This window comes from Stenotrophomonas lacuserhaii (assembly GCF_014836545.1).
Classification (GTDB): Bacteria; Pseudomonadota; Gammaproteobacteria; order Xanthomonadales; family Xanthomonadaceae; genus Stenotrophomonas; species Stenotrophomonas lacuserhaii.
The window spans coordinates 29,790-87,460 of record NZ_JACSQS010000011.1 but is presented as its reverse complement, the minus strand read 5'-3'; the positions used below and the strand labels follow the sequence as shown (position 1 = coordinate 87,460).

The window sequence follows — 57,671 nt, the reverse complement described above, 5'->3', positions numbered from 1 at the left end:
ACGTCACCACCCAGGTGGAGATGGATCGCCACGGACTGGATGCACTGGCCCACGCCGGTGGCGCCGATGCGGACCTGGTGCGTGCGCTGTCGCAGGACTATGTCGACTTCTACCTGCAGGCCGGCCACAAGGGCATGGTGGTGCACGACTGCTGTGCCTGCATCGCGCTGACGCGGCCAGAACTGTTCGAATTCGAGCATGCCAGCGTACGCGTGGCCACCGACGGCGTGGCACGCGGGATGACCATCCCCAAGCCGGCCGGCATGGCCTTCGGTCCCAGCGTTTGGGACGGCCAGGCGATGCAGTCGATCGCGATCGGCGTGGATGCCAGCGCCGTGCTGGCCGACATCGAAAGAACCCTGTCGCTGTAACGGCAGGAACCGCCGCTGGCCGTCCTCTGGTGGTGGGTGACGACCGTTGGTCGTCACGGCCGTCCGCTGCGCGCGCCGGGCGTGGCTATGCCGTTCGTCCTGACCGGCACCCTGCGGGCCGCTACCGCAGCGGTGCCGGGCGGGTTTCCGGCAGGCGCCACAGCACCGGCAGCACCAGCACCGCGACGATGGCGATCATCGCACCGGGCGCAGCGTTCCACCCGCTGCGCTCCACCCACCACTGCGCCAGCCACGGCGTGGCGCCACCGAATACCGCCGTGGCCATGGTCACGCCCAGTGCCAGTCCACTCAGCCGACCTTCGCCGGGGAACTGTTCGGCCGTGGCCGAGGCCGCCACGGCACTGATGCCACCAGCCACGCAGGCCAGGACGACCGCTGCACCGACCACGCCCAGCGTCGATGCCTGCGCCATCCACGCGAACATCGACAGCGGCAGCAGCGCCGACAGCAGGGTCAGCCCCAGCAGCAGCGGGCGCCGACCAAACCGGTCCGACAGCAGCCCGAACAGTGGGGTGGCGAGGATCACCGCCACTGCGGCGATGGTCGACAGCCACAACGCCTCGCCCTCCCCGCGCCCATTGGCATGCAGGAATGCCGGCACATAGGTGATGCCCACGTAGTACGTGATCGAGCCCAGCGCGGAGATCGCGAAGGTGCGCGCCACTGCCCCCGGATGAGTGCGCAGGATCTGCCGTATCGGCGCACTGGGCACGCTGCCTTCGCGTTGCTGGCGTTCGAACTCAGGCGATTCGTGCATGCCCGAGCGCGCCAGCAGGATCAGCAGCGCCAGCGCGGCGCCGACGAAGAACGGGATCCGCCAGCCCCAGCTATCCAGGTCCGCCGGCGGCAACAGCGCCACGGTCAGCGCCGACAACGCAACCGCCAGCAACGCCCCGACCTCGCTTGCCGCGGACGCCAGCGAGGTGACCAGCCCGCGTCGCTGCGGCGGCGCGCTTTCCAGCAGGTAGGCGACCACGCCGGTGTATTCGCCGCCCACTGAAAACGCCATCACGCAGCGCAGTGCCAACAGCAGCACGCCGGCGGCCGCACCGATCTGGGCATGGGTGGGCAGCAGCGCCGTGGCCAGCATCGCCGCGGCCATCAATGCCATCGAAGCGAGCAGCATCCAGCGTCGACCCAGACGGTCGCCCAGGTGGCCGAAGCACAGCGCGCCCAATGGACGCATCAGGTAGGACACCGCGAAGCCGGCAAGCGTGACCAACAGGGCGGTCTCGCCGCCGCCGAAGAACACCCGTGAGAGCACGGTGGCGAAGTACAGGTAGAGGGTGAAGTCGTACCACTCCACGACGGTGGAGAGCGCCGCTACCCACATTGAGCGGCGATGCATGGCGGGACTCAAGGACCGACAACCAGCAATTGCATGGATCACGCTCCTGAAGGACTGGGCAGACGTTAGCTGACGCAAAGTGAAGAGCAGGACACCGTGGCCGCCGGGCACCTGCGCGGCCATGCCGCCATTGCACCGTCCGCCCCCATCGGCTGGTTCATCACGACAGTCCGCGCACGCTGCTGGGCGGGATCCGTGCGCGGTGGCTGACGGCGTTTGCGGCGAGCGGCGTCTCGTCAAGACACATGAATCAGCAAGCGCTTTGATGCTCGTTGGTGCGATCTCAAAATTCAATGGACATCGCCCAAGACCCGGTGATCGCTCACATTTCACAGCGCCGAAACGTTCTTAGACTTGCCCGCGGTTGAAACGGACCGCTATCGATTCCGAGCCTGCGCGGTCCGCGCGGAAAGGACACTCATGGTCTTCGACGCTCCATCCTGCTTTGCAGGCAATTGGCCCCCCACATCGATCCAGCAACATCCCCACATCGCCGTCCGGACATTGAGCTGCGGCCCGGCCGCTACGCCGGATCACGCACTCGTGCACGAGGCCGTTGCCTTCTGGGCAGACCGCCAACCCGGTGCCGTGGCAGCCCAGCATGGTGCAACCTCGATCACCTATTCCGCCCTCGTACGTGACGCTGACCAGCTGGCCGCGCGCCTGCAAGCGGCAGGCGTACGAACCGGCGATGCCGTTGGGTTGTTCGTCACCCGCTCCATCCCGATGCTGGTGGCGATCATCGCCATCCTGAAGCTTGGGGCCGCATATGTGCCGCAGGATATACGCCTGGTGCCGCCGGCGCTGTTGTCCCGGCTGGTCGACGACGCTGGCTGCAAGACACTTCTGTGCCTGCGTGAGCATCATGAATTGGCAAGCAGTCTGTCCGGCGCCAGCACCTTGGTCATCGAAGACAGCATGGGCCATGGCGGCGCCTCGGCGTGGCTGCCGCAATGCGTCCGGCCTGATTCGACAGCCCTCGTTCTCTACACATCGGGCACCACCGGTATGCCCAATGGGGTGAAGGTGACCCATCGCAACCTGTGCAACATCCTGCTTACCGCACCCGGCAACCTCGGCATCCGCCCCGGCATGCGGGTCAGCCAGCTGCTCAACATCGCATTCGACATGTCCGCCTGGGAGATCCTGGGCACGCTCTGTCAAGGCGGTACCCTGATCATCCGGGAGGATGACATGCAGGCGGCGGCGGCCAGCGTGGACGTCATCATCGCTACCCCTTCCATTCTCCGTCGACTGGACCGCGACCGGTGCAGCAGGCTGCAGACGGTCGCCGTTGCCGGCGAACCCTGCGCGGAGAGCCTGGCCGCGCACTGGGGCGAACGCTGCACGTTCTTCAACGGCTGTGGCCCCACCGAGACCACCATTGTCAATACGATGCACCGCCACCAGCGCGGCAGCGGCCACATCAATATCGGCAAACCTACGCCGAACAACACCGTTTACGTGCTCGATGGACAGTTCCAGCCCTGCGCAGTGGGCGAAACAGGCGAAATGTGGGCGGGCGGGCTATGCGTCACCGCCGGTTACGCGGGCAATCCCGCGCTGACGGCGGAGCGCTATCACGATGATCCGTTCCTGGGAGCCGGTTGGAAGATGTTCCGAACGCGCGACCTGGGCCGCTGGACCTCCGACGGTGAACTGGAGCATCTGGGACGCACCGACGACCAGGTGAAAGTCCGTGGATTCCGTGTGGAACTCGACGCGGTGTCGCGCGTGCTTGAGCAAGCCAGCAGCGTCGAACAGGCAGCGACCCTGAAACTGGATTCCCGCACCCTGGCCAGCGTGCTGACACCGGTGAGCGCCGATGTGCAGCAGGCACGCACGCATGCCCAGAGGCAGCTGCCGTACTATGCGGTGCCGGCCCGCCTGCTGACCCTGGATACGCTGCCGCTGACTCCGCGTGGGAAGGTGGACAAGCGCGACCTGCTGCGACGCCTGAGAGGCAACGGATGAGCGGCGACCGGATCGGCGTGACGGGCGCGGCAACGTACTGCCGAAGCCACTACCGGCTCCTGTTCGTGGTGGTCATGCTGGTCAATATCGGGGTGGTCGCCTGGCAGCTGCATCGTCATGGATGGACCGCACTGATGGCTTCGCCAGCAAACCTGGCGAGCCTTGCGATGACCAACCTGGCGATGGCCATCCTGGTACGGCAGAGCCTGGTCATCACCACGCTGTTCTGGTTGGCCACACGCGCACCGGTGACCTGGCCCCTGGGCATCCGCCGGCACTTGGCGAAGGTCTACCACTACGGTGGCATCCACGCCGGCGCCGCATGTGCAGGAACTGCATGGGTGGCATTGCTCGCTGGCAGCCTGCTGTCCGCAGCTGATGACCAGCACCCGTCGGCCCTGCGCTGGACGGCCTGGGCACTGCTGGGATGCCTGCTCAGCATGCTGCTTTCCGCGCTTCCCTCAGTGCGTGCACAGCGCCATGATGCCTTCGAGAAAGTACACCGCTATGTGGGTTGGACGATCCTGCTGCTGACGTGGGGCCTGGCCCTGCAACTCGGCTCGACGCCTGGGCAAGAGGTCGCTCGCGGCGGCGCTCCGGATCCCGCCCTGCTCGCGCTTCTGGTCATGGTCACGGCCAGCATCCTGCTGCCTTGGCTGCGCCTGCGGCGCATCGCGCTGGATGTCCACCGCCCCTCCCCGCACGCAGTGATCCTCACCCTTGCAGGCGTCCGCGCGCCCTTCCCGGGGTCAGCTACGGCCATCAGCCGCTCACCGTTGGGCCAGTGGCATTCCTTCGCGAACATTCCAACAGCGGGACAGACCGACTTTCGCATCATCATCTCGCGCGCAGGCGACTGGACAGGTCAGTTCATCGATGACCCACCGCGCAACGTCTGGATGAAGGGCTTCCCTACGGCAGGCGTTGCCTATATCGAAGTATTGTTCCGCTCCGTGCTTTACGTTGCCACCGGTAGCGGTATCGGGCCGGTACTGCCGCACCTGCTTGCCGGCAGGGTGCGCATGCGCCTGATCTGGTCGGTGCGCTCACCTCGAGCCACCTACGGCGATGCACTGGTTGATGAAATCCTCAGGGCACAACCGGATGCGCTTATCTGGGATACACAGCTCTCCGGAAAGCCCGACCTGCTGCGGTTGTCGTGGGACATGGCGCAGGATATGAAGGCCGAAGCCGTGATCTGCATCGCCAACCGCGCGCTGACCGATTCAGTGGTCAACGGCTGCGAGGCACGCGGGCTGCCCGCATACGGCGCAATCTGGGATTCCTGACGTCCCCGCGCGCGGACCGGGTTAACCTGCTGCACGGCCCTGTGCAGGAACAACCACGTGACATCCTTCAACGCCGCTCACTCGATGGTCTTCTCTCCCGGCCACCTCACACTTGGGCTGATGACCCCAGCAGGCGTTGCTGCCGGTGCGCAATCCGATCCCGGCCAGGCGAACGCGCTGGCACGCTTGGCCGAAGCACAGGGCTTCGCCGCGCTGTGGGCGCGTGATGTCCCGCTGATGGTGCCGCAGCGGTCGCCTGGAGACACCGCTGCGCCACAGGCCAGCGCCGTCGATGACCCGTTCGTCTGGCTCACCCTGCTCGCTGGCGCCACCTCGCGTATTGCCATCGGACTGGCCGCGGCAGTGCTGCCGCTGCGCCACCCGCTGCACCTCGCCAAGGCCGCCCTGAGCCTGGAGCGCGTATCGAATGGGCGCTTCATGCTGGGCCTGGGCTCGGGCGACCGGCCCGAAGAGTTCGCCGCCTTCGGCGCCGTTCTGGAGCAGCGCGCGCAGGTGTTCCGCGAACGCTGGCCGTTGCTGCGCGCGGCACTGTCGCCGGATGCGCAGGAGCGTGCGCTGATGCTGCAGCAGGTCGGCTATCCGGTACTGCCCGCGCCGGCCGCACGCGTTCCGATGCTGGTGGTGGGCTCTGCCCGGCAGTCCCTGCAGTGGATCGCCGAGCATGCCGACGGCTGGGCCACCTACCATCGCGAAGAAGCCACGCAGGAAGGCCGGATCGGACTGTGGCAGCACGCCCTGCGGCAGAAGCTCGGCAGTGCACGCAAGCCCTTCGTGCAGTCCGCGCAGCTGCAGCTGCTGGAAGATCCTGCAGCGCCGGCTACGCCACTGGAGCTGGGCCTGCGTGGCGGCAGCGCTGCCATCCTGGACTACCTGCAGCGCATGCACGTGCTCGGCGTGGACCACGTGATGTTCAACCTCAGCGGCGGCCGGCCCGCCGCCGAGGTCATCGAACAGATCGGTGCGGAGATCATTCCCGCGCTTTCGGCGCAGCCTTCAGGGTGATCAGGGTGATCTCCGAAGGCACGCCGATGCGCGCGGCGAAGCCCGGCCACAGACCCGCACCGTTGCTCACGTACAGCGTCATGTCGCCCACCTGGTAGCGGCCGGATACATACCCGCCGTTGGCCCGTTTCACCAGCTGGTCCATGCCGATGATGTGGCCGCCGTGGGTATGGCCGGACAACTGCAGCTGCACGCCCCGCGCCGCGTTGGCCTTTGCCTCGCGCGGGCGATGGTCGAGCAGGATCACCGGCGCCTGCGGATCGGCGCCCTGCAGGGCGGCTGCCAGGTCCGGCTGCGGCAGGTCGTAGCGCTGTGCCACGGGGTCGGTGACACCGGCGATGGTCAGCGCCGCATCGCCACGACGCACTTCGGTATGGGTGTTTTCCAGCACCTGCATGCCCAGCGCGCGGAAGGCCTGCATCCATTCGGTGTACTGGGCGTAGTACTCGTGGTTGCCGGTGATGGCGATGACGCCGTCCGGTGCCTGCAGCTCACCCAGCGGGAGGAAATCATCTGCACGGGCAGCGACCGTGCCATCGATCAGGTCACCGGTAATGACGATCAGGTCCGGCTTCAGTGCGTTGCTTTCGGCCACGACCCTGCGCACCCAGTCGCCGGTCAGCAGGCGGCTGGCATGGATGTCGGTCAGCTGCAGCACGCGATAGCCGTCGAAGGCGGCTGGCAATCCGGCGATCTCCACCTCGATGCTGCGCGGCTTGGGCACCGCCATGCCCTGGCTGACACCGAAAATGCCCAGCGCCAGCGCGGTGAGGCCGGCCGCCGGCCGCAGCCAGCGCGCGCGCAGTGCAGCGGTGGCCCTGGCCGAGCGCAGCAGGCGCGCAAGCAGCAGCGCGGCATCCAGCAGCAGCAGGAACAGCGCCCCCAGCAGCAGGGCGGTGAAGCCGGTGGCGAGCACGGCGATGGCCATCTTCGGGATTTCCGGCGAGGCCATGGTGCCGGCGAACTGGGCGACGATGCGATGGTGCAGGGCCATGCCGAACACCAGCACGGCAAGGAGAAGGCGCGCGGCCAATGGCAGGCGCAGGGGCCAGACCAGGCGCAGCACGATGTACAGCGCGAGAACGGAAGCGATGACACTCAGCACGATGGGGGTTCCAGGGGGAGCAGTGGGGAGGTTGGCCGTGCATCGTGACTGATTTCGTATCCGGGGTTCCAGTGCGCAAAGCAGTGTTCTGCGGCGAACGGCTGGGCCCCTCGCGGGCGGCGTTCTGCGCTGGGTCTGGGGTGGACCGGGCGGGTGGGGTTGGCAGGACACGCCGCAAGTACATCCTTGTAGGCTGCGTCGCCGCATCCATGCGGCTCAGCGTCCTGCCAACCCCACCCGCCCGGCCCATGACAGGTCCACTGGGCCGCCCGCGTAGTGAAAAAAAGGAGAGGAGCAACGCGGGCCGCTACATGGCGGCAACGTTGGGTGGGGCATGGTGGTTGCTCTTTTCCTGTCTGGAGTGCCCGGTATGAGCCAAGTCTTTGTTGTGGGTGCGGCGGGCAAGGTCGGGCGGCATCTGGTGCGGCAGTTGGCGCAGCGGGGGCATCGGGTGCGGGCGCTGCATCGCAGGGCCGAACAGGCCGATGCGCTGCGGGCCGATGGCGCGGCGCCGGTGAGCGGGGACCTGCAGCAGGTGGATGCCGTGGAGTTGGCGGAGCTGCTGGCCGGTAGTGACGTCGTGGTGTTTTCTGCCGGCGCCGGCGGCAAGGGCGGCGTGGAGACCACGCGCGCCATCGATGGCCGCGGGCTGGAGCTCACCGTGGATGCTGCGCGGCGTGCCGGCGTGCAGCGCTTCCTGCTGGTGTCTGCGTTTCCGGAGGCCGGCCGGGGCAAGCCGATGTCGGACACCTTCGAGGTCTACATGGAGGTCAAGAAGCAGGCCGACGTGTACCTGGCCGCGTCCGGCCTGGAGTGGGTGATCCTGCGGCCGGGTACCTTGTCCGATGCCGAAGGCAGCGGGCGGGTAACGGCCGGCCCGGCCATCGCCTACGGCGAGGTGCCGCGTGCCGACGTGGCCGCTACCCTGGTGGCATTGGTCGAGCGCCCCGGCATCACGCGGGCGATCATCGAGCTGACCGCGGGCACCACGCCGGTAGGCGATGCGCTGCACTATCTTGCTCCGCAGTCCTGATACTTCCCTCCAGCGCCCACCGGGACTCCATCCATGCCCACGCCAGATACCAGCGAACGCTGCCGGCAGTTCCGCGCGCTGCACCAGCACGGTTGCTTCGTACTTCCCAATCCATGGGATGCCGGCAGCGCGCGTTTCCTGCAGAGCGCCGGCTTCAAGGCGCTGGCCTCGACCAGTTCCGGCCATGCCTGGAGCCAGGGCAAGGCCGATGGGGCTGAGGACCTGGAGCAGGTGCTGGCGCATCTGCGCGAAATGGTCGATGCCACTTCACTGCCGTTGAATGCGGACTTCGGCGATGGCTTCGGCGCGACGCCGGCCGATGTCGAACGCGCCGTCCTGCGTGCGATCGACACCGGCGTGGCAGGCCTGTCCATCGAAGATGCCAGCCCGGATGCCTTCTAGACGCTGCGGCCCTTGGATGAAGCACTGGCCCGGTTGCGTGCCGCGCGCATGGCGATCGACCGTTCGGGCGCGGACGTGATGTTGATCGGTCGTGCCGAGAATTTCTTCGTCGGCCAACCCGACATCGATGACACCCTGCTGCGCCTGCGCGCCTACGCTGATGCGGGCGCGGACTGCCTGTATGCGCCGGGCATCGTGCAGCGCGCGCACATCGAGGCGGTGGTGGCCGCAGTGGCGCCGAAACCGGTGAATCTGCTGGTCGGCGGCCCCAGTGCGTTCACCCTGCAGGACATCGCCGCGATGGGCGTACGGCGGGTCAGCTTGGGCGGCGCACTGGCACGCGCGGCCTGGGGCGGTTTCATGCAGGCCGCCCAGCAGCTGCAGGAACAGGGGAGCTTCGCCGGGCTGGAAGGAGCGGCGTCCGGGGCTACGTTGAATGCACTGTTCGAGCGGCCCATGCAGCGCGATGCCTGATGCAAGCGGCCGAGCATGGCGTGGCGCTACCGGGTTTCCGGCCCCTGCAACCGTGATTGCCAGGATTCCACTTCGTTGCGCTGCAGCCGGTTGGACAGCAGCTTCTTCCACGATTCGGTCAGCGGCAGTTGGCTGGCTTCCTCCAGCACGCTGCGCTCCAGGGTACGGTCGAACAGCACCTGGCCGAGCCGGCGCAACGACCAGTCCGGGCACAGCCGCTCCACCACGGTCATCGCATCGCCCGGCGCCACTGCGCCATCTTCCAGCACGCGGTAATACCAGCCGGTGCGGCCACTGGACTGCATGCTGCGCGCCATGTCCGGCAGGCCGAAGCGGTCGTTGAGTTTCCAGCAGGGCTGGCGGCCCTGCGACACCTGCAGCGTGGCCGTGCCGACCCGGATGACGTCGGCCAGGTGGATCGTATCTTCCGTCCACCCCGTGCTGGAGAAGTTTTCGCCGAAGGCCCCGCTCGCCGCCAGCAGAGGATGCGGATGCCCCTGGCGCCAGAAAGCATAGTGATCGAACGGATAGTGGTGGATGGCTTTTTCCGGGCCGCCGTGCACCCGGCGGTCGCCCTGTTCATCACCTTCGATGCCTTCGGCATGGATGCGCACCGGCCCGCTTACCGGCACTTTGGCGATCGCGCTGCAGCTTCCCGGCCGCGTATAGGGGACCGCGCGTCCGGTATGGATCGCATCCAGCGCCACCGCGGGCGGAATCGTGCAGATCATGGAGATGGCGCCTCGCTGCGCAGATTGCTGCGGGAGTCGGCAATCATCTCCAGCATCGCCTGGCGGGCCTGCTCGGGCTGCTGCGCCGCGATGGCCTCATGCACGCGCGCATGTCGTGGCAGCGAGTACTTGAAGTCCGCATCGGCCTTGCGCGCGGACAGCAGCAGGTAACTGCCCAGTGCGGTTTCGATCACGCTGAACAACGGCCGCAGCAGCGCATTGCCGGTCGCGTCCAGCACGGCGTGGTGGAAGCGCAGGTCCGCCGCCGCCCAGGCCTCCATGTCCTCTGCCGCCGCCATCGCGCCGTACGCCTGGCCGATACGCGTCAACTGTGCATCGGTACGCCGCTGCGCGGCCAAGGCGGCCGCTGGCGGCTCGATCAGTTCGCGCATCTCGGCCAGTTGTTCCACGAATTCGAGCGTGGGCAGCGCCGCGCCGTGCCAGGACAGCACGTCCGGATCCAGCAGGTTCCAGTGTTCAGACTCCCTTACCCGCGTGCCGATCTTCTGGCGGGTTTCGATCAGCCCCTTGGACCCCAGCACACGCAGTGATTCGCGAAGCGCGGTGCGGCTGACCTGCAGCTGCACCGCCAACCGTTCCTCGCGCGGCAGTATTTCCCCGGGCTTGTACTGGCCGGCCACGATCAGCTTGCCGAGCTCGTGCACGATCTGCCCATGCAGGCTACGACTGGACGTGGCCATCATGTCCGGACCTGGTCGGGAGCGCGTGGTGGTTGCATGGCGCAAGTATAGACCGCCCCCGTACGCGCCCCCTGCAGGCCTCTGGTCACTGCAGGCTTGCGCCGGCCCAGGCCACCACCGGCGTGCGGGCGCCTTCTCCTGCGGTGGCCGCTTCGGCCACCAGTTCCAGCACCTGCACGCCCTGCACTGCTACCTCGATCCGCGCCGGCGCCTGCCCGCGCCGCACCGGCGCGCTGGTGAACAACGGCTTGCCATCCCCGTAGACCTTGAACACCACGCTGCCGGACGCAGCGGCCGCACTGTCGTCCACGCCCGCCAGCGCGGTGAAGCGCTTGAAATCGCGCGATGCCAGCACTTCAAGCCGCGAGTTGGCGTGGATGCCGATACCCCGCGGGTATGCCGTGCCGGCGATGCGCAACGGCCCGCCCTGCGGTGTGCGGTCCACCCGCGGGGTGCCCGATACCTCGGCCGGCCGGGCGCTGTAACCGGGCAGGCCGTCCACCGCCACATGGATGCGGCCGGTGATCTCGCCCAGTGACGTGCCGCCGCTCGTATCCGGCGTCCCGCTGACCTTCAACAGCACCGCGCCGTGGGCTGGCAGGGTGAATGCCAGCCCGCCTCCGGTGGCTGTGACGTCGCGTTGTTCCCACAGATCGCGCGCCCGGATCGGGGCGGCGTCGCTGAGCAGCATCTGCGCGGCGCTCACCCGTGCCTCCACCGTTGCTTCGCCCCGGTTGAACAACAGCACGCCGCGTTCGCCACGGGTGGACAACGGCTTGACCAGCACCTGCAGCGGCCCCTCGCTGGCGACGATCCGGCCCTGGTTGCCGGCCGGATCCTGGTTCAGTGCGATCACTTCCGGATTGGACAGCAGCGCCACCTGCGCCGGGGTGGCATGGTTCAGGTCGAAGCCCACCAGCAGCGGCGCCGCCAGGATGGCCCACATCGAAAAATGCGTGCGCGCTTCGGTCATGTGGTCGGCACCGAATTCGCCCAGTCCCACCGCCAGCATGTCCGGATCATTCCAGCGCCCCGGACCGGCGTACAGTTCCCGGCGCGATGCGGTATCGAAGTTGTGCAGCATGCTTTCCCAGGTCATTTCGATGTCCGGGCTGGTGCGCCACAGGTTGCCGTGGCGGCCGCCCCAGTTGCCCACGCCGGCTTCTCCCCATGGGCAGATCGACAGCACGAAGTCGTTGTCCGGGTTGACCTGTGCCAGCAGCCTGCCGACCCGTGCATACGCGCCTTCGACCTTGTCCGCGTCGGTGGCCTGGGCATCGGCACGCACGATCAACGGACGCCCTTCGCGGTAAGTCGCGCTTGCCAACGCCTTGCTGCCCTGGCCGAAATCGGCCAGCCCACAGGCGTCGACCTTGATGTAGTCGAACCCCCATTCCCCGAACATCGTGGCCAGGTCGCTGGCCTCGAAGCCTTCCAGGCCGATCTCGCGCTGCGCCGTCGTGCCCACCGGCAGATTCGGGCTGTGCGCATCATGCGCCTGCGAGCAGGCGTTGCGCCCCACATCGGTGTACAGCCCGGCCTTGAAGCCCATCGCATGCAGGTGGTCGGTCCATGGCCGCAGGCTGGGCACGCCGCTGCGGCTGGCCGCCATCGGGAACATGCTGGTGCGGATCTGGATGCCGCCGTCGGCGCGACGCTGCAGCCACCAGCCATCGTCGATGTTGATATAGCGGTACCCGGCCTGCTGCATGCCATTGCGCTTGATGGTTTCGGCCACCGACAGGATCTTGTCCTGGGTGACTTCGGTACGGAATGCATTCCACGGGTTCCAGCCCATCGGCGGCGTCGCAGCGGCACCATGCCCATAGACGCTGAAGCGTCCGCTGGGTTGCAGGTCTTCGCGGGGCTCGGCGGCGATGCCGGACAACGGAGCCAACGCCAGGGCGACGGCAAGCAGGGTCTTGCGGGTCATGCTCTCTCTCCTCACCAGAACAGGGTGTACAGGGCAACCAGGATCGCGACGACCGCCATGGCCCCCACGTTGAAGGACGTGCGTGTTGCGTACAGCACGTCGTCGGTGCGCACCACGTCCTTGGCCGGCGCTGCTGGCGTGGCCAGCGATACGCCCACCGCAAGCAGCAGCGCCAGCAGGAACACCAGGCCGACACGATCGATGAACGGCAAGGAAGGCCACGCCAGCTTCAGCACCACCGACAGCACGAACGAGCCCACCGCCGCCGCCAGCGCACCAGCTTCGTTGGCCCGCTTCCAGAACAGGCCCAGCAGGAAGATCACCACGATGCCCGGGGTGAAGAAGCCGGTGTACTCCTGGATGTACTGGAAGGCCTGGTCGAAGCTGCCCAGCAACGGCTTGGCGGCCAGGATGCCCAGCACCACCGTGACCACGGCGGCGATGCGGCCCACGCGTACCAGCGTGGCCTGGTCATGCGGGCCCTTGCGCTGGGCGTAGAAATCCAGCGTGAAGATGGTCGCAACCGAATTGATCTTGGACGCCAGCGAGGCCACGATCGCCGCTACCAGTGCGGCGAACACCAGTCCGAGGATGCCGGTAGGCAGCAACCGCATCATGGTCGGGTAGGCCTGGTCCGGCGCATCCAGGCCCGGTGCCAGCATCACCGCGGCGATACCCGGGACCACCACGATGACCGGCATCAGCAGCTTCAGGAAAGCAGCGAACAGCACGCCCTTCTGCGCCTCGCCGATGTCCTTGGCGGCCAGCGCGCGCTGGATGATGTACTGGTTGAAGCCCCAGTAACTGATGTTCATGATCCACAGCCCACCCACCAGCACGCTGATGCCTGGCAGGTCCTTGTAGAACGGATTGTCCTTGCTCAGGATCATCTCGAAGTGGCCCGGATGGGCTTCCCACAGGCGCTGGAAGCCAGCCACGATGCCTGCGCCCTCGCCCAGCTGGCTGAGCGTCAGCCCGGTCACCAGCAGCCCGCCCAGCACCAGCAGCGAGACCTGCACGATGTCGGTCAGCGCCACCGCCTTCAGCCCGCCGTAGAGCTGGTACAGCAGCGCGAACACGCCGATCAGCACCACCGCCAGCATCTGGTCCATGCCAGTCACCTGGCTGACCGCGATCGCGCCCAGCCACAGGATGGAGGTGACGTTGACGAACACATACAGGCCCAGCCAGAACACTGCCATCAACGTGCGGATGCGGGTGCCATAACGCTGCTCGAGGAACTGCGGCATGGTGTAGATGCCATTGCGCAGGAAGATGGGCAGGAACCACTTACCGACGATCAGCAGGGTCAAGGCGGCCATCCACTCGTAGGAGGCAATGGCCAGGCCGATGGCATAGCCCGAACCGGACATGCCGATGATCTGCTCGGCGGAGATGTTGGCGGCGATCAGCGAAGCCCCCACCGCCCACCACGGCAGCGACTTGCTGGCCAGGAAATAGTCCTTGGCATCCTTGGTGTGGCCGGCCTTTTCCCGCGAAACCCACTGCGCCAGCACGAATACAGCAGCCAGGTAGACCAGTACGATGGAGGTATCGAGCAGCGAAAGTTGCATGTCCTGCTTCCTTGAGGCGAGTGCCGGGATCTGTCACCGGCGTTCGGAGTGGAAAGAAGTAACCGTTGCGCCTGGCTTCCGCTTACATCGGCAGCTCACGTGCACGCGCGAGCAGGTACAGACCCTGCGCCACGCTGTCTTCGGCATGCCGCGTTGCCGGTCGCCCCAGCAGTGCCAGCGCGGAGACATAGGCATCGGCCAGGCCATCGGCGGCCATCACGTGCAGCGGGCCACCCTCTGCATCGATGTCCTGCAGTTCACTGCCGATCAACAGGCCGGACAGATAGCTGGCCAACTGCGCAGGCTGCAACTGGTCGAACAACGCGCGGGTGCGCACGCTGAACAGTTGATGCAACAGGCTGCCTTGGCGCCCGGCCAGTGCGACGCCCTCGGCGAAGGCGGCGGCATCATCCGGCGCCTCCACCATCATCCGACCCAGCAGGCTGTGCTGGCGCAGCACCGCGAACAGCTCACCGGTCATGAACGTGCTGAACCGCTCGATGCGCCCGTCCACCACGTGTGCGTGCTTGCTGTGCGTACCTGGCAGCACGACACGGTGCGTGCCCGGGCCCAGCAACGGCAGCAGTGCGCACAGCTGGGTCTCTTCGCCGCGCATGACGTCCGGTATGCCGTGCACATCCACGCAGCGCAGGCCCGGCACCAGCCACAGTTCGCGTTCGATGGCAGCGTCGTTCAACTGCTGCATTCCCGCCGCGATCTCATGCAGCCCTGCCGGGGCCTGCACATAAGGCACCTCCCTCCAGCCCTGGCGGCTGCCCACCATCCCCGCCATCACCACCAGCGCATCGTCCCAGTGGTGGATCAGTGCCTCCAGCACCTCGGCAAACCGTCCATTGGCGTTCAGCAGCCCCTGGTCGGAGCGCCGGCTGTCCACTATCTGTCCTTTACGGTCCAAGCGGAATGCGCGCAGGCTGGAGCTGCCCCAGTCGATGGCGATCATGCGTCTGCGAACCGGGGTTCGGGCAGGCCGCGCACGCCTTCCAGCACGGCCCGGAACACACCTCCGCTGGCGGGCAGCGCGTGCAGTGCGGCAGCGTCCAGTCCATCCCGCGCGGAGGTGACATACAACGTGCCCAGGTCATCGCCGGCAAATGCCACGCAGGTCGGTTGCGATGCAGGCACCGGCACGCGCAGTTCGACCTCACCGGCGGCGGAGTAACGCACCACCTGCCCCGCCCCCCATTGCGCACCCCACACGCGGCCTTCGGCATCGACCGCTGCTCCATCCGGCTCGGCGTCCCCTGCAATCAGCGCGAACACCCGCGCGTCACTGATCGTGGCGGTGGCTGCATCGTAGCGGGCATGCATGATGCTTCGCTGCAGCGAATCGCAGTAGTACATGCCCTGCCCGTCGGGATCGAAGCCGATACCGTTGGCGATGGCCACCGGCGCGATGTCCAGCGCACGCAGGCCCTGCCCGAGCGAGTACTGATGGAAGCGCGCCGTCCGCGCATGCGCGGGATCTTCGTTGATGCAGCCGAAAACAAAGTTGCCGCTCCGGTCCAGGCGGCCATCGTTGATGCGCATGGCCGTCCCCTCCATCGGCACGTCGACCAGGTGCTCACAGGTCAGACTGGTGCCGGCAGCGTGGCGGGTGGGATCAACCAGGTACAGTGCGTCTTCCATCCCCAGCAGCAACCGGCCTGACTCACACAGCGCCAGCGACCCTACCCGCCCCGGCGTGCTCCACCACTGGGTGCTGCCCGCCCCCGGGCTGCCGCGCCAGATACGCCGGCCCTTGATGTCGGTCCACCACAGCACCCGTTCGCGCGCGCACCAGACATTGCTTTCGCCCAGCGTGCAGCGGCTGTCGAAGGCCAGCGCGGCGCTCGGCAGGGTGCGGCCCTCGCCCATGCTTACCATTCGGCCACGCTCCCGTCTTCGTGCCGCCACAATGGATTGCGCCACTCACCGGCGCTACGCGCGCGTTCGACCACCACCTCTTCGTCGATCTCAACGCCCAGGCCCGGCTGGGTGAAAGGCAGGATCGAACCGCCGTGCATGGTGAAGGCGTCCTTGTTCTTGACGTAGTCCAGCAGCTCGCCGTCGGCGTTGTAATGGATGCCGATGCTCTGTTCCTGCAGTACGGCGTTCCAGCTGGCGAAGTCCACGTGCAGGCAGGCCGCCAGTGCTACCGGCCCAAGCGGGCAATGCGGGGCCAGGGCCACGTCATGGGCTTCGGCCATCGCGGCGATCTTCATGCATTCGGTGATGCCACCGGCATGCGACAGGTCAGGCTGCACGATCGACAGCCCGCCCGCGGCGAACACGCTCTTGAACTCGGTGCGCGAGAACATCCGCTCACCGGCCGCCAGCGGAATGGCGGTGTGTCCGGCAAGGCGCGGGTAGTATTCGGCCTGTTCGGCCAGCACCGGTTCTTCGATGAACAACGGGCGGTACGGCTCCAGTTCGCGGATCAGCGTCTTGGCCATCGGCCAGCCCACGCGGCCGTGGAAATCCAGCCCGAATTCGATGCTCTGGCCGAACGCCTCGCGGATTCCGGCCACCTTGGCTACGGCCGCATCGATGGTGCGGCTGGGCGCCAGCAGCGGCATTTCCTCGCAGGCGTTGAGCTTGAAGGTGTCATAGCCCAGCGCCACCCGTGCCCGGATCTGTTCGATGATGTCCGCTGGCCGGTCCCCGCCCACCCAGCAGTAGGTCTTCATGCGGTCACGCACCAGTCCGCCCAGCAGCTGGTACACCGGCACGCCGAGCGTCTTGCCCTTGATGTCCCACAGTGCCTGGTCGATGCCGGCCAGTGCGCTCATGAACACCGCACCGCCGCGGTAGAAACCACCGCGGTACATGACCTGCCAATGGTCGTTGATGCGCGCAGGATCCTTGCCGATCAACTGCTCGCCCAGCTCATGCACGGCGGCTTCGACCGTGCGCGCACGGCCTTCGATGACCGGCTCGCCCCATCCGGCCACGCCTTCGTCGGTCTCGATCTTCAGGAACATCCAGCGTGGCGCCACGCGATAGGTGTTCAGGCGGGTGATCTTCATGCGTTCGCACTCCGCAGGGCGGCAACGAAGGCATCCGCATGGCGCGCCGTGGTGGCTGGATCCTGGCCCGGGCGATACAGCTCACCGCCCAGCCCGGCACCGGCGCAGCCGGCCTGCAGGAACGCGGCCAGGTTCTCCGTCCCGATGCCCCCTACCGCATACAGCGGCACGTCTGCAGGCAGTACGGCTTTCAGCGCACGCACATAGGCAGGACCAAACTGTGCCGCAGGGAAAAGCTTCAAACGCTGCGCACCGGCGGCCAACGCAGCGAAGGCCTCGCTGGCGGTGGCAAACCCGGCGGCGATGTCCAGTCCGCGCGAACGCGCATGCGCGATCACCTGCGGGTCGGTGTTCGGCGTCACCATCAGCCGCGCGCCGCTGTCCGCCAGGCGGTCCACATCGGCGATGTCCAGCACCGTGCCGGCGCCCACCTCGGCGTGGCCGTCGGCTTCCTGCAGGGCCAGCTGCACGCTGCCCAGCCAGTCCGGGGAGTTGGTGGGTATTTCGATCTGGGTGATGCCGGCATCGATCAACACGCGCACGTGCGCGCGCACCTCGGCCGGGGTGATGCCACGCAGGATGGCGATCAGCGGAAGCGGGGAATGGGTCATGGCGGGCTCAGTAATAGAGTTGGCTGCGGCCGCCATCGATCAGGATGTCGGCGGCGTTGATGAAACGGGCTTCGTCACTGGCCAGGAACAACGCGGTCTGCGCGACTTCCGACGCTTCGCCGATGCGTTTGGGTGGCAGCAGGGCTGCCTGGTCCAGGCGTGCCTGGGCAGGATCGGGCTGTGATTCGAACCAGCGTTCGATGCGGTCCACCAGGATCAGGCCGGGCGAGATGGAGTTGAACCGGATGCCCTTGTCGGCGTACTCCAACCCGAGCGCCTTGGTCAGGCCGATCAAGGCGTGCTTGGCCACGTTGTACGGGAAGGCACCCTGGATGATGCGATGGCCGTGCACCGAGGCGATGTTGACCACCGATCCGCTGCCCTGCGCCAGCATGCAGGGCAGCACGGCGCGGGCGAAGTTCCAGTGGCCGCCGAGGTTGACGTCCAGGTTGCGTTGCCAGGTCAGCGAAGACAGCTCAAGCGGTGCGGAAAACACATCCATGCCCGCATTGCTGACCAGCACGTCAACCTGGCCGTGGGCTGCCACCACGCGTTCAACGAAGGCTGCCACCGCATCGGCATCACTGACATCGCCCTGCTGGAAGAGTGCGCACACTGCATCCCCGGCACAGGGCGCGGCCTGGTCGTAGCCGGCCACGATGGCACCGTGCGCCTGGAACAGTCCGGCGATGGCACGGCCGATGCCGTTGGCCGCACCGGTGACGATGGCCACTTTGCCGGCCAGCCGCTGTGCGGGGTCAGTCACTGCACTCATTGGGTGTCCTTGCTGAAGCGATAACGGATGCGATTGCGGTACACCGCGCCGGGCTGCAGCGTGATGTCAGGAAAGTCGGGCTGGTTCATCGCATCGGGATAGGCCTGCGGTTCGATGCAAAGGGCAGCGCGTGCGTGGTACGGCCTGCCCGATGCGCCCTGCAGGCTGCCATCGAGGAAGTTTCCCGAATACACCTGCACGCCGGGCTGATCGCTCAGCACGTCCAGCACGCGGCCGGAATGCGGATCATGCAGGCGCGCCGCCGGGCGCACGCCGGCGTCTGCCGGGGCATCGAGAATCCAGTAATGATCCAGGCCCCCGGCGACCTGCAACTGAGCATCGCCAGCGGCTGACAGCGCGTCGCCGATCGCGCGCGCGCGGCGGAAGTCGAAGGCGCTGGCGGCCACCTCCGGCCGTTGTCCGGTGGGCGTGAGCGCTGCGCCCAGCGCCACCATGCGCGATGCAGGCAGTGTCAGAAGATGCGCGTCCACCACGCCCGCCCCTTCGCCGGCCAGGTTCCAGAACGGATGATGGGTCAGGTTGACCACCGTGGGGCGGTCGCAGGTGGCGGCATAGTCCACGTGCAGGGTGTCGGTATCATCCAGCCGATAGTCCACGGTGACCGTCAGCGCGCCCGGGAAACCCTGATCGCCATGCGGACTGACCAGTTGCAGCCGCGCGCGGTCACGGCGCACGCCCAGCCATTGCCAGTCACGGGCATCGAAGCCGTCCGGTCCGCCATGGTGGGCGGTGAGGCCATCGACCGAATCGAGCGGATGATGCTGGCCGTCGAGCACGAAGCCGGCCGTGCTGATGCGTCCAGCGACCCGGCCGATGCTGGCACCAAAGAATGACCGACCCGACGTCCGCTGGCTCTGCTCGGCATGGCCGAGCACCACGTCTGCGAACTGCCCGTCACGGTCCGGCACCCACATGCCCGCCAGGGCGGCGCCGCGCTGCGCGATCTCTGCCCGCAGCCCATGGGCGTTTTCCAGCATCACCATGCAATCCACGCTCCACGCCAGGGAACTCCAAGGGCACCACGATTCCACAGTTCGGAGGCGGTGCGACGCGGCCATCGGCCTGGATTTCAATTAAACAAATAATACTACAATTGAAAAGTTGCACTGCAGCATGGGCTGCGCGCTGCATGCCTGCCTTTCCTGCCCGCCCCAATACCCAAAAGGCCCCCGGATTTGCTATCCCGCAGGTCAGGCATTCAAGTACACGAGGGTAAGGAAAAGCGAGAATCACGCCGGGCTCGGAGGCCAATCCCACCTGTCACGGGCCGGCGCAGACCCGGCCGTCGCATCCTCCGCCGTTGCTGCAGCGCTCACCCCGCACCACGGTGTCCTCGCCGGCGGTGCCTCCTCTGAAAGCGCGATTTTTCCTGCAGGGCTACCGCTCCGGCATCCATCCAGCGAGGAGCCACCCATGATCCGCCTGCCATCCCGCAGCCTGCTGTCCCTCACCCTGCTTTCCGCCGCGATGCTCGCCGCACCTGCGGGCGGCGCCGAGCGCATTCCGCTGCATCGACTCGACCGCGTGACGACCGCGGCGTTCGCCACAGGCAACGCCGGTGCCTCTGCATCGCCGTCACTGCTCGGGCTGGATGCCGGTTCCAGCTTGCGGCTGCTGTCCAGCCATGTCGACCGCAACGGCGTGCAGCATCAACGCTTCGAGCAGTTGCACCAGGGCGTACCCGTGTTTGGTGAACATGTGGTGGTCGCCACCGCTGCCAGGGGCCAGGTGCGGAGCCTGTTCGGTAACGCAGTCGCCGCACTACAGCCCGAGGTTCCCGACGTGGCACCCCGCATCGACGGCGCGCGTGCTGCTGCCATCGCCAAGGCCAGTGCACCGCGGATGCGTGCCGGCGGCATGCGGATACAGAACCAGAACCAGCGGCTGATGATCCATCTCGATGCACACTCGGTGGCACGGCTGGCCTGGGTGGTGGATTTCCTGGCGGAGGGCGAGGGCCACGCACCCAGCCGGCCGTTCACCATCGTCGATGCGATGGACGGCAAGGTGTTGGAGCAGTGGGAAGGCCTGGCCACGGCGAAGATCGGCACCGGTCCAGGCGGTAACGAGAAGACCGGCCAGATCGCCTATGGCGCAAGCTTGCCCTACCTCGACGTGACCGCAGACGGCACGACGTGTGCCCTGGAAAACGACAACGTGAAAACCATCAACCTGAACCACGGCGGATCAGGCTCGGTGAGCGCAGCACACCGCTTCAGCTGCCCGCAGAATACGGTCAAAGCCATCAATGGTGCGTACTCGCCCTTGAACGACGCGCACGCCTCCGGCGGCGCCGTGTTCGGCATGTACCGCGACTGGCTGGGCACCGCGCCACTGCGCTTCCAACTGAAGCTTCAGGTTCATTACCTACGCAGCTACGGGAACGCGAGTTGGAACGGTCGCGTCATGTCCTTCGGTGATGGGCATGACACGTATTATCCCTTGGTCTCTCTGGATGTGGTCGCCCATGAGGTGTCCCATGGCTTCACCGAACAGAACTCGGGGCTGATCTACAACACCCTGCATTCCGGCGGTATGAACGAAGCATTCTCGGATATGGCCGGCGAGGCCGCCGAGTACTACCTGAAGGGCAACAACGATTTCCTGGCGGGCGCGGATATCCTCAAAGGGCCAGGCGCGCTTCGCTACTTTGAAGACCCCACCGTTGATGGCAGGTCGATCGGGCATGCGAGCGATTTCCGTCCGGGCATGAACAATCATTTTTCGTCCGGCGTCTACAACAGGGCCTTCTATCTGCTTTCGAACCGCGAGGGCTGGGATCCCCGAAAGGCGTTCATTGCGATGGCGACGGCCAACCAGAACTACTGGACTCCAAGCAGCACGTTCGAAAGCGGCGCCTGCGGCGTCATTGCCGCCGCACAGGACCTGGATTACCCGGTAGAAGACGTGGTGATCGCTTTCGATGAAGTTGGCGTGCGCTGCGATGCCTGAGCGCGCTGTGGCGTGATGCCGGCAACCGGATCCGGCAGGCATCGCGCCTGCCGGGCCATCCCCACGCCCGTCGTCACTTTCTTGGCGCACCCGTCGAGCCGCGCACCATCAGGCTGAAATCCAGCGTCTGCTGAAGCGGTACATCCCGACCTTCGATGATGGCCAGCAACAGGTTGACCGCGCAGGCGCCGATTTCCCGCATCGGTTGCCTGACGGTCGTCAACGCCGGCGTCAGGTAGCGGGATGAGGCCAGGTCGTCGAAGCCCACGATGGACAGGTCATCCGGCACACGGACGCCCAGGTCCCGGCAGGCCGCCAACGCACCCAGCGCCATCTGGTCGCTGACGCAGAAGATCGCCGTGGGTGCGGGCGTGCGGGCCAACAACGACAGCGCCGCCGCATGGCCGGATTCCACGGAAAAGTCGCCCGGCTCGACGATAAGTTGGCGCAGACGGCCGCGCGCCTTGCCGGCCGCACGCACGCCTTCCAGCCGTTGCTGGTGCAGCGGATTACCGGGCGGCCCGCCGATGACCGCGATCCGCTCGTGGCCCAGTGCGTACAGGTGGTCCATCACCGCCCGCGCGGCGGCCGCGTTGTCGATGTGGACGCTGGGGATGCCCAACGCGGGATCGAACTCACAGCCATTTACCACCGGCGCGGCGGCGCCCCGTTGCTGCACGATCGCGCGCGCCGTCGGCGGCAGGCGGTGCCCCAGCACGATCAGGCCGTCGGCCTCGTTGCGTCGGAGCATCTGCGCATAGCGCTCCTCGCGGTCGGTCTGATGCTGCGTGTCGCCCAGCAGCACGGCGTAGCCGACCGCCTGCGCCGCATCCTCCGCGCCCTGCAGGATCTGCGCGAAGAACGGATTGGCAATATCCGGAACCGTGACCAGGATCTTGCCGCTGCGCTGGGTTTTCAACGTCCGGGCCACCGTGTTGGGCACATAGCCCAGCGCGGCGGCGGCCTGTTCGATGCGGCTGCGCGTGGCCGGCAGCACCTTGTCCGGCCGGGAAAGCGCGCGCGACACCGTTCCTGCGGAGACGCCGACGTGTTTTGCGATGTCGTAGATAGTGGCCATGGTTTTTTGGTCTTCGGTGCCGCTGTGCACTGCACAACAGCTCTTGCAGGAGGCCCTGCTAGGATAATGCAATCGATTGCATCGAGGGCGAATCACCTTGAAGACGGTCAAAGGTCCCGCGCTGTTCCTGGCGCAGTTCATCGGTGACACCCCCCCGTTCGATCAGCTGGACACGCTGGCCGGATGGGCCGCAGGACTGGGCTATTCCGGCCTGCAGGTACCGACCAGCGATCCCCGTCTGTTTGATCTGGCCGAGGCGGCGCGCAGTCAGGCGTACTGCGATGACATCGCCGGCACGCTGGCCGCGCAGGGCGTGCAGATCACCGAGCTGTCCACCCACCTGCAAGGGCAACTGGTCGCCGTCCATCCCGCCTACGACAGCCTGTTCGACGGCTTCGCGCCACCGGACAAGCGCGGTGATCCGCGCGCGCGCCAGGCTTGGGCGGTGGAGCAGCTGCTGCTGGCGGCCAAGGCCAGCCAGCGGCTGGGACTGACGGCGCATGCCACGTTCTCCGGCGCGCTGGCCTGGCCCTACTTCTATCCATGGCCACAGCGTCCGCCTGGGCTGGTGGAAGAAGCCTTCGCCGAACTCGGCCGTCGCTGGCGCCCCATCCTGGATGCCTTCGATGCCTGCGGGGTGGACCTGTGCTTCGAAATCCACCCGGGCGAGGACCTGCACGATGGTGCGACCTTCGAGCGCTTTCTCGACGAGGTGGACCACCATCCGCGCGCGAAGATCCTGTACGACCCCAGCCACCTGCTGCTGCAGCAGATCGACTACCTCGGCTTCATCGACCGTTATCACGCACGCATCGGCATCTTCCACGTCAAGGACGCGGAGTTTCGTCCCAGCGCGCGCAGTGGCGTGTATGGCGGCTACCAGGACTGGATCGATCGTCCTGGGCGGTTCCGCTCGCTCGGCGACGGACAGATCGACTTCAAGGCGATCTTCTCGAAGTTCGCCCAGTACGATTTTCCGGGCTGGGCGGTGCTGGAGTGGGAGTGCTGCCTGAAGCACCCGGAAGATGGTGCGCGGGAGGGTGCCGCTTTCATCGGCGACCACATCATCCGCGTGACCGAACGTGCCTTCGACGACTTCGCCGACAGCGGCGCGGATACGCAGTCACTGCATCGCATGCTGGGGATCTGAGCCACCACCGCCCTGGGAGGGGTAGCCATGACGTACGCCATGTCGCGCTTGGGCGCGATGATGTTCCTGCAGTTCTTCATCTGGGGCGCATGGTTCGTGACCCTCGGCACTTACCTGGTGCAGGGCCCGCTGCAGGCCAGCGCCAGCCAGGTGGCGACGGCCTTCCTCAGCCAGTCCATCGGCGCCATCGTGGCGCCCTTCCTGGTCGGCCTGGTTGCCGACCGCTACTTTGCCGCCCAGCGCATCCTCGCGGTGCTGCACCTGGCCGGCGCGGTGCTGATGTGGATGGCCTCCACGGCAACGGACTTCGGTACGTTCTCCGCCTGCGTCATGGGCTACATGCTGTTGTTCATGCCCACCCTGGCGCTGGCCAACAGCGTGGCGATGCGGCACATGCAGTCGCCCGAAAAGCAGTTCCCGCTCGTGCGTGTCGCCGGCAGCGTCGGCTGGATCGTGGCGGGCGTGCTGATCGGCTGGCTGGGCTGGGAGCAGGCGCATCGTCTCGAACTGACCTTCCAGATGGCGGCCATCGCCTCGCTGGTGCTGGGCCTGTATGCCTTCACCCTGCCGCACACGCCGCCGCTGGCCCGGCAACGCGACGCCGGGCTGGGGCAGATCCTGGGGCTGGATTCGCTGCGGCTGCTGAAGTCGCGCTCCTACCTGGTGTTCTTCCTGGCTTCCATCGCCATCTGCATCCCGCTGGCGTTTTACTACAACTTCACCAACCCCTACCTCAACGATCTGGGCGTGCGCGGCGCGGCGGGCCTGCAATCGCTGGGCCAGGTATCCGAAGTGCTGCTGATGCTGGCGATGCCGTTCCTGTTCGTGCGGCTGGGCGTCAAGGCGATGCTGGCCGTGGGCATGGCCGCGTGGGTGCTGCGCTACGTCATGTTCGCCTTCGGCGATGCAGGCGGCGGCTTCACCCTGCTGGTGATCGGCATCGTGCTGCATGGCATCTGCTACGACTTCTTCTTCGTCACCGGGCAGATCTACACCGATGCCCATGCCGGCCCCGCCGCGCGCAGCAGCGCGCAGGGGTTCATCACCCTGGCCACCTATGGCGTGGGCATGCTGATCGGCACGTTCTTGTCCGGCGCGGTGGTGGAGCACTACACCAGCGCGGCCGGTCCGGACTGGCAGAAGATCTGGCTGTTCCCCGCAGGTGTCGCGCTGGTCGTGCTGGTCGCCTTCCTGCTGCTGTTCCGCGACCGGCCGGTGGTCGCGGCCGCCCCTTCCACTCCCTGAGGACCACAGATGCGCACGCTTGGAATCGCCATTGTCGGCACCGGCATGATCGGCGCGGTGCACCGTCGCGCGGCCCTGCTCGCCGGTGCCACGGTACGCGGCGTGGCCGCCTCATCGCCGAAGCGCGCACACGAGGTGGCGCAGTCGTGGAATGTCCCGCGCGCCTACCGCGATATCGACGAAGTCCTCGCTGATCCGCAGGTCCAGGTGGTGCACGTCTGCACGCCCAACCACCTGCACCGCGGCATGGCGCAGGCGGCACTGGAAGCGGGCAAGCACGTGATCTGCGAGAAGCCGCTGGCGACCACGCTGGAAGACGCGCAGGCGTTGGCCGCAGTGGCCGCTTCGAGCGGGCTGGTCGCCACGGTGCCCTTCGTCTACCGCTACCACCCGGTGGTGCGCGAGGCCCGCGCGCGCATCGCCCAGGGCGAACTGGGCCCGCTGCACCTGATCCACGGCAGCTACCTGCAGGACTGGCTGCTGGATCCGGCCAGCAACAACTGGCGCGTGGACCCGGCACTGGGCGGCGCCTCACGCGTCTTCGCCGACATCGGCTCGCACTGGTGCGACCTGGTGGAATGGGTCGGCGGCGAGCGGTTCGTCGACGTCAGCGCGGCGTTCGCCACGGTGATAGGCGAGCGCGGCACCCTGACCGGGCAGAGCTTCAGCACACCGGCGGCGGGCGGCGCGATGCAGCCGGTCGCGAGCGAAGACGTGGCCGCGGCGATGTTCAGGACCAGCGCCGGCGCCCTCGCCTCGCTGACGGTCAGCCAGGTCTCGGCGGGCCGCCACAATCGTCTCTGGTTCGAGATCGATGGCGCCAAGGCGAGCGTGGCATTCAACCAGGAAGATGCCGAGCGGCTGTGGATCGGCCTGCCCGACCAGCGCGAAGAAGTCTTCGTGCGTGGGCCGGGTGCCGGCAGTGCCGAACAACGCCGGCTGTCGGCCTTGCCGGCCGGCCACGCGCAGGGCTATGGCACCTGTTTCGAAGCCTTTGTCGCCGACACCTATCGGGCCATCGAAGGCGAGCAACCGCAGGGCCTACCCACCTTCGAAGACGGCCTGCGCTCGGCGTTGATCGTCGACCGCGTCATCGCATCGGCCAGGACGCGCGCCTGGACCCCCATCGGTTGAATCCCCGGAGGATCTGTTGATGAACATCGCTGCACGCACCGCCCCTCTTGTCCTGCTGTTGTGCGCTGTCCTGCCCGCCTTCGCCGGTGAAGCCGCCGCCCCGCAGAAGCCCATCGCGGTGCAGATGTACACGCTGCGCGACGCCGGCACGCTGGACCAGCAGTTGCAGATCGTCCACGACGCCGGGGTACACGCGGTGGAGACCGTCGGCACGCAGAACGTAAGCGCGGCCGAACTCAAGCAGCTGCTGCACCGGTATGCCATCAAGGTGGTGTCCTCGCACGTGCAGCTGGCAGAGCTGCGCAACGACCTGGACAGCGTGATCGCCTTCAACCGCTCCATCGGCAACACGACGCTGGTGGTCCCCTACCTGGACGAGAAGGAACGCCCGACCGACGCCGTCGGCTGGACCGTGCTCGGCCAGGAACTGGGCCGCATCGCCAAGCGGGCGCGGTCCAAGGGCATGCGCATGGCCTACCACAACCACGATTTCGAACTGGTCGAGTTCGACGGCACGACCGGCCTGGAGCTGCTGTTTGCCGCGGCCGGGCCCGATCTGCAGAGCGAGCTGGACCTGGCCTGGGTAGCGCGTGCCGGCCATGACCCGGCACTCATGCTCGGGAAATTCCGCGGCCGTGTGTTCGCGGTGCACGCCAAGGACAATGCGCCCAAGGGGCAGGCCGACGACGAAGGCGGTTTCGCGGCGGTCGGCCAGGGCGTGCTGGACTGGAACACGATCCTGCCCGCTGCGGCGGCCGCCGGCGTGCAGTGGTACATCGTCGAGCACGACCATCCGCGCGATCCGGCCGCCATCATCCAGACCGGCGCGGACTATCTGCGCAACCACCTGACCGCCACCCTGCCAGCCAGCGCAGCGCGCTAGCACGCCAAGGAAACCCACTTGAAAAAGATCCTGACAACCGCCGTGGTTCTATCGGCGGCGACCTTTGCGAACGCGGCCTGGGCCAAGGACGACCCTGCCGCCGGCGCGCAGCTTTACGCTATCCACTGCACGGCCTGCCATGGCGCCGATCGTGCGGGCATGCCGGGCGCGTTTCCCGCGCTCACCGACGTCGGCAAGCGCCTGCAACCGGCGCAGATCAAGGAAAAGATCAGCAAGGGCGGCGGCCTGATGCCGCCCTTCTCGCAGCTTTCCCAACAGGAGATCGACGACATCACCCGCTTCCTGGCGAAGTAGGATCGCCCCAACGGGATGGCGCGTGCGCTTACAGTTCGCGCACCCAGATGTTGCGGTAGCTGACCGCGGAATCGTGCTCCTGCAGTGAGATCGGCGCGCAGTCATGCGGCGCATACGAGGGCGCACCGATGTACTCGGTCCTGCCCGCCAGCACGGTATCGTCCTGTACCAACACGCCGTTGTGCAGCACGGTGATGCGCGCCGGCGAGGTCAGCCCGCCGCCCTGCGAGAAGCGCGGCGCCTTCCAGATGATGTCGTAGACCTGCCACTGGCCCGGTCCCCGCGAGGCGTTCACCAGCGGCATGGCCTGCTTGTAGATCGAGCCGGCCTGGCCGTTGGCGTAGGTCGGGTTGTTGTAACTGTCCAGCACCTGCAGTTCGTACAGCTCCTGCAGGAAGATGCCGCTGTTGCCGCGGTCCTGGCCCTCGAAACCAGCCGTTGCGCTGGGCGAGCGCCATTCAACGTGCAGCTGCATATCGCAGAACCGCTGCCGGGTGCGGATGCCCTTGCTGCCCGGCACCACGGTCATCGCGCCATCGTCGACACGCCACGGGACGCGCCCCCCCTGCTCGGATTCCCATGCGGAGACATCCTTGCCATCGAACAGCACGATTGCATCGGAGGGCGCGCCGCCGAGGGGGGTGGCCACGCTCGCAGGCACCGGTTTCCACACCTCGGTCCTGGTGGGATCGCGAGCGGGGTCGCCGCTGGCCTGCGCGAAAACAGGCGCGGTGGCCAGCAGGCAGGCGGCAGCCAGCAGGGGTCTGGTCATCGTGTTCTTCATCAGCTGGTCCCCCACGCAGGCGTGCCGGGAACATAGGCGACGTCGCCCTCATAACGGCCCGGTACAGCGACGTACTTCAGGACTTCGGTCGCGCCGACCTTCGAGGTGAAAAAGCCGAAGATGGTCAATTGCTTGAACATCGTGAAGTAGTGCGGCACCGCGTCGGCGGCTTCTGCGGCGCCCGTGTCGTCCACCTCGACGATGCGTTTCCCGGCCTCCGCATCCAGCGCGCGCAGCAGTTCGGTGCGGTCCTGCGCGGTGAGCGCCACGAAGCTGCCGCCGGCGCGTTTGTCGATATCGGCCAGGCCGGCGCGGAACGCCGCCTGCTGTTGGGCGGTGTAGCAGTCGCTGACGAATGTCGCCATGAACGCACCCGTGCCGGCGTCCTTCGCCCCCGGCGTGCCGGTGCGCGGCAGGATGGTCTCGGCGATCTCGTCCAGCTTGGCGACATCGGCGGCGGAGAAGGCGCTCTTCGACCCCGCGGCGGGCACCTGTCCGTTGGCCAGCGCAGGCAGGCCGACCATCGCCGCACCGGTGGCGGCAACGATCATCTTCAGCAGTTCGCGGCGGTCCATCAGAGGTTCCCCGCTTTCAGTTCACGCACCGCGTGGTCGGCAGCCCGCGCGGTCAGGGCCATATAGGTCAGCGAAGGATTCACGCAGGCGCTGGAGGTCATGCAGGCGCCGTCGGTCACATAGACATTGGGCGCATCCCAGACCTGGTTGTGCTGGTTCAGCACCGAACTCCTGCGCTCACGGCCCATGCGCGCGGTACCCATTTCGTGGATGCCCTTGCCCGGGGCGTAGTCGTTGTCGTGCATCTTCACGTCCTTCACCCCTGCCGCCTCCAGCATCTCGGCGGCGTCTGCGGCCATGTCCTTGCGCATTGCCGTTTCATTCGCGCGCAGCGACACGTCCATCGCCAGCACCGGCAGCCCCCATTTGTCTTTCTTGTCGCTGTCCAGGCGGATCGTATTGTCATGGTGCGGCAGCATTTCCCCGAACCCGGTCATGCCGATGCGCCAGTCGCCCGGCACAGTCAGTGCGTCCTTCAGATCGGCGCCGATGTTCATTTCGGCGATCTCGCGCGACCAGCCGTTGCGGCTTGCACCGCCCTGGTAACCGAAGCCGCGGGAATAGCCACGCTTGTCATCGGTGCGGACGTTGCGGAAACGCGGGACGTAGAAGCCGCAGGGGCGGCGACCGAAGTAATACTTGTCATCGTAGCCTTCGACCCGGCCGGAGGCCCCCGCGCCGAAATGATGGTCCATGACGTTGTGCCCCAGCTCGCCGGACGAAGACCCCAGCCCGCCTTCCCAGACATCGGTGGCCGAGTTCATCAGCAGCCAGGTCGAGTTGAACGAGGAGGCATTGAGGAAGATGACGTTGGCGGTGTACTGGTACGTCTGTCCGTTCTCGGCATCGATGACCTCCACGCCGCGCGCCCGCTTGCGGTCCTTGTCATACAGCACTTCCTTGACGATCGAGAACGGCCGCAAGGTCAGGTTGCCGGTCTTCATCGCCGCCGGCAGCGTCGCCGACTGCGTCGAAAAATACGCGCCGAACGGGCAGCCCAGGATGCACTTGTTGCGGTACTGGCAGTTGACGCGGCCCTGTTCGACCTTCGGCTGGGTGATGTTCGCGGTGCGCGAGTGGATCATGTGGCGGGTACCGCCGAATGCCTTCTTGATCCGCGCGGCCACGTCCTTCTCGACGATGTTCAACGGTATCGGTGGCAGGAACTCGCCATCCGGCAATACGTCCAGCCCCTCGCGCGTGCCGGCGATGCCGGCGAACTTTTCCACGTGGTCATACCAGGGCGCGATGTCGGCGTAACGGATCGGCCAGTCGGTGGCGATGCCATCCTTCAGGTTCGCCTCGAAATCCAGGTCCGACAAGCGATAACTCTGCCGCCCCCACATCAACGAGCGACCGCCGACGTGATAGCCGCGGAACCAGTCGAACCGCTTGGTCTCGATGTAAGGCGAGTCTTTCTCGTTGGCCCACATGCCCTCGAGATTCTCGGCAAGGCCGTAATCACGCATCAGCACCGGGAAGTCCGCCTTCATCGCCTGCGTGGGCCGGTTGCGATGTGGGAAATCCCATGCCTCCTTCATCGCGTTGACATAGCCCTTGACGTGCTCGATGTTGCGTCCTCGTTCGAGCATCAGCACCTTCAGGCCTTTTTCGGTCAGTTCCTTTGCCGCCCAACCGCCACTGATTCCGGAGCCGACGACGATTGCGTCGTAATGATTGTCTGCCATGGGTTCTACTTCACCTTGGTGGATATCGTTTCAGACGTCGCAGAGGCGTATCGCCTCGCGCAGCGAGCCAACGGGATCGGGCGCTGCAGGCATGAATTCCTGCGCCAGATACCCATCGAAGCCGGTGCCGCGGATCGCGCGACAGATGGCGGGGTAATGCAGTTCCTGCTGGTCTCCTATCTCGTGCCGGCCAGGCACGCCTGCGGTGTGGTAATGCTTGAAATAGGCGTGATGCCTGCCGATGGTGGCGATGATGTCGCCCTCCATGATCTGCATGTGGTAAATGTCGTAGAGCAGGCCGAAATGCACCGAGCCGATCCGCTGGCACAGGTCCACGCCCCATGCGGAGTGGTCGCACAGATAATCCGGATGATCGACCCTGGAGTTCAGCAGCTCCATCACCAGCACCACGCCACGTTTCTCGGCATGGCCGAGGATGCGTTTGAGGCCAGCCTCGGCATTGGCCATGCCCTGCTGGGGGTCCATGCCGTTTCGATTGCCGGAAAAACAGATCAGGTTGCGATAGCCGGCATCGGCCACCAGGTCGATGTGTCGCGTGTAGCGCGCCACCAGTTCATCGTGGAACCGGCGGTCGGCGAAGCCCTTCTCCAGGCTGATCTCCGCGCCGTTGCACATGGAGCTGTCCACGCCATGGGCCTTCAGCGTGGGCCAGTCGTTCGGGCCGACCAGGTCGATGGCGGAAAAGCCGAGGTCCTTGACCGTCTGGCAGAGCTGGGCGACCGACTGCTGTGGGAAGGTCCAGCGGGCGACGGAATGCTTCAGGTTGCCTTTGAGCGGTGAGGTGGCGGTTTCTGCGGCGCGCGCGGGTAGCACGCCAGCAGCGCCGAGGCCGACGCCGCTGGCGATGGCCATGCGCAGGGCGTCGCGTCGCGTCAGCACTCGCCCTTGGATCGATCCAGTCGGATGGCTGGGCATCTGCTTTCCGGCCTCCCAACCGGTATCAAACGCAACGATTCGTCGAAATGCAATCGATTGCACCATAGGACAGGCCATCGTTTTTTTGCAAGACGCAGTGCACGAAAATGGATGCTGCAGGGCACAACGCGGCGCCTGCCGGACGGCTCTGGCCGGTCCGTCGGCCACAAAAAAGCCCCGTCGGAACGGGGCTCTTTCAAACGTCTCGAAAGCTGGCAGCAGGCGCTGCGTCAGAACGGAATATCGTCGTCAGCGAAGTCGTCCATCGGCGGCGCCTGCTGCGGCTGCTGCTGGGGACGCTGCTGGCCGTAGCCGCCGCCCTGACCACCTTGGCCGCCTTGGCGCTGACCGCCGCCACCACCGCCGCCGTATTCCTGGCGCGGGGCCTGCTGGCGCTGCGGACGATCGCCGCCGTAGTTGCCACCGCCACCGCCGCCTGCTCCGCCACCGCCGCCGCCTTCACCGCGGCCGCCGAGCATCTGCATTTCATCGGCAATGATGTCGGTCGAATACTTTTCCACGCCGTCCTGGCCGGTGTACTTGTCGTAGCGCAGGCTGCCTTCGACGTATACCGAGCTGCCCTTGCGCAGGTATTCACCGGCGATCTCGCCGAGCTTGCCAAAGAACACAACGCGGTGCCACTCGGTCCGCTCCTGCTGGTTGCCATCCTTGTCCTTGCGGACGCTGGTGGTGGCCAGGCTGATACGGGTGATGGCCATGCCGCCCTGGGTGTACTTCACGTCCGGGTCGTTGCCGAGGTTGCCGACCAGGATGACTTTGTTGATGCCACGCGCCATAGGAGTGTTCTTCCGTTGTCCGGGGACGGTCCGGGCGGGCCTTGGGGGCGCCGGCGCGGGACCGCCCCAGTGAATTGGGGGGATTGCAGAACGCCCCATGTTACCACCGGACGGGCGCTGGACTCAGGCGGGATTGGGTCTTGCGGGGTCGGGTTCTGCCCGTGTGGGGGCCGGGCGAGCGGGGTTTGGCGGCATGGGGTTTCCGGGGGCCGGCGGGGATGTCGGCCTGCGGGGGGATCCCGCCGAGTGTGGCTCGGCGCTACCGGTTTATGAGGGCGGCAGGATCATGGGGACGGCAGGGGCGCGCGGGCGGCTGGGGTCGGTAGCGCCGAGCCGTGCTCGGCGGCGCGCACCTGCTGGTTGCAGCTTTGCCGATAGCCGCTCGGGGCCGTCCTGCGCAGGATGACGGCGCTGGTCCAGCCCGCCCGCGGGGATCACAGTCCCCATTTGAGCAACACCCCCCGCGCTTTGCCCATGCTTGGCGTCAGGGCAGAGAATGCATCGTCCCGTCGGTTCCATGGCGGGCGGTGCGCGGGGATCTTCGGATCCACCGGGAAAATAGCGGGGTAGCGTCCCCGGTACTGTGACCCGCACGGTCCACCACCTCGTGCCCCGGCGCAGGTGGCCTTCCGGCGTGGCTCAGACCAGCGACCTGCAACAGCCCGTGGCATCATGAAGGCCGTCACCCCAGCGCCGCGTTCATGACCATCAAAGGCAAAGCCACGTCCCTGGACATCGCCCACCTGGCCGGAGTTTCCCAGCCCACGGTGTCGCGTGCCCTGCGTGGCAGCCCCATGGTCAATGCCGAGACCCGCCAGCGCATCATCGCCATCGCCCGCGAACTGAACTACAAGGTCGACAAGAACGCCTCCAGCCTGCGCCTGCGTAATGCCGGCACGCTGGCGCTGCTGTTCTTCGAAGACCCCACCACGGACGATTCGCTGATCAATCCGTTCTTCCACGCCATGCTGGGCTCGATCACCCGCGCCTGTGCCCTGCACGGCCGCGACCTGCTGGTGTCGTTCCAGCAGCTGTCCACCGATTGGCATACCGATTACGAAGACAGCAACAAGGCCGACGGCATCATCCTGTTGGGCTATGGCGACTACCACGAATCGCTGACCCGCCTGCAGCGACTGGTGGAGCAAGGCACGCACTTCGTGCGCTGGGGCGCCGCCCTGCCCGGCCAGCCCGGCGTATCAATCGGCAGCGACAACTACCAGGGCGGCTTCGACATCACCGCGCACCTGCTGGACCAGGGTTGCACGCGCATCGCCTTCCTCGGCCATGCCTCCAGTCATTACCCCGAGTTCCAGGAGCGTTACCGCGGGCACGTGGCCGCCTTGGAAGCGCGTGGCCTGGTGGCCGATCCGCAGCTTCAGGTCGACGCCATCACCACCGAGGAATACGGGCAGACCGCCTGCGAACTGCTGCTGACACGCGGCGTGCCATTCGATGCCATCTGCGCGGCCAGTGACCTGATCGCGATCGGCGCACTGCGCGCCCTGCGCGAACACGACCTGCGCGTACCGCAGGATGTGCGCGTCACCGGGTTTGATGATATTCCGCTGGCCGCTTCGGTATCGCCGCCGCTGACCACCGTGGCGCAGGACACCAAGCAGGCCGGCCAGCTGCTGGTGGAGAAACTGCTGGCGCTGGTGGCCGGCGAAACCGCCGAAGGAATGAGCATTCCGGTGAAACTGGTGCTGCGCGAATCATCGCAGCGGTAGTCATCGTTCACTGGTATCGAGCAAGCTCGATACTACCCAAGCTCCATACGCGCCCGTGCCCCCGTGCCCCCCGTGCCCCCGTGCACCCGTGCCCCCGTGCACCCGTGCACCCGTGCACCCGTGCACCCGTGCACCCGTAGTGTCGAGCTTGCTCGACACCCACCATGCGTCAAGCGAAGTCTTTCAGGATCTCACCCACGCCAGTCGGCGAAATCTCGAAGCCCAGCGTGGTGCCGGGATTGATCACCACGCCGTAGCCGCCCGGTACGCGGCGCAGCACGTCCAGCATCAGCCAGCGGATCTGATGCGGGGCCTGTTCGGAATGGAAACCGACGCGCGCCGGATCGGTGAACACCGCGACGTGGAGGACACCTTGCTTGTCGAACAGCAGCGGATCGAAGCCGCTGCCATCGGGAGTGACCAGGCTGCCGGTGAGCAGCACCACCTCGGAGGCGACGAAGGCCTGCATGAAGGCCTTGATCGGCAATTGCCCGGCCATGGCGGTCTGCAGCAGGGTTTCAATCGGCGTCTGGGGCGGAAGGTCGGTCATAGCGGGGCAGCACGGCGGGCGGAAGCGTGATTGTACCTGCGGTAGTGAGGGCCGCTGGAGGGCTGTGGTGGGTGACGACCGTTGGTCGTCACGCTCTTGATTCAAGGGCAACAGCGTGACGACCAACGGTCGTCACCTACCGGAGCAGGAGCAGGAGCAGGAGCAGGAGCAGGAGCAGGAGCAGGAGCAGGAGCGGGAGCATGACGGCCAGCGGTCGTCACTCACCGACGCCGGTGCGGGGTCAGGGGGTGGCGAGTCTGTGGGTGCGGGCGTGCTGGTCGGACATGGCGCGGTCGAGTTCGGCGCGCAGGGCGTCCTGCTGCACTGGGGCATCCAGTACGAACACCCTGATGCCGTGCGCGGGGACATCGGCCTGAAGGGCGCCGGAGACCTTCACGCTGCCGCCGTCCAGGGCGTCGCGCCAGGTACCGGGCTGCACGTAACGCTTCACTTCGATGCGCGTTGCTGCATCGCCCTTGTTCAGCAGCACCAGCGCGGTCTGGCTGACCCCGCCATGCTGCAGCACGCGGAAGAACACCGCTTCGTTGCCCTGCAGGCGCTCGTTGACCTGCAGCCCGCGCTGCAGCGCCGGGGTGGCTTCGCGCAGTTTCGCCACGCGCTGCAGCGGGGCGAAGATCGGGCTCTGCGGAGCGGCGTCCACGCGCTGCTGGCCGAAATACGCACGGTTGCCGGCGTGTTCGGCGCGGCCGCGCATGAAGCCGGTTTCCGATCCGTAGTACAGCACCGGGATGCCGCGCGCGGTGAACAGCCAGTTGTTCGCATCAATGAAGCCGGCATCGCTGGCATCCAGGCGCGGCATGTCGTGGTTGTCGTAGAAACTCATCAGCTCGTACGGGTTGGCGTACGGTCCGCCCAGCAGGTGCAGCGGCTCGGCCAGCGTCTCGAAACCCTTCTGCTTCAGGCCGAAGGTTTCTTCCATTGCCCCGCGCGAGGGGAAATCCAGCACGCTGACATTGGCGTTCGCCGGCCAGGTGTGTTCGGCGATCTTCGCCGCGTCGTAGTCGAACGCTTCGCCGAACATGAACATGCCTGGATGCTCGGCACGCACGCGGCGCACGAACGCGTTCCACCACGGGTGCGGCAGCCAGCCGATGGTATCGATGCGCAGCGCGTCCACACCCTGCGCGGTCCACTGCAGGTAGGCGCCGACCAGGTAATCCATCACCGCCGGGTTGTGTTCGTTGAAGTCGCCCAGCTCGGCCAGGTTGCCATCGAAAATCGAGCCCGTGGACGAATCCACCGGGCCGATGTTGTTATAGAAGGCGTGCAGCGGGTTGTGCTTCGGGTCCAGCCGCGGCGGTGCCAGGTTTTCGTGGTCGGCGATCAGCCTGCCGTCCTTGTCGAAGATCTGCCCGAACTGCGGCTGGCGCACCGGCATGGTCCACGAAGGTGAGCCGTGGTTGCCGACGATATCCAGCACCACCTTCAACTTGGCTGCATGCAGGCCCTTGGTGAAGTCGGCGAACTGCAGGCCGGCGCTGGGCAGGTGCTCGTCCACCTTGTAGAAATTGGTACCCCAGTACCCGTGGTAACCGGTCTTGCCGCGATCGGTCAGGGTACTGGTGCAGCTGATTTCCTTGCTGCCGGTGAACGCCTGGTCCGGGTTGTCGATGATGGGGGTGATCCACACCGCACCGAAGCCGAGGTTGCGGATGTAGTCCGCGTTGTCCAGCACGCCCTTGAAGTCACCGCCGAGGTAGCCGATGTTGCCGTCCACCTTGTCCGGGCACGGCACCGGGATGTCGAACGTGCGGTGCTTTCCACCCTGGTCTCGGTGATCGTTGGACGGGTCGCCGTTGACGAAGCGGTCGGTGACCACGAAGTACACCGCGTCACTGGCGAACGGTTCGGTGGTGCCCACGTACTCCGGGCGCGGGGCGGCGAGCGCCTGGCCGGCGAACAGGGCGAAACCTACAGCAACAGACAGACGCACACGCATCACACCACCTCCGGACGGGACGGAACACGCAGCACGCACAGGCCGGCCACGAGCAGGCTGCAGCCGCCCAGCACCAGCACCTGCATCGGCTGGCCACCCAGCCATGCGCGCAGGGCAAAGCCAAGCGCGCTGGCGGCCACCAGCTGCGGGATCACGATGAAGAAATTGAAGATGCCCATGTACACGCCCATCTTCGCCGCCGGCACGCTGTCCGACAGCAGGGCGTAAGGCAGGGACAGGATGGAGGCCCAGGCAAAACCCACGCCCACCATCGACAACAGCAGCCAGTGCGGATCGTCGATGAACATCATCGACACCAGCCCCGCCCCGCCCAGCCACAGGTTGACCAGGTGGCTCCAGCGCAGCCCGATGGCGCGCACCATCAGCGGGATCAGCAATGCGGCAAGGGCAGCAAAGCCGTTGTACGCACCGAACAGCACGCCGACCCAGTTGGCGCCTTCGTTGTACGCGGCCGACTGTGGATCGGTGGAACCAAAGTGGGTCCCGGCCACCGCGGCGGTGGTGTAGATCCACATCGCGAAGAGCGCGAACCAGGAGAAGAACTGCACCCACGCCAACCGTCGCATGGTGCCCGGCATGTTGCGCAGGTCATCGACGATGGTGGCCAGCATGTGCGTGCCGGGCAGCACGCGCGCCACGCCCAGCAGGATGCCGTAGGCCGCACACAGGCCGGCCAGCACGTACAGCATCTTGTCCCCGCCCTGCCAGGCGATCAGTGCCGCCAGCACGACTCCCACCAGCAGCCACAGCACGATCTGCGCCCACGGCGGCACGCCGCGCGCGGCCACCGCGTGGGCATGTGGCGGCTCCGCATCGGCGAAGCCGGCCAGCTCGGTCGGTGAGTATTCGCGCGTGCTCAGCACGGTCCAGGTGATCGCCGCCAGCAGCACCACCGCGCCGAAGTAGAACGCATAGCGCACGGTGTCCGGCACTTCACCCGGCGCTGCGGTATTGGCCACGCCGAAGTGGGCGAGGATGAAGGGCAGGAAGCTGGCCACGATGGCGCCCACGCCGATGAAGAAGCTCTGCATGGCAAAGCCGGTCGGCCGCTGGCGCGGCGCCAGCTGGTCGCCGACGAAGGCACGGAACGGCTCCATCGATACGTTGATGGACGCATCCAGCACCCACAGCGTGCCCGCCGCGATCCACAACGTGGGCGAGTTCGGCATCACCAGCAGGGCCAGCGTGGTCAGTACCGCGCCGATCATGAAGAACGGGCGGCGGCGGCCCCAGCGCGTCCAGGTGCGGTCGGACAGATAGCCGACGATGGGCTGCACCAGCAGGCCGGTCAGCGGCGCGGCGATCCACAGCCCGGGCACCGCGTCCATCGACGCGCCGAGCGTTTCGAAGATGCGGCTGGCGTTGGCGTTCTGCAGCGCGAAGCCGAACTGGATGCCGAGGAAGCCGAAGCACATGTTCCAGATCTGCCAGAACGACAGCTGCGGTTTTTCGGGCCGGCTGACAGCGGGGCGGCTCATGGGCGCTCCCCTGCCGCAGCGGCCACCGGTGCCAGCAGCAGCGCGTCGACCTCCGCCTCGTTGAGCACGCCCGCGCGGCCGCCCTTGCCGCCGGTGTAGTGCGCAAAGTGCTGCAACGCGCTCATGTTGAAGCCGTCCTGCAGCTGGAACGTGCAGCTGCCCGCAGGCAGGCCGAACTCGGCGGCAGTGGATTCCTGCACCGCCACGCTGTGCGGCATCACCACAGTGCGGGACTGGGCAGTCTGGCCGGCGCAGGTGACCGCGAGCTGCTTCACTGCGGCAGTGACTCCGGTGTTGATGGGTCCGTTGGGGTTGTTGAACTGCAGCCGCACGCGCACGCGACCGGCCGCGGGTTGCGTCCACGACCAGCGCTGCGCGCCGGGCAGGCGCTGCTGCGGGCCGATGCAGGTGGTCGGGCTGTGCAGCGATTCCAGCGTACTTTCGCGGAGGGTCAGGCTGAGGCAGTGCTGCAGGCCGTCGTCGGTCATACGGACTGCGCCGTCATGCACGTCGACAGCGGCACCGTCGCGCCACAGCACATGCTGGGCTGGCACCGCGACGGTCCACGCATTACCGACCTGCTTGGCCGAAGGCGCGGCCGGCGTGACGGGTGCGTAGGCTGAAGCAGATGGAGTGCCCGGCGCGGGGTCAGAGTCCTTTCGCTTTCCGAAAGGACTCTGACCCCGGATCCGACCCACTTCAGGCACCAACTGCACGGTCGTGGCGTCACCGTCGCGCTGCACGTTTCCGGCCACCAGCAGCTCACCCTGCAGCACGTCAGGCTTCAGCAGGACATAGCGCTTGTCGTCCATCTGCAGACTGATGCGATCACGCGTACCGAACAGTTCCGGCACCAGCGCGACCGGCAGCTTCGGCTGCACGCGGCCATCGGCTTCCACGCCGAACACGCCCTGCAGCACCATGTCCAGGTAGCCGGCGACCGACCACAGCTGGCGCTCGGAGTTCACCACCGGGCCACTCAGCGCGCCTTCGTCGACATGGATCTTCTGCGTCAGCAGCTCGTAGTTTTCCATGTTGGAACCGGCCAGCGCAGCACCGCGCATCAGCGACTGGACTTCGCCGGTGATGCGCGGCGCATCGTCCAGCAGGCGCGCGGCGCGCAGCGAATACGCACTGACGAACGGCCAGATTGCGCGGTTGTGGTAGACCGGCTGGTTGCCTTCCTGCGGCCACACCACCGGGCTGCCTGCCGCACTCGCCGGATACGCAGCCAGCGCGCGGCGTGCGCGCTCGGTCGGCAACACGCCGACCAGCACACCCAGCGAGGTCGCCAGCAGATCGTACTTGGCATAGGGCACCGGGTGCGCGGCTTCGCCGATGTAGCTCATGTACTGGCCGGCATCTTCGCGCCAGAAGCGCGCATCGATCCGCGGGCCCAGCGCATCGGCCCAGGCTTTGTACTGCGCCGCGCGCGTGGCATCGCCGCGTTGACCCGCCAACTGCTCGCCAAGCCGCAGGGCCTGATAGTGCAGCACATTGGTGGACAGCGCGAAGGACTCGCCGACTAAGCGCACGTCCTGACGGGTCCAGTCTGGATAGGTCTGCTCACGCCAGTCCAGGAACGAGGTTTCGCCGCGGTACAGGCCGGTCGCCGCGTCGAACACCATCGCCCGGTCCTGTGCCAGCGTGCCCTGCAGCGCCTGCCAGACCTGCTCGGCGAAGGCGGTGTCATCCAACAGGTGGCGCGCGGCCAGGAACCACACGATGCGATCACTGCTGATCGGCCAGCTGCCACCGGAGCCGGTGTCCTGGGCCACGAACAGGCCGGCGGTATGGCCATCGCGTGCTTGGGAAAGCTTGAACTGCAGCGACCGCCGGGTGCGCTGCGGATCCAGCCGCGCCAGCGCCAGGTCAGCGGCGAAGCTGACATCGCGCGTCCAGACATACGGCCAGTTGGCGCCGGTCTTGAAGCACTCGCACGGCACCGGGCGGCCCTCATCGAAGGAGGGATCGCGGATCGCCTCCACGCGGTCCTGGTCCAGTTCCTGCTGCGCAAGCGCGAACAGGGCATCGAACATCGGGCTGGCGGTATCGCTGCGCATCGGCTGCGCGGCAATGCGCACCTGGCGATCCGGCGTATGCAGCACGAAGCCGCCACCGGCCACGGATTCGGCGCGCGCCGTGCGGCCCGCGAATTCCAGGTCGGCGGCATGCGCGGCCGAACCCAGCGTCGTCGCGATGGCGACGGTCAGGCAGATCATCTTCAGCATCGAAGCGGACGACCGGCTTGCGCCCGTCACCCTCCCTCCCTCTTTGCATGTTGTAGGTCCCTGCCTGCCAAGCGGCCGGCGGGGGCGCAACGCCTCCCTCAAGGCATCGTGCGGACATGGTAGACGGCAGGCGCCGGGGGCGGTCTGCCTGCATACGTATTCATGGCCTGTCGGCTCAGGCGGCCGTACCGGCTGGGCTATGGTCGGCGCAGTTCCCGCATCACCCTGGGAGGGGAAATGTCGCTGTTTTCGTTGTTGCTGCGTGGGCGCAGCAGGCCGTGGCTGGGCCTGGCCCTGCTGTTCGCCAGCCCGGTCCTGATGGCTGCCACCACGCCGTCGGCCAGCGTCGAATCGCCGGGGAAGATCCTGAAAGTGACGCTGCAGGTGGACGGCGGCACGGCCCGCTACCAGGTGCAGCGACTCGGCGATGCGGTAGTGGACGCATCCAGGCTGGGCTTCGAACTGCGTGATGGCCGGCTGGACCGTGACTTTGAAATCACCGGCAGCAGCACCCGTGCCTTCGATGAAACCTGGGAGCAGCCGTGGGGCGAGCGTCGACTGACCCGCAACCACTACAACGAGCTGACCGTTTCCCTGCGCCAGACCACCGGCGACAAACGCCGGCTGGACGTGGTGTTCCGGGTGTTCGATGACGGCGTGGGCTTTCGCTACGTGTTTCCGCAGCAGCCGGGACTGGCCGAGGCGATCATTGATGAGGAGCTGACCGAGTTCGCCATCGCCCAGCCGTCCACGGCCTGGTGGATCCCGGCCGGCGAGCCGATCCATTATGAATACCTCTATGCGCGCACGCCGCTGCAGGAGGTGCCGCTGGCACATACCCCGATCACCCTGCGCAGCGACGCCGGGCTGCACGTGGCCATCCACGAAGCCGCGCTGGTGGACTATGCCGGCATGTGGCTGCGCCGCACCGAAGGCCAGCGCCTGCGCGCGCAGTTGTCACCGTCCGCCGATGGCTGGAAGGTCCGCCGTGCCCTGCCCTTCAGCACGCCGTGGCGCACGCTGCAGATCGCCGACCGGGCGGGTGGACTGGTCGAATCGGACCTGATCCTCAACCTCAACGAACCCAATGCGCTGGGCGATGTCAGCTGGGTCAAGCCATCGAAGTATCTCGGGGTGTGGTGGTCGATGCACCTGGACGAGGAAAGCTGGGCCACCGGCCGGCGCCACGCCGCCACCACCGCCAAGACCAAGAAAGTGATTGATTTCGCCGCCGCCAACGGCTTCCGTGGCGTGCTGGTGGAAGGCTGGAATCCCGGCTGGCACGGCAACTGGGTGGGCAACGGCTACGACTTCGACTTCACCCGCGCGACGCCGGATTTCGATATCGAGGCGCTGTCCGCGTACGGTGCGAAAAAGGGCGTGCACCTGGTGGGCCACCATGAAACCGGCTGCGCCATCGACCATTACGAGGACCAGCTGGGCGCGGCGCTCGATCTGTATGCGCGCCTGGGCGTGGATTCGTTCAAGACCGGGTACGTCTGCGATGACGGCCAGGTGGACCGACGCAACCCGGCCGGTGGACCGCTGCTGCGCGAATGGCATGACGGTCAGTTCATGGCCCGCCACCACCTGAAGGTGGTACAGGAAGCGGCCGCACGCAGGCTCGCGGTCAACCCGCACGAACCGATCAAGGACACCGGCCTGCGCCGCACTTATCCGAACTGGATATCGCGCGAAGGCGCACGCGGCATGGAGTACAACGCCTGGGGCCAGCCGCCCAATCCGCCCGAGCACGAGGTCAACCTGGTGTTCACCCGGATGCTGTCCGGGCCGATGGATTACACCCCCGGGGTGCTGTCATTGAAGGGCCGCCATGGGCAGGCCATTCCCAGCACGCTGGCCCGCCAGTTGGCCCTGTACGTGGTGCTGTACAGCCCTATCCAGATGGCCGCCGACCTGCCCGTGCATTATCAGCAGCACCTGGACGCGTTCCAGTTCATCAAGGACGTGGCGGTGGACTGGGAACAGACCCGGGTGCTGGACGGCGAGGTCGGCGACTTCGTCACCATCGTCCGCCGCGACCGTAACAGCAGCGACTGGTTCCTGGGCAGCATCACCGACGAACACGGCCGCGTGCTGCCGATATCACTGGGCTTCCTGGAACCGGGCGTGCGCTACCGCGCGGAGATCTACCGCGATGGCGACGGCGCGGATTTCCGCAGCAACCCGTTCGCGTTCGTGCGCGAAACGCGCGAAGTGACCAGCGCCGACCATCTCACCCTGATCCTCGGCCCCGGCGGCGGCCAGGCCATCCGCTTCAAAAAGGGGACGGAGGGAATTAATTCAAATTAATTCCCTCCGTCCCCTTTTTGTAATCGCTTACACCGCACGTCGTTGCATTGAATACGTATGCAGGCTGATTCCAGCGCGCGGCGCGCTGCATACCATAGCGTCGCAGTCAGCGGCCACCGTGCCGCGACCCGTATCGGCGGTGCCGGCGCGGACCACAACTAGATTCGGCAACATTGCCTGGGAGGGGAAAATGTCGAACCACAAGCGCAACGCGCTGTCATTGGCGCTGGCCGTCGCACTGTCACCGGTACTCGCATTCGCGCAGTCCACCACGTCCACCACCGCCACCGGCCAGACCGGTTCTGCGGCGACGAACCTGGATGCGGTGCAGGTCACCGGCATCCGCCGCGGCATCGAGAACGCCATCGCGGTGAAGCAGGACGCCACCTCGGTGGTGGAAGTCATTTCCGCAGAAGACATCGGCAAGCTGCCCGATGTCAGCATCGCCGAATCACTTGCGCGCCTGCCCGGCCTGGCCGCCCAACGCGTGGCCGGCCGCGCCCAGGTGATCAGCGTGCGCGGCCTGTCCCCGGACTTCGCCACCACCCTGCTCAATGGCCGCGAAGTGGTCAGCACCGGTGACAACCGCAGCGTCGAGTTCGACCAGTATCCGTCCGAACTGGTCAACGGCGTGACCGTGTACAAGACCCCTGATGCGGCGCTGGTCGGCCAGGGTCTGTCGGGCACCATCGACATGCAGACCGCCCGTCCGCTGAGCTTCCCGGACCGCGTGATCGCGGTCAGCGGCCGTTACCAGAAGAGCTCGCTGGGCGAAGCCGCAGGCGTGGACGAGTTCGGCAACCGCTTCAGCGCCAGCTACATCGACCAGTTCCTCGACAAGACCCTGGGTATTGCCATCGGCTATGCGCACAGCGACAACCCGATCCAGGAGAACCAGGTCGGTCTGTACGAGCCGTGGACCACCGAGAACACCGACAACGGCAACCGCCCGGGCCTGGCACCCGGCGTGGCCTTCAGCGACGGCATCAAGGCGCTGCGCCGCACCGGCAACAACAAGCGCGACGGGCTGATGGCCACCGTGCAGTTCCGCCCGTCCAACAGCTGGACCAGCACGCTGGATGCCTTCCACACCGAAGCCGAACAGATCGACACCGCCAACCAGTTCGAGGTCAACCTCAGCAACTTCAACGGTGGCTACACGCCGGGCCTGCTGATCAGCAATCCGCAGGTGAATGCCGATGGCACCTTCGCCGGTGGGACTGCCAGCGGTGTCTACCCGCTGGTGCGTGGCATGTACAACAAGCGCGAAGACAAGATCGATGCGTTCGGCTGGAACAACGAGTTCACCTTCGGCAACGGCGTCAAGCTGGTGGCCGATGTGAACTACTCCAAGGCCACCCGCGATGAGCTGAACCTGGAAAACAACCTGCAGCTGACCCCGATGCCGCAGCTGGATACGATCGGTCTGGTGGTCAACCCGAACGGTTTCTCGCAGATCACCCCGGGGCTGGACTACTCCAATCCCGATGCGCTGTTCCTGACCAACACCATCTACGGCTCCGGCTACGGCAAGGTGCCCACGGTGGAAGACCGCCTGAAGGGCGCGCGCGTGGCACTTACCCTGCCGGCGCCGGAAGGCCTTTCCTCGGTGTTCGCCGACTTCGACATCGGCGTCAACTATGCCGACCGCCAGAAGGACAAGACCCAGGCCGAGGGCAACATCCTGCTCGGTGCACAGGGCGATGCGAACATCGCCGCCGACCTGCAGCGTGACCGGGTCAACCTGGGCTTCGCCGGCATCGGCTACATCCCGGCCTGGAACGTGCCTGCCGCGGTCGAGCGCTACATGGAATTCAACCCGGTCACCGATCTCGACTACCTGATTCCCAAGTCGTGGACGGTGCAGGAGAAGATCACCACCGCATGGCTGCGCGCCAACATCAACACCGATATCGGCGTGGTCGGCGTGCGCGGCAACATCGGCGTGCAGATGCAGCACGCCGACCAGAGTTCGCAGTCCAATTACTTCGACCGCTCGCGTCCGGCCGGCCAGAACGTGCTGCCGATCGACGCCGGCAAGACCTACAACGACTGGCTGCCGAGCTTGAACCTGGCCTTCATGTTCCCGCACCAGCAGACCCTTCGCTTCGCCGCGGCCAAACAGGTGGCGCGCCCGCGCGTGGACCAGATGCGTGCCGGCCTGGAATTCGGCGTGGACACCGCTACCGGCCGCCCCGGCGGCAGTGGCGGCAACCCGCTGCTGGATCCATGGCGTGCCACCGCGCTGGACCTGTCCTACGAAAAGTACTTCGGTGAACGCGCCTACGTGGCGGCCGCGGTGTTCTACAAGGACCTGAAGAGCTACGTGTACACCCAGTCGGTGGACGACTACGACTTCTCCGATCTGCTGGCCAGCTACGTGCCGCCGCCGGGCATGGTGGCACCGGTGCTGCAGACCGGAACGTTCTCTTCGCCGCAGAACGGCAAGGGCGGTACCCTGCGCGGCCTTGAACTGACCGCTTCGCTGCCGCTGGACATGTTCACCGATGCCCTGCGTGGCTTCGGCGTGCAGGCCAGCGCGACCTTCAACGACAGCGACATCGAGATCCTGGATCCGGAAAGTGCCTCCAGCGTGGGCAGCGATCCGATCGCCCTGCCCGGCCTGTCCGACCGCGTGTACAACTTCACCGCCTACTTCGAACGCAATGGGTTTGAAGCACGCGTGAGCCAGCGCCGTCGTTCGGACTTCATCGGTGAAATCGGCAATTTCAACGGCAACCGCACGCTGCGTTACGTGGTGGGCGAGAACGTGACCGACGCGCAGGTGAGCTACACCTTCAGCGACAGCAGCGCGATGGCCGGCCTGACCCTGCTGCTGCAGGGCACCAACCTGACCAACGAACCGTACCGCACCTATGCGGGCACCACGGATCGCCCGCTGGAATACGTGGAATGGGGCCGCACCTACATGCTGGGCGTGAACTACAAGTTCTGACCCTGCCTCTGCGGGACTGAGCAGAATGGCGCCCTCATGGGCGCCATTTTTTGTTTCCGGCGTGTGGCAAACACCCGTCGTGCCCGGTTCACAGGCCCGCTCAGCCAGCTACCAGCCTGCCATCTTTGTTGCAGACGTGGCGGTCGTGTCGAAGGCTGCACCGGGCAGCGCACACATCACCAGGACTGTCGCGGGATGGTCTTCATGTCGGTTCCGTTCTGCGGCGGGACCCTGCAATCTGCCTTGCCTTGCCTGGCTGACGCTGTCGTCCAGCACAGTTCGCTTCACACCTTGGAACTCGACCAAAAAAAGGGGCGCGACTACTCGGCCGCGCCCCTTCAACTACCACCAACGGAGAAAAACGATCAGTCGATGCGACGTGCGCAGTACACCGCGTGCGCAGGAAGCACCATGTCCACGCCATCGATCGCGCCCGCATCCGGACCCGGCACCTCCACTGCCCGCCACGCCCCTGCGGGTAGCGGGTGACGTACCGGCTGGGAGGACAGATTGAAGGCCAGCAGCAGCCGTTCTTCGCCCAGCGTGCGTTCGAACAGCAGCACCGGCTCGGTACTGTCCAGGAACTGGATGGCACCGTGCATCAGCACCGGCTGCGTGCGTCGCCAGGCCAGGAAGCGGCGGAACGCGGACAGCACCGAATCCGGCTGGGCTTCCTGCACGGCGACTGCGCGCGACTGATGGTCAGCCGGGATCGGCAGCCACGGCGTGCCTGTGGTGAAACCGGCCAACGGCGCATCGCGCCACGGCAATGGGGTCCGGCAGCCATCGCGGCCCTTGAAGTTCGGCCAGAAGGTGATGCCGTAGGGGTCCTGCAGCGCCTCGAACGGGACATCGGCCTCGCCCAGACCGAGCTCCTCGCCCTGGTACAGGCAGATGGAACCGCGCAGCGAACAGAGCATCGCCACCAGCATCCGTGCCAGGCGCGGATCGGCCGGATGCCCGCCCCAGCGGGTCACCGCGCGCTCCACGTCGTGGTTGGAGATGGCCCAGCACGGCCAGCCCTCGGTCATCGCGGTTTCCAGGCGCGACACCGTATCGCGGATATAGGCCGCACTGTAATCATCCACCAGCAGCTCGAAGCTGTACCCCATGTGCAGGCGCTTGGCGGTGGTGTATTCGGCGGTGGTGGCCAGTGAATCCTCCGAGGAAATTTCGCCCAGGCTGACCGCACCCGGATACTGGTCCAGCAACGCGCGCAGTTCTTCCAGGAACGGCAGGTTCTCCGGCTGGGTATTGTTGAAGTAGTGATACTGGTAGGCGTATGGATTGTCCGGACTGAAACCGCGGCCGACGCGCTTGTCCGCCGGCTTCGGCGGATTGTCACGCAGCTGCCGGTCATGGAAGCAGAAATTGATCGCATCCAGGCGGAAACCATCCACCCCGCGATCCAGCCAGAACCGCACGTTGTCCAGCGTGGCCTTCTGCACCGCCGGATTATGGAAATTCAGGTCCGGCTGGTCGGCCAGGAAGTTGTGCAGGAAGTATTGCTCGCGCCGCGGCTCCCACTGCCACGCCACGCCACCGAACAGCGACATCCAGTTGTTCGGCGCGGTGCCGTCCTCGCGCGGGTCGGCCCAGACATACCAGTCCGCCTTCGGATTGGTGCGGTCCTGGCGGCTCTCGCGGAACCAGTCGTGTTCGATCGAGGTATGGCTCAACACCTGGTCGATCATCACCTTCAGGCCCAGCGCATGCGCCTTGGCCAGCAGCCGGTCGAAATCGTCCAGGGTGCCGAACAGCGGATCCACGTCGCGGTAATCGGCGATGTCATAGCCGAAGTCGGCCATCGGCGATCTGAAGAACGGCGAGATCCAGATCGCGTCCACGCCGAGCGCGGCGATGTAGTCCAGGCGGTCGATGATGCCCGGCAGGTCGCCGACTCCATCGCCGTTGGCATCGAGGAAACTGCGCGGGTAGATCTGGTAGATGACGGCGCCGCGCCACCATGGCGTATTGGACATCAGGCCCCCCTCCGGGCTCTGTTGGCCCCTGCGGAAACACGGGCCGGAATGCAGCGATGGAAGCTTAGCCTCGGGCCCTGTGGCGTGGTGCTGCCTGCATACGTATTCACGGCAACCGGTGCCTTCACCGGTCCATCCGGCGGCCACCAGCGCCGTGTCCAGGCCGGCATGCGCCCGAATTCACGGCCAGCGCCTATAATCGGCGGCGAGCCTTGAAGCCAGACCGCATGACCATCATCGAAGACACCCGTGCCGCCCTGGGCCTGCCCCAGATCCAGACGCTTGCCGCCGACGACATGGCCGCCGTCGATGCCCTGATCCGGTGCCGGCTTGCTTCGGACGTGGTGCTGATCAACCAGATCGCCGACCACATCATTTCCGCCGGCGGCAAGCGCCTGCGCCCGATGCTGGTGATGCTGGCCGGCCGCGCGGTCGGCGGCGCCGGCCCGGAACACCACCAGCTGGCGGCGATCATCGAGTTCATCCACACCTCTACGCTGCTGCACGACGACGTGGTGGACGAATCCAGCCTGCGTCGTGGTCGCAGCACCGCCAACGCGCTGTGGGGCAACGCGCCCAGCGTGCTGGTGGGTGATTTCCTGTATTCGCGCAGCTTCCAGCTGATGGTGGAACTGGACCGCATGCCGGTCATGCGGATCCTGGCCGACACCACCAACCGCATCGCCGAAGGCGAAGTGCTGCAGCTGCTGCACGTACATAACCCCGATACCGACGAGGCCGCCTACCTGCGCGTGATCGAGCGCAAGACCGCGGTGCTGTTCGCCGCCGGCACCCGCCTGGGCGCGCTGGCCAGCGGGGTGGAAGAGGCCACCCAGCAGGCGCTGTATGACTATGGCATGGCGCTGGGCTACGCGTTCCAGATTGCCGATGATGTGCTGGATTACTCGGCCAACGCCGAAGAACTGGGCAAGAACCTGGGCGATGACCTGGCCGAAGGCAAGGCCACCCTGCCGCTCATCCACGCCATGGTCCATTCGGACGAGGCGACCCGCCAGCGCCTGCGCAGCATCGTGCAGGACGGTGATGCCAGCGCGATGCCCGAGGTGCTGGCCGCGATCCACGCCACCGGCGGGCTGGCCTACAGCCGCAACCGCGCCGAGGAATACGCCGCAGCCGCCGAGCGGGCATTGGACGGCCTGGCCGACAACGATGCGGTAGCCGCCCTGCGCGGTCTGGCCCGCTACGCCGTCAGCCGCAGCCATTAACGTTCAAAAAAGGGGACGGAGGGGATTAAGTCGCAATTGGCCACAAGGCGGCCAATTGCGACTTAATCCCCTCCGTCCCCTTTTTTACAGGCCGATGCCGGGAATGGCGCTGATCAGGTCCGGGTCGAAACCCGCCAGCTCGGCGAAGTGACGGCCACGGGCGACGTAATCGCGGTACACGCCATAGCTGGGTGCGCCGGGTGACAGCAGCACCACCCCGCCCGCATCGCCGAGTGCAGCGCGTGCCAGCGTCATCGCCTCGGCAAGGTCCTGGGCGGCGTGCAGGCCGAAGCGGCCGGCCTCGGCCAGCGGCTGCAGCAACGCGTTGATGCGCGGCCCGTTGGCGCCCATGGTGATGATCTCCAGCGGCGGTTGGTCGTGTGCCATGTGCTGGACGAAGTCACTCCAGTCCAGCCCGCGGTCGTGCCCGCCCACCAGCAGCGCGATGCGCTGCCCGGCAAAACAGTCCAGCGCGGCCAGGCTTGCGTGCGGGGTGGTGCTGATCGAATCGTTGACGTAGACCACGCCCTCGCGCGCGCCGATGCGCTGCAGCCGGTTGGGCAGCGGCCGGAACGACTGCACCGCCGGCGCCAGCGCCACCGCGTCCAGCCCCAGCGCCTCGATGGCCGCCAGCACGGCGCACAGGTTGCCGCGGTTGTGCCGCCCCGGCAGCGGCGTATCGCTGCTGTCGAACACCGGCTGTCCGCCGCGGTGCACGATGTCGCCGCGCATGTGCCAGCCGCTCGGCTGGTTGAACCAGATCACCTCGCTGTCCGGCAGGGACAGTGCAGCAAGGTGCGGATCAGCCGCGTTGAGCACCGCGATGCGCGGCGCGCCTTCGGTGACCAGCGCCAGCTTGTCCTGGATGTAGCGCTGTTGGCTGCCATGCCAGTCCAGGTGCTCCGGGAAGAGGTTCAGCACCACCGCGACCTGCGGGTGCGCCCCGCTGCGGGCGACCTCGCGAGTCTGGTAACTGGACAGTTCCACTGCCCAGTAATCCGGTGCCGGCTGCGGATCCAGCACCTCCAGCAGCGGCAGCCCGATGTTACCCACCAGGCCGGTGCGATGCCCCGCAGCGCGCAACAGGTGCGCCAGCAGCGAAGTCGTCGTGCTCTTGCCCTTGGTGCCGGTGATGCAGATCGCGTTGCCTACCGTGCCATCGTCCGCCGCATGTTCGGCGAACCACAGCGCGGTGCCGCCGATGAACTGCGTGCCCTGCGCCAGTGCGGCCTGTGCCACCGGCAGGTACGGGCTGATGCCGGGCGATTTGATCACCACGTCGAAGCCGGCCAGCAGCTCCGCGCTGGGCTCTCCGCGGACATCCAGCGTGCCGCCGGCCTGTGCCCGCGCCGCATCCACTTCGGCGGCCGGGCAGAACAGGGTCAGCGGCAGCGCCGGCAATCGCGCGCGCAGTACCGCATGCGCCGCACGTCCCTCACGGCCCCAGCCCCACAAGGCGACCCGCCTTCCCTCAAGCTGCGAAATCTTCACGCACCCGCTCCCACAACCCGGCCGGGATGCGATGCTCGCCCTGCAGTTCCAGCATCGGCTCCAGCGCCAGCTCGGCCAGATCCAGCTGCGGCAGGATCTCGTTGCAGAAGCGCTTCACCAGCGCGTCTTCCTTCCAGTCCGGACGGGTGGCCAGGGTGGCCATTGCCGCGCGCGACTCCTTGCCCTCGCCCACGCATTCAAACGGCTTGTGGTCCTGGAATTCCAGCAGGGCATCGAAGCCACCGGCCTGGTCCAGGTCATCCAGCAGGTTGCGGCCGAAGATGCGCACCAGCCGCGCCTTGGACATGAACGGTGCGAGCGCCAGGAACACGAAGTGGCACTTCGGGCATACGCCACACCAGCGGTTCACCGGGCGCTCGCCAAGGATGTGGAAGTTGCGGTTGCAGCTGGAGAAATGCGCGTCGTAGAAATCGGTCTTGGCGAACTGCCGCGCCACGGCCAGCTCGGACATCGGCCGCAGCAGCGAGTAATACTGCAGGTCGGCGGCGACGTAGCGCTGCACGTGGCGGCCGAAGGCCTGTTCAAACGCCCAGCCCTTGGACCACTGATGGTTGACCTCGCCGGTGCCGGGGATCTGGCTGCCATAGCTGGCCGAACGTTCATTGGAAAACACCACCTGGTCCACGCCCTGCAGCAGCGCGGCCAGCACCATGATGGCCGAGTTCACCGCAGTCACCGGGATGTGCCCGTTCCAGGCACCTTGGCGGTTGAGCTCGAACAGTTCCGGTGCCAGCGCGCGGCCGAGGTTGAGGATCGGCAGGCCGGTACGCTCCGCGCAGGCGCGGATCAACTGCGAACCCCCGATCCAGGTGACCGTCTCCTCCACGCCGGCACGGCGCAGCGCTTCGATGCTGACCAGCGAATCCTTGCCGCCGCCGATAGCCACCAGCGCATGGGACTGCAGGCCGAGCGTCGGCGCCGGCGAGACCTCGCCGGCCACCGGCAGGCGGAAGCGCCCGCGCAGGTTCAGGCCGTTGCGGTAGGCGAACTCGCCGAGTCCGTGCAGGTAGATGCTTTCCACCAGCGCTGCGGTTTCCGCGTCGATCGCGTAGCCCTCGATGGCCACCGTGTCCGGCACGCCCGCCTTGTAGTAACTCACCCCGGCGATCAGGTGCAGCAGCTGCAGCGCGCGTTGCACGGCCGCAGCGCGTTCCGGCGACAGATTGAACGGGGCGCCGGGCACGGTGATGGTTTCCACCATCTCCGGGCCGTGGTCGAAGGCGTAGACCAGGCGCGCCACGCCGGTGTCGGCTGCGAAATCGCAGCGCACGAAGCGGAAGCAGGCAACCTGGTGTTTATCGAAAGCAGTCATGGGGTATCCGGATCAGGCACGTTTGCGTGCAGGCACGCAGGCGGTGTTGGCAGGCGGGTGATGCACGGCGCTGTGCGCCAGCGCGGAGAAAGCGGTCCTCATTCCAGGATGTCCTCGCGCGGCATCGCACGCTGGTTGTAGGTACTGGCCATCACGTAGCCGTAGGCACCGGCGTCGGCCACCACCATCACATCATCCGGTGCGGTGGTCGCCGGCAGCTTGCGGCGCTTGCCGAACACATCGCTGGACTCGCAGATCGGCCCGACCACGTCGAACGCGGCTTCGGCGTAGCCGCCCTGCCGGCTCAGGTTTTCGATGTCATGCCAAGCGTCGTACAGCGCCGGACGGATCAGCGTGTTCATGCCGGCATCCAGGCCGACGCGGCGCACGCCTTCCTTCTCCACCACCTGGGTGCAGCGGGTCAGCAGTACGCCCGATTCGGCCACAAGATAACGGCCCGGTTCGATCGCCAGGCGGAAGGCTGGATGCACCGCCTTGACCTCGGCCAGGCCTTCGGCCCAGGCCTCCAGATCGAACGGCTCGTCTTCCTCGCTGTACGGAATCGGCATGCCGCCGCCGATGTCGATGGTCTGCACGGTGCCGATGCGGCGGGCGAAACCGGCCAGTTCATCGCACATCAGGCGCCAGTGCTGCGCCGTTTCCACGCCGCTGCCCAGGTGAGCGTGCAGGCCGACGATGGTGGTGCCCAGCTCGGTGGCCACGCGCACGAACTCATCCACGCGTGCCATCGGCAGGCCGAACTTGGATTCCTTGCCGCCAGTGCGCACCTTGGCGTGGTGGCCTTCGCCACGACCCAGGTCCACGCGCAGCCACAGTTCACGGTTGCGGAACAGGTCCGGCCAGCGCTGCAGGGCTTCCACGTTGTCCACGGTGACGGTAACACCGAGCGCGAACGCCGCTTCGAATTCCTCGCGCGGGCAGAAGCTGGGGGTGAACAGCACGCGCCGGGGCGACAGTCCCGGCAGCACGTTGAACACGTGCTTCAGCTCACCGTGGGATACACACTCCAGACCGAAGCCCTCCGCTTCCAGCGTTTCCAGGATGGCAGGATGGCTGTTGGCCTTGATCGCGTAATAACGCTGGTCGATCGGGGTGATCGCGGCCAGTGCGCGGGCGCGGGCGCGCACCGTGGGCAGATGGTAGACATAGCGCGGTGTGCCGGCTTCGGCCAACTGCAGCAGGTGCGCACGCTGGCCCCGCCACCACGGCGTGCCGCGCGGGCGCACGGTGCCGGCGATCTCGCGCCAGCGCGGACCGAACACCGCCGTTTCTTCCACCGGCATGGCACCGCTGTCGATCAGCTCGGCGTGCAGGATCGGCAGCAGCCCGTCGGCGTCGGCCTCATCGATGACGAAGGTCAGGTTGAGGTCGTTGGACGACTGCGAAATCATGTGCACGCGCTCGCGGCCGAACGTCGCCCACACATCCGACAGCTTGTGCAGCAGCGAGCGCATGCCGCGGCCGACCAGGGTGATCGCCGCGCAGGGCACGATGATCTTGACCTTGCAGATCTGCGACAGGTCGGCCGACAGCGCTGACAACACATCGGTATTGACCAGGTTCTCGGACGGATCCAGCGACACGGTCACGTTGGTTTCGGCCGAACCGATCAGGTCCACCGACAGCCCATGCTTCTTGAACAGGCCGAACACATCGGCCAGGAAGCCAACCTGCTGCCACATGCCGATGCCTTCCATCGACACCAGCACGATGCCGTTGCGGCGGCTGATCGCCTTCACCCCCGGCACCGGCGCGGCGCTGCCGTCGATGCTGGTACCCGGCAGTTCGGGGCGCTCGGTATCCAGGATGGCCATCGGCACGCCGGCATCGCGGCACGGCTTGATCGAGCGCGGATGCAGCACCTTGGCGCCGGTGGTGGCGATTTCCTGCGCTTCGTAATAGTCCAGCCGGGTCAGCAGGCGGGCGTCGGGCACATCCTTCGGATTGGCGCTGAACATGCCGGGGACGTCGGTCCAGATCTCCACGCGGCTGGCGCCGAGCAGCGCACCGAAGTACGCCGCCGAGGTATCCGAACCGCCCCGGCCGAGGATCGCGGTGCCGCCGTCGGCGTGGCGCGCGATGAAGCCCTGGGTGATCAGCAGGCGGGTCGGCTGCGCACGGAAGCGCTGCGCCCACGCGTCATCGGATTTCCACTGGCAGTTCACCGAAAGGCGCTGCGACCACGGGCTCTGGTTGGGCAGCGGCGGCAGCGCATCCAGCCACTGCCGCGCATCCATCCAGCCCATGTCCAGGCCGTTCTGGTGCAGGTAGGCGGCACCGATGCTGGACGACAGCAGTTCGCCCTGGCCCAGCACTTCGGCCTGCCAGTCCAGCGTGCGGCCAGCACCGCGCGCATCGTCGAGCAGCGCCTGCAGCGCCGCCAGGCGCTCGGCCAGCACCGCGCGCGGCAGCTCCAGTTCGTCCAGGAAGGCCTGGTGGCGTTCGACCAGCGCGGCCACGCGCTCACGGCTGTCGGCCGCGCCATCGGCGATGGCGGTCAGTTCGTTGGTCACCCCGGACAGCGCCGAGACCACCACCAGCACGCGCGAGCCGGTCTCTTCCGCACGTTTTTTCGCCAGTTTCCCGATCGTGTCCCAGCGATGGCGACGCGACACCGAAGTGCCGCCGAACTTGAGGACGATCCAGCGATCGACAGGGGAAGAAACTGGCATGTAAGTATTCTGGTTATGGTGGGGAGGCCGCCCGCAAGGAGCGGAACCCCCGATTCTAAGCCCAAGACGCCGCCCATGACCGCTCACCGCTACCTTCAGCTTGATGTCTTCGCCCCCCGCCCCGGCACCGGCAACCCGCTGGGGGTGGTGTTCGACGCCGACAACCTGTCCCCCGGGGCCATGCAGGCCCTCGCCGCGTGGCTGAACCTGTCCGAGACGGTGTTCTTCGTGGCCCCCACCGCGCCGGGTGCGGATTACCACATCCGCATCTTCACCCCCGCCAGCGAGCTGCCCTTCGCCGGCCACCCCAGCGTGGGTGCGGCCTGGGCGGCGGTGACCGGCGGCCTGGCGATTCCGCGCAATGGCGCGCTGCTGCAGCAGTGCGCGGCCGGCTTGCTGCCGGTGCGGGTGGAGGGCCCACACACGGCGCCGACCGTCCACCTGGCCAGCCCCACCGCCCGCCGCTGCGTGGTGGATCCCGGTGAGCTGCCGGCCAGCCTGCACGCCCTGGGCGGACCGGCGCAGACCGCGGAACTGTGGGACAACGGTCCGCGCTGGTGGCTGCTGGCTGCGCGCGATGCCGCTGCGGTGCGTGGCCTGCGGCCGGACATGGGCGAGCTGCGCGACTGGACCAACGCCACCGAGGCCACGGGCGTGGCGATATACGCGCCGGAGCACGCTGACGGCCACGACCTGGTGGTGCGCGCGTTCTGTCCTGGCGATGCGGTGAACGTGCCCGAAGACCCGGTGACCGGCAGCGCCAATGCACTGATTGCCAGCGTGCTGGCCCAACGCCGCCAGTTGCCCGGCCGCGATGGCCGTTACATCGCCAGCCAGGGCCGCGAGGTCGGTCGCGACGGCCGTGTGCACCTGTACGTGGACGACGCTGGGGTGGCATGGATCGGCGGGCAGGTGCAGCCGGTCATCGAGGGCACGGTGCACTGGTAAGCTGCGCGACCCCGTTACGGAGCCCGCCGATGACCACCCGCCGTTTCCTGCAGCTGGACGTATTTTCGCCTTCGCCGGGCGCCGGCAATCCGCTTGCCGTGGTGCTCGATGCGCAGGGCCTGGACGACGCCAGCATGCAGGCCATCGCCCGCTGGACCCGGCTGCCGGAGACCACCTTCGTGTTCCCTCCGGAGGATGCAGCAGGCAGTTATCGCCTGCGGATGTTCAGCCCGCAGAAGGAAGTCCCGTTCGCTGGCCACCCCAGTATCGGCACCGCACATGCGGTGCTGGAAGCGGCACTGGCCGTGCCGGTCGACGGGCTGCTGGTGCAGGAGGGGATTGCGGGGATGCTGCCGCTGCGCGTGGAAGGCGATGGCCTGCACCGCACGATCGCCATCCGTACGCCGCGCGCTTCGGTCGCCGAGGTCGCCGAGCCCACCGATCCGCGGCTGACCAGCGCCCTGCAGGGATGGCCACTGGGCACCCTCCCGCCCGCCCGCATGCAGGGCGGGCGCAGCTGGTGGGTGGTCGAGTTGACGGACGAAACAACGCTGCGCGCGCTGCAGCCCGACTGGAACGCGGTTGCGGCACTGGCGGAGTCCACTGACAGCATGGGGGTGTTCGCGTATGCGCGCTGCAGCGAACAGCCCTGGGATCTGGCCGTGCGTGCCTTCGTCGGCAACGGCAGGCGCTTCGAGGATGCTGCCTCCGGTGCGGCCAACGCGGTGCTGGCGGCATGGCTGGACGATCGCGGTGCACTGCCCGGCGGACGTCGTGACTATGTGGTCAGCCAAGGCCGGGAGGTCGGCCACGACGCACGCCTGCACCTGCATGTGGATGCAGAAGGCGAAGTGTGGTCCGGTGGCCAGGTGCAGACGATCATCCGCGGCACGATTGATTGGTAGGCGGAAACGGGACGGCCAGCGGCCGTCCCTACCGCGTCTGCTACGTCAGAGCAGGGTGGCTTCCAGTGTTACCGGTACCGCGCTGAGTGCCTTGGACACCGGGCAGTTCTGCTTGGCGTCGTCGGCGATGGCGCGGAACTTCTCCGCCTCGATTCCCGGCACCTTGGCCTTGACCTTCAGCGTGATCTGCGAAAGCTGCGGGCCGCCTTCCATCGACAGGTCGACCTGGGCTTCGGTGTCCAACGCCTCCGGCGGGAAGCCGGCTTCAGTCAGCTTGGCCGACAGCGCCATGGTGAAGCAGCCGGCGTGCGCGGCGGCGATCAGTTCTTCCGGGTTGGTGCCCTTCTCATCACCGAAGCGGCTGCTGAAGGCGTAGCGGGTGCTGTCCAGCAGGCCGCTCTGCGGCGTGCTCAACTGTCCCTTGCCGGTCTTCAGGTCACCTTCCCAGTGCGCGGTGGCGCGGCGTGAAATACCCATTGTGCAGCTCCTTCGGTTGAGTTCGGGACTTACCGTACGCAGGCCCGCGTTAGCGTCGCGTCGCTCTGCTGCGACGCGATGGCGCACGCCGTGCCGACGAACGGCCAGCATCCGCTCGCGCATTCCCCGGCGCGGGCGGAAAAGCGGATTTTTCCCTTCCAATTCCACGGCTTCAGTGCAACGAGCGCGGCCGAGCTGGGCGCCATGACCCCGACAAAGGTCGAGTGACAGCGAAAAAAGCAGGCTTTTCCGCGTATAACCTATTGGCGGCGCGGTGTAGTTGCCCTACATTGCGCTTGCCGACGGGGTCGGCACGACCAAACAACCAACCGTTCACGGAACAGGAAACCATGGCAAAGACCGCTAAGAAGGCTGCCCCGAAGAAGGCAGTAAAGAAAGTCGCTACCAAGGCAGCCGCCAAGCCGGCCGCGCCGAAGCCGATCAAGGACGTGCTGACCAAGTCCGGCCTGGTTGCACACATCGCTGAAGCGTCCGGCGTGGTCGCCAAGGACGTGCGCGCGGTGCTGGCCTCGCTGGAAACCGCCGTTGCCTCTTCGGTGCACAAGAAGGGCGCGGGCAGCTTCACCTTGCCGGGCCTGCTGAAGATCACCACCGTCAGCGTCGCCGCCAAGCCGAAGCGCAAGGGCATCAACCCCTTCACCAAGGAAGAGCAGTGGTTCGCCGCCAAGCCGGCCACCACCAAGCTCAAGGTGCGCCCGCTGAAGAAGCTCAAGGACGCCGCGCTCTGATCGCGTAGGCATACCGGGTTTCAACTCGCGAACGGGACGGCTGATGGCCGTCCCGTTCGTTTTTGCGGCCTCGCGTGGGGGTCGCAACACAGTGTGCCGTTGCCAGCCGATATCGCGCAGCCGCGCGTCAGGCGCTGCCCTGCAACGCGCCGCAGCCGGTTGCAACGGCCCGCCTGCGGGACAATGGAACACTGCGTGCAGCCGGCCTGGTCGTAGTCCCTGCGTGGCAGCCCTATGGTGGATGCATCCCCCAATGGACGCCCGCCATGGCCAGCCCTTCCACCCGCTACCGCCTCACCGTCACGCCGATCGAAAAAGACGGCTTGCCGTGCAGCGGCCGCTGCACCATCGAAGTGGAGCATCGTGCACAGCGTGACTGGATGCGCCTGCTCGAAGGTGCTCCGCGGCTGGCTGGCTTCAGTGGCGACGAACGTGCGGCGGTGTTGATCGCCGCACAGATCCTGCGCGATGTCGTGCAGCGCCACGCCGACGAACCCAACCATCCGCTGGCCGCCCACGCGGTGAAGCTCGACACGGCGCTGGACGCCTTGGACAGCCTGCACGGCGCTGCGTGAGGTGTTTGGGCAACGGCAACTGCAACGTCACAAGCTGCAGGACTGCTTGTGGGCGGGGGGGGGGGGGGGGGGGGGGGGGGGGGGGGGGGGGGGGGGGGGGGGCG

General features: G+C 66.8%; 47 protein-coding genes and 1 pseudogene (1 of these 48 only partly in view). 21 read left to right on the top strand and 27 right to left on the bottom strand.

What is annotated here, in order from left to right; translation table 11 throughout:
• Positions 1–371: the end of a nucleoside hydrolase gene (locus tag H9654_RS11685; protein ID WP_191771006.1), read on the top strand. Its footprint begins 577 nt before the window's first position; 371 of the gene's 948 nt are visible here — the last part of the coding sequence; the start codon falls outside the window, past its left edge; its stop codon occupies positions 369–371.
• A gap of 121 nt (positions 372–492) precedes the next feature.
• Here the strand turns inward: H9654_RS11685 and H9654_RS11680 are convergent, their stop codons facing one another.
• On the bottom strand, positions 493–1,740 hold the full coding sequence (locus H9654_RS11680; protein ID WP_191770981.1) for an MFS transporter: 1,248 nt from the start codon (positions 1,738–1,740) through the stop codon (positions 493–495).
• A 354-nt stretch (positions 1,741–2,094) separates the two neighbouring features.
• On the opposite strand from H9654_RS11680, the gene H9654_RS11675 reads away from it, so the two are divergent.
• The 3 genes from H9654_RS11675 to H9654_RS11665 are packed head-to-tail and all read left to right on the top strand — an operon-like array spanning position 2,095 to position 6,026.
• Positions 2,095–3,714: an amino acid adenylation domain-containing protein gene (locus H9654_RS11675; RefSeq protein ID WP_225212015.1), complete on the top strand. Its 1,620-nt coding sequence runs from the start codon at positions 2,095–2,097 to the stop codon at positions 3,712–3,714.
• On the top strand, positions 3,711–5,003 hold the full coding sequence (locus tag H9654_RS11670; protein ID WP_191770979.1) for a ferredoxin reductase domain-containing protein: 1,293 nt from the start codon (positions 3,711–3,713) through the stop codon (positions 5,001–5,003). The genes H9654_RS11675 and H9654_RS11670 overlap by 4 nt, the downstream gene beginning before the upstream one ends.
• A gap of 57 nt (positions 5,004–5,060) precedes the next feature.
• Positions 5,061–6,026 (top strand): TIGR03571 family LLM class oxidoreductase, encoded by a 966-nt coding sequence (locus H9654_RS11665; protein WP_191770978.1) that lies wholly within the window; start codon positions 5,061–5,063, stop codon positions 6,024–6,026.
• Here the strand turns inward: H9654_RS11665 and H9654_RS11660 are convergent.
• Positions 5,992–7,131, bottom strand: a complete 1,140-nt coding sequence (locus H9654_RS11660; RefSeq protein WP_318241137.1) for a metallophosphoesterase — start codon at positions 7,129–7,131, stop codon at positions 5,992–5,994. The genes H9654_RS11665 and H9654_RS11660 overlap by 35 nt on opposite strands.
• 370 nt (positions 7,132–7,501) lie before the next feature.
• Here H9654_RS11660 and H9654_RS11655 point away from each other — a divergent pair, with 370 nt between their 5' ends.
• Together H9654_RS11655 and H9654_RS11650 are read left to right on the top strand one after the other, a co-directional pair.
• Positions 7,502–8,164, top strand: a complete 663-nt coding sequence (locus H9654_RS11655) for an SDR family oxidoreductase (RefSeq protein WP_191770976.1) — start codon at positions 7,502–7,504, stop codon at positions 8,162–8,164.
• 33 nt (positions 8,165–8,197) lie between these two features.
• Positions 8,198–9,040, top strand: a pseudogene (locus H9654_RS11650) (isocitrate lyase/PEP mutase family protein).
• Positions 9,041–9,066: 26 nt separating this feature from the next.
• Here H9654_RS11650 and H9654_RS11645 read toward each other — a convergent pair.
• The 10 genes from H9654_RS11645 to H9654_RS11600 all read right to left on the bottom strand — a co-directional run bounded on the left by H9654_RS11645 (position 9,067) and on the right by H9654_RS11600 (position 19,395).
• Entirely contained in the window at positions 9,067–9,771 is a 705-nt protein-coding gene (locus H9654_RS11645) for an MOSC domain-containing protein (RefSeq protein WP_191770975.1), read from the bottom strand.
• Positions 9,768–10,475, bottom strand: coding sequence for a FadR/GntR family transcriptional regulator (locus H9654_RS11640; RefSeq protein WP_191770974.1), 708 nt, complete (start codon positions 10,473–10,475; stop codon positions 9,768–9,770). The genes H9654_RS11645 and H9654_RS11640 overlap by 4 nt, the downstream gene beginning before the upstream one ends.
• 82 nt (positions 10,476–10,557) lie before the next feature.
• Positions 10,558–12,405, bottom strand: coding sequence for an NPCBM/NEW2 domain-containing protein (locus tag H9654_RS11635; protein WP_191770973.1), 1,848 nt, complete (start codon positions 12,403–12,405; stop codon positions 10,558–10,560).
• Positions 12,406–12,416: 11 nt separating this feature from the next.
• Positions 12,417–13,979: a sodium/sugar symporter gene (locus H9654_RS11630; protein ID WP_191770972.1), complete on the bottom strand. Its 1,563-nt coding sequence runs from the start codon at positions 13,977–13,979 to the stop codon at positions 12,417–12,419.
• Between the two features lie 82 nt (positions 13,980–14,061).
• Positions 14,062–14,940 carry a 2-dehydro-3-deoxygalactonokinase gene (locus H9654_RS11625; RefSeq protein ID WP_191770971.1) on the bottom strand — a complete coding sequence of 293 codons (879 nt, stop codon included), beginning with the start codon at positions 14,938–14,940 and terminating at the stop codon, positions 14,062–14,064.
• Positions 14,937–15,854, bottom strand: coding sequence for an SMP-30/gluconolactonase/LRE family protein (locus H9654_RS11620; RefSeq protein WP_191770970.1), 918 nt, complete (start codon positions 15,852–15,854; stop codon positions 14,937–14,939). The genes H9654_RS11625 and H9654_RS11620 overlap by 4 nt, the downstream gene beginning before the upstream one ends.
• Before the next feature lie 2 nt (positions 15,855–15,856).
• Positions 15,857–17,005 carry a galactonate dehydratase gene (dgoD, locus tag H9654_RS11615; protein ID WP_191770969.1) on the bottom strand — a complete coding sequence of 383 codons (1,149 nt, stop codon included), beginning with the start codon at positions 17,003–17,005 and terminating at the stop codon, positions 15,857–15,859.
• Entirely contained in the window at positions 17,002–17,616 is a 615-nt protein-coding gene (locus H9654_RS11610) for a 2-dehydro-3-deoxy-6-phosphogalactonate aldolase (RefSeq protein ID WP_191770968.1), read from the bottom strand. Before H9654_RS11610 ends, dgoD begins: the two co-directional genes overlap by 4 nt.
• Positions 17,617–17,623: 7 nt before the next feature.
• Complete coding sequence (locus H9654_RS11605) at positions 17,624–18,391, bottom strand: SDR family oxidoreductase (protein WP_191770967.1); 768 nt, start codon at positions 18,389–18,391, stop codon at positions 17,624–17,626.
• Positions 18,388–19,395, bottom strand: coding sequence for an aldose epimerase family protein (locus H9654_RS11600; RefSeq protein ID WP_191770966.1), 1,008 nt, complete (start codon positions 19,393–19,395; stop codon positions 18,388–18,390). Before H9654_RS11600 ends, H9654_RS11605 begins: the two co-directional genes overlap by 4 nt.
• A gap of 430 nt (positions 19,396–19,825) precedes the next feature.
• On the opposite strand from H9654_RS11600, the gene H9654_RS11595 reads away from it, so the two are divergent.
• Positions 19,826–21,364, top strand: coding sequence for a M4 family metallopeptidase (locus H9654_RS11595; protein WP_191770965.1), 1,539 nt, complete (start codon positions 19,826–19,828; stop codon positions 21,362–21,364).
• Between the two features lie 73 nt (positions 21,365–21,437).
• Here H9654_RS11595 and H9654_RS11590 read toward each other — a convergent pair whose 3' ends face one another.
• The gene (locus H9654_RS11590; RefSeq protein ID WP_191771005.1) at positions 21,438–22,442 is read right to left on the bottom strand and encodes a LacI family DNA-binding transcriptional regulator; all 1,005 of its coding nucleotides are present in this window, start codon (positions 22,440–22,442) and stop codon (positions 21,438–21,440) included.
• Positions 22,443–22,539: 97 nt separating this feature from the next.
• Here H9654_RS11590 and H9654_RS11585 point away from each other — a divergent pair, with 97 nt between their 5' ends.
• The 5 genes from H9654_RS11585 to H9654_RS11565 are packed head-to-tail and all read left to right on the top strand — an operon-like array spanning position 22,540 to position 27,169.
• A complete protein-coding gene (locus H9654_RS11585; protein WP_191770964.1) occupies positions 22,540–23,592 on the top strand; it encodes a sugar phosphate isomerase/epimerase family protein in 1,053 nt (350 codons plus the stop codon).
• 27 nt (positions 23,593–23,619) lie between these two features.
• Positions 23,620–24,837: a nucleoside permease gene (locus H9654_RS11580; protein WP_191770963.1), complete on the top strand. Its 1,218-nt coding sequence runs from the start codon at positions 23,620–23,622 to the stop codon at positions 24,835–24,837.
• A 9-nt stretch (positions 24,838–24,846) separates the two neighbouring features.
• Positions 24,847–25,971: a Gfo/Idh/MocA family protein gene (locus H9654_RS11575; RefSeq protein ID WP_191770962.1), complete on the top strand. Its 1,125-nt coding sequence runs from the start codon at positions 24,847–24,849 to the stop codon at positions 25,969–25,971.
• Positions 25,972–25,990: 19 nt separating this feature from the next.
• Positions 25,991–26,854, top strand: coding sequence for a sugar phosphate isomerase/epimerase family protein (locus H9654_RS11570; RefSeq protein ID WP_191770961.1), 864 nt, complete (start codon positions 25,991–25,993; stop codon positions 26,852–26,854).
• An 18-nt stretch (positions 26,855–26,872) separates the two neighbouring features.
• The gene (locus H9654_RS11565) at positions 26,873–27,169 is read left to right on the top strand and encodes a c-type cytochrome (protein ID WP_191770960.1); all 297 of its coding nucleotides are present in this window, start codon (positions 26,873–26,875) and stop codon (positions 27,167–27,169) included.
• 28 nt (positions 27,170–27,197) lie between these two features.
• Here the strand turns inward: H9654_RS11565 and H9654_RS11560 are convergent, their stop codons facing one another.
• From H9654_RS11560 to H9654_RS11540, 5 genes are all read right to left on the bottom strand, one after another.
• Positions 27,198–27,941, bottom strand: a complete 744-nt coding sequence (locus tag H9654_RS11560) for a 3-keto-disaccharide hydrolase (protein ID WP_191770959.1) — start codon at positions 27,939–27,941, stop codon at positions 27,198–27,200.
• Positions 27,942–27,952: 11 nt separating this feature from the next.
• Positions 27,953–28,528 (bottom strand): gluconate 2-dehydrogenase subunit 3 family protein, encoded by a 576-nt coding sequence (locus H9654_RS11555; RefSeq protein WP_191770958.1) that lies wholly within the window; start codon positions 28,526–28,528, stop codon positions 27,953–27,955.
• Positions 28,528–30,216, bottom strand: a complete 1,689-nt coding sequence (locus tag H9654_RS11550; protein ID WP_191770957.1) for a GMC oxidoreductase — start codon at positions 30,214–30,216, stop codon at positions 28,528–28,530. Before H9654_RS11550 ends, H9654_RS11555 begins: the two co-directional genes overlap by 1 nt.
• A gap of 30 nt (positions 30,217–30,246) precedes the next feature.
• Positions 30,247–31,089: a hydroxypyruvate isomerase family protein gene (locus H9654_RS11545; protein WP_225212021.1), complete on the bottom strand. Its 843-nt coding sequence runs from the start codon at positions 31,087–31,089 to the stop codon at positions 30,247–30,249.
• Between the two features lie 293 nt (positions 31,090–31,382).
• Complete coding sequence (locus H9654_RS11540; protein ID WP_191770956.1) at positions 31,383–31,949, bottom strand: single-stranded DNA-binding protein; 567 nt, start codon at positions 31,947–31,949, stop codon at positions 31,383–31,385.
• Positions 31,950–32,650: 701 nt separating this feature from the next.
• Between H9654_RS11540 and H9654_RS11535 the strand changes: the two genes are divergently transcribed.
• Positions 32,651–33,679 (top strand): LacI family DNA-binding transcriptional regulator, encoded by a 1,029-nt coding sequence (locus H9654_RS11535; RefSeq protein ID WP_191770955.1) that lies wholly within the window; start codon positions 32,651–32,653, stop codon positions 33,677–33,679.
• A gap of 169 nt (positions 33,680–33,848) precedes the next feature.
• Here the strand turns inward: H9654_RS11535 and H9654_RS11530 are convergent, their stop codons facing one another.
• From H9654_RS11530 to H9654_RS11515, 4 genes are all read right to left on the bottom strand, one after another.
• Positions 33,849–34,229, bottom strand: a complete 381-nt coding sequence (locus tag H9654_RS11530) for an SseB family protein (protein ID WP_191770954.1) — start codon at positions 34,227–34,229, stop codon at positions 33,849–33,851.
• 241 nt (positions 34,230–34,470) lie between these two features.
• Positions 34,471–36,189: an alpha-amylase family glycosyl hydrolase gene (locus H9654_RS11525; RefSeq protein WP_191770953.1), complete on the bottom strand. Its 1,719-nt coding sequence runs from the start codon at positions 36,187–36,189 to the stop codon at positions 34,471–34,473.
• Positions 36,189–37,688, bottom strand: a complete 1,500-nt coding sequence (locus H9654_RS11520) for an MFS transporter (protein WP_191770952.1) — start codon at positions 37,686–37,688, stop codon at positions 36,189–36,191. Before H9654_RS11520 ends, H9654_RS11525 begins: the two co-directional genes overlap by 1 nt.
• On the bottom strand, positions 37,685–39,919 hold the full coding sequence (locus H9654_RS11515) for a glucosidase family protein (protein WP_191770951.1): 2,235 nt from the start codon (positions 39,917–39,919) through the stop codon (positions 37,685–37,687). Before H9654_RS11515 ends, H9654_RS11520 begins: the two co-directional genes overlap by 4 nt.
• Before the next feature lie 237 nt (positions 39,920–40,156).
• Between H9654_RS11515 and H9654_RS11510 the strand changes: the two genes are divergently transcribed.
• Both H9654_RS11510 and H9654_RS11505 read left to right on the top strand, forming a co-directional pair.
• On the top strand, positions 40,157–42,232 hold the full coding sequence (locus H9654_RS11510) for a glycoside hydrolase family 97 protein (RefSeq protein ID WP_191770950.1): 2,076 nt from the start codon (positions 40,157–40,159) through the stop codon (positions 42,230–42,232).
• A 190-nt stretch (positions 42,233–42,422) separates the two neighbouring features.
• Complete coding sequence (locus tag H9654_RS11505) at positions 42,423–45,188, top strand: TonB-dependent receptor (RefSeq protein WP_191770949.1); 2,766 nt, start codon at positions 42,423–42,425, stop codon at positions 45,186–45,188.
• 365 nt (positions 45,189–45,553) lie between these two features.
• Here the strand turns inward: H9654_RS11505 and H9654_RS11500 are convergent, their stop codons facing one another.
• Positions 45,554–47,170 carry an alpha-glucosidase family protein gene (locus tag H9654_RS11500; protein WP_191770948.1) on the bottom strand — a complete coding sequence of 539 codons (1,617 nt, stop codon included), beginning with the start codon at positions 47,168–47,170 and terminating at the stop codon, positions 45,554–45,556.
• Between the two features lie 227 nt (positions 47,171–47,397).
• On the opposite strand from H9654_RS11500, the gene H9654_RS11495 reads away from it, so the two are divergent.
• Positions 47,398–48,396: a polyprenyl synthetase family protein gene (locus H9654_RS11495; protein WP_191770947.1), complete on the top strand. Its 999-nt coding sequence runs from the start codon at positions 47,398–47,400 to the stop codon at positions 48,394–48,396.
• A gap of 84 nt (positions 48,397–48,480) precedes the next feature.
• Here H9654_RS11495 and murD read toward each other — a convergent pair whose 3' ends face one another.
• From murD to H9654_RS11480, 3 genes are all read right to left on the bottom strand, one after another.
• The gene (murD, locus tag H9654_RS11490; RefSeq protein ID WP_191770946.1) at positions 48,481–49,887 is read right to left on the bottom strand and encodes a UDP-N-acetylmuramoyl-L-alanine--D-glutamate ligase; all 1,407 of its coding nucleotides are present in this window, start codon (positions 49,885–49,887) and stop codon (positions 48,481–48,483) included.
• A complete protein-coding gene (murL, locus tag H9654_RS11485) occupies positions 49,868–51,220 on the bottom strand; it encodes a UDP-N-acetyl-alpha-D-muramoyl-L-alanyl-L-glutamate epimerase (protein WP_191770945.1) in 1,353 nt (450 codons plus the stop codon). The genes murD and murL overlap by 20 nt, the downstream gene beginning before the upstream one ends.
• Before the next feature lie 98 nt (positions 51,221–51,318).
• Positions 51,319–53,913, bottom strand: a complete 2,595-nt coding sequence (locus H9654_RS11480) for a bifunctional aspartate kinase/diaminopimelate decarboxylase (protein ID WP_191770944.1) — start codon at positions 53,911–53,913, stop codon at positions 51,319–51,321.
• A gap of 75 nt (positions 53,914–53,988) precedes the next feature.
• On the opposite strand from H9654_RS11480, the gene H9654_RS11475 reads away from it, so the two are divergent.
• On the top strand, positions 53,989–54,861 hold the full coding sequence (locus tag H9654_RS11475; protein ID WP_191770943.1) for a PhzF family phenazine biosynthesis protein: 873 nt from the start codon (positions 53,989–53,991) through the stop codon (positions 54,859–54,861).
• A 29-nt stretch (positions 54,862–54,890) separates the two neighbouring features.
• On the top strand, positions 54,891–55,766 hold the full coding sequence (locus H9654_RS11470; RefSeq protein ID WP_191770942.1) for a PhzF family phenazine biosynthesis protein: 876 nt from the start codon (positions 54,891–54,893) through the stop codon (positions 55,764–55,766).
• A gap of 45 nt (positions 55,767–55,811) precedes the next feature.
• Here H9654_RS11470 and H9654_RS11465 read toward each other — a convergent pair whose 3' ends face one another.
• Positions 55,812–56,243, bottom strand: a complete 432-nt coding sequence (locus tag H9654_RS11465) for an OsmC family protein (protein WP_191770941.1) — start codon at positions 56,241–56,243, stop codon at positions 55,812–55,814.
• Positions 56,244–56,321: 78 nt separating this feature from the next.
• Between H9654_RS11465 and H9654_RS11460 the strand changes: the two genes are divergently transcribed.
• The 3 genes from H9654_RS11460 to H9654_RS11450 all read left to right on the top strand — a co-directional run bounded on the left by H9654_RS11460 (position 56,322) and on the right by H9654_RS11450 (position 57,567).
• Positions 56,322–56,471: a hypothetical protein gene (locus H9654_RS11460; RefSeq protein ID WP_191770940.1), complete on the top strand. Its 150-nt coding sequence runs from the start codon at positions 56,322–56,324 to the stop codon at positions 56,469–56,471.
• 122 nt (positions 56,472–56,593) lie between these two features.
• On the top strand, positions 56,594–56,992 hold the full coding sequence (locus H9654_RS11455) for an HU family DNA-binding protein (RefSeq protein ID WP_042612716.1): 399 nt from the start codon (positions 56,594–56,596) through the stop codon (positions 56,990–56,992).
• A gap of 266 nt (positions 56,993–57,258) precedes the next feature.
• On the top strand, positions 57,259–57,567 hold the full coding sequence (locus H9654_RS11450; RefSeq protein WP_191770939.1) for a DUF3861 family protein: 309 nt from the start codon (positions 57,259–57,261) through the stop codon (positions 57,565–57,567).
• The last annotated feature ends 104 nt before the right edge of the window (positions 57,568–57,671 follow it).

What these genes read in the sequence shown, in the direction of transcription:
- H9654_RS11680 (WP_191770981.1), bottom strand. Translation starts at nt 1,740, where the DNA reads ATGCATCGCCGCTCAATGTGGGTAGCGGCGCTCTCCACCGTCGTGGAG.
- H9654_RS11670 (WP_191770979.1), top strand. Translation starts at nt 3,711, where the DNA reads ATGAGCGGCGACCGGATCGGCGTGACGGGCGCGGCAACGTACTGCCGA.
- H9654_RS11655 (WP_191770976.1), top strand. Translation starts at nt 7,502, where the DNA reads ATGAGCCAAGTCTTTGTTGTGGGTGCGGCGGGCAAGGTCGGGCGGCAT.
- H9654_RS11645 (WP_191770975.1), bottom strand. Translation starts at nt 9,771, where the DNA reads ATGATCTGCACGATTCCGCCCGCGGTGGCGCTGGATGCGATCCATACC.
- H9654_RS11640 (WP_191770974.1), bottom strand. Translation starts at nt 10,475, where the DNA reads ATGATGGCCACGTCCAGTCGTAGCCTGCATGGGCAGATCGTGCACGAG.
- H9654_RS11635 (WP_191770973.1), bottom strand. Translation starts at nt 12,405, where the DNA reads ATGACCCGCAAGACCCTGCTTGCCGTCGCCCTGGCGTTGGCTCCGTTG.
- H9654_RS11630 (WP_191770972.1), bottom strand. Translation starts at nt 13,979, where the DNA reads ATGCAACTTTCGCTGCTCGATACCTCCATCGTACTGGTCTACCTGGCT.
- H9654_RS11625 (WP_191770971.1), bottom strand. Translation starts at nt 14,940, where the DNA reads ATGATCGCCATCGACTGGGGCAGCTCCAGCCTGCGCGCATTCCGCTTG.
- H9654_RS11620 (WP_191770970.1), bottom strand. Translation starts at nt 15,854, where the DNA reads ATGGGCGAGGGCCGCACCCTGCCGAGCGCCGCGCTGGCCTTCGACAGC.
- dgoD (WP_191770969.1), bottom strand. Translation starts at nt 17,005, where the DNA reads ATGAAGATCACCCGCCTGAACACCTATCGCGTGGCGCCACGCTGGATG.
- H9654_RS11610 (WP_191770968.1), bottom strand. Translation starts at nt 17,616, where the DNA reads ATGACCCATTCCCCGCTTCCGCTGATCGCCATCCTGCGTGGCATCACC.
- H9654_RS11605 (WP_191770967.1), bottom strand. Translation starts at nt 18,391, where the DNA reads ATGAGTGCAGTGACTGACCCCGCACAGCGGCTGGCCGGCAAAGTGGCC.
- H9654_RS11600 (WP_191770966.1), bottom strand. Translation starts at nt 19,395, where the DNA reads ATGGTGATGCTGGAAAACGCCCATGGGCTGCGGGCAGAGATCGCGCAG.
- H9654_RS11595 (WP_191770965.1), top strand. Translation starts at nt 19,826, where the DNA reads ATGATCCGCCTGCCATCCCGCAGCCTGCTGTCCCTCACCCTGCTTTCC.
- H9654_RS11590 (WP_191771005.1), bottom strand. Translation starts at nt 22,442, where the DNA reads ATGGCCACTATCTACGACATCGCAAAACACGTCGGCGTCTCCGCAGGA.
- H9654_RS11580 (WP_191770963.1), top strand. Translation starts at nt 23,620, where the DNA reads ATGACGTACGCCATGTCGCGCTTGGGCGCGATGATGTTCCTGCAGTTC.
- H9654_RS11575 (WP_191770962.1), top strand. Translation starts at nt 24,847, where the DNA reads ATGCGCACGCTTGGAATCGCCATTGTCGGCACCGGCATGATCGGCGCG.
- H9654_RS11570 (WP_191770961.1), top strand. Translation starts at nt 25,991, where the DNA reads ATGAACATCGCTGCACGCACCGCCCCTCTTGTCCTGCTGTTGTGCGCT.
- H9654_RS11560 (WP_191770959.1), bottom strand. Translation starts at nt 27,941, where the DNA reads ATGACCAGACCCCTGCTGGCTGCCGCCTGCCTGCTGGCCACCGCGCCT.
- H9654_RS11555 (WP_191770958.1), bottom strand. Translation starts at nt 28,528, where the DNA reads ATGGACCGCCGCGAACTGCTGAAGATGATCGTTGCCGCCACCGGTGCG.
- H9654_RS11550 (WP_191770957.1), bottom strand. Translation starts at nt 30,216, where the DNA reads ATGGCAGACAATCATTACGACGCAATCGTCGTCGGCTCCGGAATCAGT.
- H9654_RS11545 (WP_225212021.1), bottom strand. Translation starts at nt 31,089, where the DNA reads ATGGCCATCGCCAGCGGCGTCGGCCTCGGCGCTGCTGGCGTGCTACCC.
- H9654_RS11540 (WP_191770956.1), bottom strand. Translation starts at nt 31,949, where the DNA reads ATGGCGCGTGGCATCAACAAAGTCATCCTGGTCGGCAACCTCGGCAAC.
- H9654_RS11535 (WP_191770955.1), top strand. Translation starts at nt 32,651, where the DNA reads ATGACCATCAAAGGCAAAGCCACGTCCCTGGACATCGCCCACCTGGCC.
- H9654_RS11530 (WP_191770954.1), bottom strand. Translation starts at nt 34,229, where the DNA reads ATGACCGACCTTCCGCCCCAGACGCCGATTGAAACCCTGCTGCAGACC.
- H9654_RS11525 (WP_191770953.1), bottom strand. Translation starts at nt 36,189, where the DNA reads ATGCGTGTGCGTCTGTCTGTTGCTGTAGGTTTCGCCCTGTTCGCCGGC.
- H9654_RS11520 (WP_191770952.1), bottom strand. Translation starts at nt 37,688, where the DNA reads ATGAGCCGCCCCGCTGTCAGCCGGCCCGAAAAACCGCAGCTGTCGTTC.
- H9654_RS11515 (WP_191770951.1), bottom strand. Translation starts at nt 39,919, where the DNA reads ATGCTGAAGATGATCTGCCTGACCGTCGCCATCGCGACGACGCTGGGT.
- H9654_RS11510 (WP_191770950.1), top strand. Translation starts at nt 40,157, where the DNA reads ATGTCGCTGTTTTCGTTGTTGCTGCGTGGGCGCAGCAGGCCGTGGCTG.
- H9654_RS11505 (WP_191770949.1), top strand. Translation starts at nt 42,423, where the DNA reads ATGTCGAACCACAAGCGCAACGCGCTGTCATTGGCGCTGGCCGTCGCA.
- H9654_RS11500 (WP_191770948.1), bottom strand. Translation starts at nt 47,170, where the DNA reads ATGTCCAATACGCCATGGTGGCGCGGCGCCGTCATCTACCAGATCTAC.
- H9654_RS11495 (WP_191770947.1), top strand. Translation starts at nt 47,398, where the DNA reads ATGACCATCATCGAAGACACCCGTGCCGCCCTGGGCCTGCCCCAGATC.
- murL (WP_191770945.1), bottom strand. Translation starts at nt 51,220, where the DNA reads ATGACTGCTTTCGATAAACACCAGGTTGCCTGCTTCCGCTTCGTGCGC.
- H9654_RS11480 (WP_191770944.1), bottom strand. Translation starts at nt 53,913, where the DNA reads ATGCCAGTTTCTTCCCCTGTCGATCGCTGGATCGTCCTCAAGTTCGGC.
- H9654_RS11475 (WP_191770943.1), top strand. Translation starts at nt 53,989, where the DNA reads ATGACCGCTCACCGCTACCTTCAGCTTGATGTCTTCGCCCCCCGCCCC.
- H9654_RS11470 (WP_191770942.1), top strand. Translation starts at nt 54,891, where the DNA reads ATGACCACCCGCCGTTTCCTGCAGCTGGACGTATTTTCGCCTTCGCCG.
- H9654_RS11465 (WP_191770941.1), bottom strand. Translation starts at nt 56,243, where the DNA reads ATGGGTATTTCACGCCGCGCCACCGCGCACTGGGAAGGTGACCTGAAG.
- H9654_RS11460 (WP_191770940.1), top strand. Translation starts at nt 56,322, where the DNA reads ATGGCGCACGCCGTGCCGACGAACGGCCAGCATCCGCTCGCGCATTCC.
- H9654_RS11455 (WP_042612716.1), top strand. Translation starts at nt 56,594, where the DNA reads ATGGCAAAGACCGCTAAGAAGGCTGCCCCGAAGAAGGCAGTAAAGAAA.
- H9654_RS11450 (WP_191770939.1), top strand. Translation starts at nt 57,259, where the DNA reads ATGGCCAGCCCTTCCACCCGCTACCGCCTCACCGTCACGCCGATCGAA.